Origin of the sequence: Peristeroidobacter soli (assembly GCF_004138485.1) — a bacterium.
Taxonomy (GTDB): Bacteria; Pseudomonadota; Gammaproteobacteria; order Steroidobacterales; family Steroidobacteraceae; genus Steroidobacter; species Steroidobacter soli.
The window spans coordinates 460,640-518,310 of record NZ_ML142848.1; the positions used below are offsets into that span (position 1 = coordinate 460,640).

At 62.8% G+C, this 57,671-nt stretch carries 50 protein-coding genes, 1 tRNA gene and 1 pseudogene (2 of these 52 running past the window's edge); 17 read left to right on the forward strand and 35 right to left on the reverse strand.

Translation table 11 applies throughout. From position 1 onward, the window contains the following. Positions 1 to 1,607: the 5' portion of a cellulase family glycosylhydrolase gene (locus EKO19_RS38105; protein WP_157995065.1), read on the reverse strand. Its footprint begins 268 nt before the window's first position; only the first 1,607 of its 1,875 coding nucleotides appear in the window; its start codon is at positions 1,605 to 1,607; its stop codon lies beyond the left edge, outside the window. Between the two features lie 306 nt (positions 1,608 to 1,913). Here EKO19_RS38105 and EKO19_RS01760 point away from each other — a divergent pair, with 306 nt between their 5' ends. Next, on the forward strand, positions 1,914 to 3,023 hold the full coding sequence (locus EKO19_RS01760) for a glycoside hydrolase family 43 protein (protein WP_129774689.1): 1,110 nt from the start codon (positions 1,914 to 1,916) through the stop codon (positions 3,021 to 3,023). Here the strand turns inward: EKO19_RS01760 and EKO19_RS01765 are convergent. From EKO19_RS01765 to EKO19_RS01775, 3 genes are read right to left on the reverse strand one after another with little or no spacing between them, the layout of a single operon-like run. Beyond that, positions 3,001 to 3,657 (reverse strand): cysteine hydrolase family protein, encoded by a 657-nt coding sequence (locus EKO19_RS01765; protein ID WP_217705076.1) that lies wholly within the window; start codon positions 3,655 to 3,657, stop codon positions 3,001 to 3,003. The two genes, EKO19_RS01760 and EKO19_RS01765, sit on opposite strands and share 23 nt — an antisense overlap. Before the next feature lie 4 nt (positions 3,658 to 3,661). Beyond that, positions 3,662 to 4,633, reverse strand: coding sequence for a MurR/RpiR family transcriptional regulator (locus EKO19_RS01770; RefSeq protein WP_157995066.1), 972 nt, complete (start codon positions 4,631 to 4,633; stop codon positions 3,662 to 3,664). Positions 4,634 to 4,664: 31 nt separating this feature from the next. After that, the gene (locus EKO19_RS01775) at positions 4,665 to 6,167 is read right to left on the reverse strand and encodes an amino acid permease (RefSeq protein WP_217705077.1); all 1,503 of its coding nucleotides are present in this window, start codon (positions 6,165 to 6,167) and stop codon (positions 4,665 to 4,667) included. Between the two features lie 218 nt (positions 6,168 to 6,385). Between EKO19_RS01775 and EKO19_RS01780 the strand changes: the two genes are divergently transcribed. Together EKO19_RS01780 and EKO19_RS01785 are read left to right on the forward strand one after the other, a co-directional pair. Then, positions 6,386 to 8,041: a methyl-accepting chemotaxis protein gene (locus EKO19_RS01780; RefSeq protein WP_129774692.1), complete on the forward strand. Its 1,656-nt coding sequence runs from the start codon at positions 6,386 to 6,388 to the stop codon at positions 8,039 to 8,041. Between the two features lie 105 nt (positions 8,042 to 8,146). Then, positions 8,147 to 9,187: a DUF5924 family protein gene (locus EKO19_RS01785; RefSeq protein WP_129774693.1), complete on the forward strand. Its 1,041-nt coding sequence runs from the start codon at positions 8,147 to 8,149 to the stop codon at positions 9,185 to 9,187. Positions 9,188 to 9,189: 2 nt separating this feature from the next. Here EKO19_RS01785 and EKO19_RS01790 read toward each other — a convergent pair whose 3' ends face one another. The 3 genes from EKO19_RS01790 to EKO19_RS01800 all read right to left on the reverse strand — a co-directional run bounded on the left by EKO19_RS01790 (position 9,190) and on the right by EKO19_RS01800 (position 13,465). After that, positions 9,190 to 10,644, reverse strand: a complete 1,455-nt coding sequence (locus EKO19_RS01790; protein ID WP_129774694.1) for an FG-GAP repeat protein — start codon at positions 10,642 to 10,644, stop codon at positions 9,190 to 9,192. An 84-nt stretch (positions 10,645 to 10,728) separates the two neighbouring features. Continuing rightward, positions 10,729 to 11,616, reverse strand: a complete 888-nt coding sequence (locus tag EKO19_RS01795; RefSeq protein ID WP_129774695.1) for a hypothetical protein — start codon at positions 11,614 to 11,616, stop codon at positions 10,729 to 10,731. Between the two features lie 190 nt (positions 11,617 to 11,806). Further along, on the reverse strand, positions 11,807 to 13,465 hold the full coding sequence (locus tag EKO19_RS01800; protein WP_129774696.1) for a M28 family peptidase: 1,659 nt from the start codon (positions 13,463 to 13,465) through the stop codon (positions 11,807 to 11,809). A 143-nt stretch (positions 13,466 to 13,608) separates the two neighbouring features. Between EKO19_RS01800 and EKO19_RS01805 the strand changes: the two genes are divergently transcribed. Next, complete coding sequence (locus EKO19_RS01805; RefSeq protein ID WP_129774697.1) at positions 13,609 to 15,738, forward strand: TonB-dependent siderophore receptor; 2,130 nt, start codon at positions 13,609 to 13,611, stop codon at positions 15,736 to 15,738. Between the two features lie 37 nt (positions 15,739 to 15,775). Here the strand turns inward: EKO19_RS01805 and EKO19_RS01810 are convergent, their stop codons facing one another. The 6 genes from EKO19_RS01810 to EKO19_RS01835 all read right to left on the reverse strand — a co-directional run bounded on the left by EKO19_RS01810 (position 15,776) and on the right by EKO19_RS01835 (position 22,914). Continuing rightward, positions 15,776 to 17,419 carry a methyl-accepting chemotaxis protein gene (locus EKO19_RS01810; RefSeq protein WP_129774698.1) on the reverse strand — a complete coding sequence of 548 codons (1,644 nt, stop codon included), beginning with the start codon at positions 17,417 to 17,419 and terminating at the stop codon, positions 15,776 to 15,778. A 222-nt stretch (positions 17,420 to 17,641) separates the two neighbouring features. Then, positions 17,642 to 18,628, reverse strand: a complete 987-nt coding sequence (locus EKO19_RS01815; protein WP_129774699.1) for a Csu type fimbrial protein — start codon at positions 18,626 to 18,628, stop codon at positions 17,642 to 17,644. Further along, positions 18,625 to 20,967: a fimbria/pilus outer membrane usher protein gene (locus EKO19_RS01820; RefSeq protein WP_175596925.1), complete on the reverse strand. Its 2,343-nt coding sequence runs from the start codon at positions 20,965 to 20,967 to the stop codon at positions 18,625 to 18,627. The genes EKO19_RS01815 and EKO19_RS01820 overlap by 4 nt, the downstream gene beginning before the upstream one ends. A 56-nt stretch (positions 20,968 to 21,023) precedes the next feature. Further along, positions 21,024 to 21,806 carry a fimbrial biogenesis chaperone gene (locus tag EKO19_RS01825; RefSeq protein ID WP_129774701.1) on the reverse strand — a complete coding sequence of 261 codons (783 nt, stop codon included), beginning with the start codon at positions 21,804 to 21,806 and terminating at the stop codon, positions 21,024 to 21,026. Next, entirely contained in the window at positions 21,806 to 22,363 is a 558-nt protein-coding gene (locus tag EKO19_RS01830) for a Csu type fimbrial protein (protein ID WP_129774702.1), read from the reverse strand. Before EKO19_RS01830 ends, EKO19_RS01825 begins: the two co-directional genes overlap by 1 nt. An 11-nt stretch (positions 22,364 to 22,374) precedes the next feature. Next, positions 22,375 to 22,914 (reverse strand): Csu type fimbrial protein, encoded by a 540-nt coding sequence (locus EKO19_RS01835; protein ID WP_157995067.1) that lies wholly within the window; start codon positions 22,912 to 22,914, stop codon positions 22,375 to 22,377. A 297-nt stretch (positions 22,915 to 23,211) separates the two neighbouring features. Here EKO19_RS01835 and EKO19_RS01840 point away from each other — a divergent pair, with 297 nt between their 5' ends. The 3 genes from EKO19_RS01840 (at position 23,212) to EKO19_RS01850 (ending at position 26,717) form a co-directional block, all read left to right on the forward strand. Further along, positions 23,212 to 24,273: a GGDEF domain-containing protein gene (locus tag EKO19_RS01840; protein ID WP_157995068.1), complete on the forward strand. Its 1,062-nt coding sequence runs from the start codon at positions 23,212 to 23,214 to the stop codon at positions 24,271 to 24,273. Between the two features lie 189 nt (positions 24,274 to 24,462). Continuing rightward, positions 24,463 to 26,229 carry a PAS domain-containing protein gene (locus EKO19_RS01845; protein ID WP_175596926.1) on the forward strand — a complete coding sequence of 589 codons (1,767 nt, stop codon included), beginning with the start codon at positions 24,463 to 24,465 and terminating at the stop codon, positions 26,227 to 26,229. Between the two features lie 56 nt (positions 26,230 to 26,285). Next, on the forward strand, positions 26,286 to 26,717 hold the full coding sequence (locus EKO19_RS01850; RefSeq protein ID WP_157995069.1) for a MarR family winged helix-turn-helix transcriptional regulator: 432 nt from the start codon (positions 26,286 to 26,288) through the stop codon (positions 26,715 to 26,717). A gap of 4 nt (positions 26,718 to 26,721) precedes the next feature. On the opposite strand, the gene selD is transcribed toward EKO19_RS01850, so the two are convergent. Together selD and selA are read right to left on the reverse strand one after the other, a co-directional pair. Next, positions 26,722 to 27,777 (reverse strand): selenide, water dikinase SelD, encoded by a 1,056-nt coding sequence (gene selD, locus EKO19_RS01855; RefSeq protein WP_129774707.1) that lies wholly within the window; start codon positions 27,775 to 27,777, stop codon positions 26,722 to 26,724. A 5-nt stretch (positions 27,778 to 27,782) separates the two neighbouring features. Then, positions 27,783 to 29,180: an L-seryl-tRNA(Sec) selenium transferase gene (gene selA / locus EKO19_RS01860; protein WP_129774708.1), complete on the reverse strand. Its 1,398-nt coding sequence runs from the start codon at positions 29,178 to 29,180 to the stop codon at positions 27,783 to 27,785. A 45-nt stretch (positions 29,181 to 29,225) separates the two neighbouring features. Here selA and EKO19_RS39690 point away from each other — a divergent pair. The 6 genes and pseudogenes from EKO19_RS39690 to EKO19_RS01880 form a co-directional block, all read left to right on the forward strand. Continuing rightward, positions 29,226 to 29,394 (forward strand): annotated as a pseudogene (locus EKO19_RS39690) (GTP-binding protein); the annotation flags it as partial. 38 nt (positions 29,395 to 29,432) lie between these two features. After that, the gene (locus EKO19_RS01865) at positions 29,433 to 29,684 is read left to right on the forward strand and encodes a SelB domain-containing protein (RefSeq protein ID WP_129774709.1); all 252 of its coding nucleotides are present in this window, start codon (positions 29,433 to 29,435) and stop codon (positions 29,682 to 29,684) included. A 4-nt stretch (positions 29,685 to 29,688) separates the two neighbouring features. Beyond that, a tRNA-Sec gene (locus EKO19_RS38110) sits at positions 29,689 to 29,782 on the forward strand. 27 nt (positions 29,783 to 29,809) lie between these two features. Continuing rightward, entirely contained in the window at positions 29,810 to 30,925 is a 1,116-nt protein-coding gene (locus EKO19_RS01870; protein ID WP_129774710.1) for an acyl-CoA dehydrogenase family protein, read from the forward strand. A gap of 9 nt (positions 30,926 to 30,934) precedes the next feature. Further along, positions 30,935 to 31,795: a phosphate/phosphite/phosphonate ABC transporter substrate-binding protein gene (locus EKO19_RS01875; protein ID WP_129774711.1), complete on the forward strand. Its 861-nt coding sequence runs from the start codon at positions 30,935 to 30,937 to the stop codon at positions 31,793 to 31,795. After that, positions 31,752 to 32,963 (forward strand): ferritin-like domain-containing protein, encoded by a 1,212-nt coding sequence (locus EKO19_RS01880; protein WP_129774712.1) that lies wholly within the window; start codon positions 31,752 to 31,754, stop codon positions 32,961 to 32,963. Before EKO19_RS01875 ends, EKO19_RS01880 begins: the two co-directional genes overlap by 44 nt. Here the strand turns inward: EKO19_RS01880 and EKO19_RS01885 are convergent. Continuing rightward, positions 32,956 to 34,266, reverse strand: coding sequence for an NTP/NDP exchange transporter (locus EKO19_RS01885; RefSeq protein ID WP_129774713.1), 1,311 nt, complete (start codon positions 34,264 to 34,266; stop codon positions 32,956 to 32,958). The two genes, EKO19_RS01880 and EKO19_RS01885, sit on opposite strands and share 8 nt — an antisense overlap. Before the next feature lie 188 nt (positions 34,267 to 34,454). On the opposite strand from EKO19_RS01885, the gene EKO19_RS01890 reads away from it, so the two are divergent. Next, the gene (locus tag EKO19_RS01890; RefSeq protein WP_129775954.1) at positions 34,455 to 34,880 is read left to right on the forward strand and encodes an Lrp/AsnC family transcriptional regulator; all 426 of its coding nucleotides are present in this window, start codon (positions 34,455 to 34,457) and stop codon (positions 34,878 to 34,880) included. Here the strand turns inward: EKO19_RS01890 and EKO19_RS01895 are convergent. The 18 genes from EKO19_RS01895 to EKO19_RS01970 form a co-directional block, all read right to left on the reverse strand. Beyond that, positions 34,877 to 35,944, reverse strand: coding sequence for an ornithine cyclodeaminase (locus EKO19_RS01895; RefSeq protein ID WP_129775955.1), 1,068 nt, complete (start codon positions 35,942 to 35,944; stop codon positions 34,877 to 34,879). The two genes, EKO19_RS01890 and EKO19_RS01895, sit on opposite strands and share 4 nt — an antisense overlap. Positions 35,945 to 36,040: 96 nt before the next feature. Next, entirely contained in the window at positions 36,041 to 36,406 is a 366-nt protein-coding gene (locus tag EKO19_RS01900) for a response regulator (RefSeq protein WP_129774714.1), read from the reverse strand. Between the two features lie 256 nt (positions 36,407 to 36,662). Continuing rightward, complete coding sequence (locus EKO19_RS01905; protein ID WP_157995071.1) at positions 36,663 to 38,159, reverse strand: FAD-binding oxidoreductase; 1,497 nt, start codon at positions 38,157 to 38,159, stop codon at positions 36,663 to 36,665. Between the two features lie 245 nt (positions 38,160 to 38,404). After that, positions 38,405 to 38,791: a sigma-70 family RNA polymerase sigma factor gene (locus tag EKO19_RS01910; protein WP_157995072.1), complete on the reverse strand. Its 387-nt coding sequence runs from the start codon at positions 38,789 to 38,791 to the stop codon at positions 38,405 to 38,407. Next, complete coding sequence (locus tag EKO19_RS01915) at positions 38,769 to 39,830, reverse strand: TIGR04500 family putative peptide maturation system protein (RefSeq protein ID WP_157995073.1); 1,062 nt, start codon at positions 39,828 to 39,830, stop codon at positions 38,769 to 38,771. The genes EKO19_RS01910 and EKO19_RS01915 overlap by 23 nt, the downstream gene beginning before the upstream one ends. After that, positions 39,823 to 40,830 carry an MvdC/MvdD family ATP grasp protein gene (locus EKO19_RS38115; RefSeq protein ID WP_157995074.1) on the reverse strand — a complete coding sequence of 336 codons (1,008 nt, stop codon included), beginning with the start codon at positions 40,828 to 40,830 and terminating at the stop codon, positions 39,823 to 39,825. The genes EKO19_RS01915 and EKO19_RS38115 overlap by 8 nt, the downstream gene beginning before the upstream one ends. A gap of 69 nt (positions 40,831 to 40,899) precedes the next feature. Then, a complete protein-coding gene (locus EKO19_RS38120) occupies positions 40,900 to 41,058 on the reverse strand; it encodes a hypothetical protein (RefSeq protein WP_157995075.1) in 159 nt (52 codons plus the stop codon). A gap of 86 nt (positions 41,059 to 41,144) precedes the next feature. Next, the gene (locus tag EKO19_RS01920) at positions 41,145 to 41,306 is read right to left on the reverse strand and encodes a bacteriocin (protein WP_129774717.1); all 162 of its coding nucleotides are present in this window, start codon (positions 41,304 to 41,306) and stop codon (positions 41,145 to 41,147) included. 8 nt (positions 41,307 to 41,314) lie between these two features. Beyond that, positions 41,315 to 43,486: a peptidase domain-containing ABC transporter gene (locus tag EKO19_RS01925; RefSeq protein ID WP_129774718.1), complete on the reverse strand. Its 2,172-nt coding sequence runs from the start codon at positions 43,484 to 43,486 to the stop codon at positions 41,315 to 41,317. 11 nt (positions 43,487 to 43,497) lie between these two features. Beyond that, the gene (locus tag EKO19_RS01930) at positions 43,498 to 44,775 is read right to left on the reverse strand and encodes an HlyD family secretion protein (RefSeq protein WP_129774719.1); all 1,278 of its coding nucleotides are present in this window, start codon (positions 44,773 to 44,775) and stop codon (positions 43,498 to 43,500) included. 96 nt (positions 44,776 to 44,871) lie between these two features. After that, positions 44,872 to 45,930: a class II fructose-bisphosphate aldolase gene (fba, locus tag EKO19_RS01935; RefSeq protein WP_129774720.1), complete on the reverse strand. Its 1,059-nt coding sequence runs from the start codon at positions 45,928 to 45,930 to the stop codon at positions 44,872 to 44,874. Between the two features lie 19 nt (positions 45,931 to 45,949). Further along, complete coding sequence (gene tkt / locus EKO19_RS01940; RefSeq protein ID WP_129774721.1) at positions 45,950 to 47,980, reverse strand: transketolase; 2,031 nt, start codon at positions 47,978 to 47,980, stop codon at positions 45,950 to 45,952. Further along, the gene (gene gph, locus EKO19_RS01945) at positions 47,977 to 48,690 is read right to left on the reverse strand and encodes a phosphoglycolate phosphatase (protein ID WP_129774722.1); all 714 of its coding nucleotides are present in this window, start codon (positions 48,688 to 48,690) and stop codon (positions 47,977 to 47,979) included. The genes tkt and gph overlap by 4 nt, the downstream gene beginning before the upstream one ends. A 12-nt stretch (positions 48,691 to 48,702) precedes the next feature. Beyond that, complete coding sequence (locus tag EKO19_RS01950; protein ID WP_129774723.1) at positions 48,703 to 49,626, reverse strand: phosphoribulokinase; 924 nt, start codon at positions 49,624 to 49,626, stop codon at positions 48,703 to 48,705. A gap of 9 nt (positions 49,627 to 49,635) precedes the next feature. Further along, entirely contained in the window at positions 49,636 to 50,709 is a 1,074-nt protein-coding gene (locus EKO19_RS01955) for a class 1 fructose-bisphosphatase (RefSeq protein ID WP_129774724.1), read from the reverse strand. After that, positions 50,706 to 51,629: a CbbX protein gene (gene cbbX / locus EKO19_RS01960; protein WP_129774725.1), complete on the reverse strand. Its 924-nt coding sequence runs from the start codon at positions 51,627 to 51,629 to the stop codon at positions 50,706 to 50,708. Before cbbX ends, EKO19_RS01955 begins: the two co-directional genes overlap by 4 nt. 110 nt (positions 51,630 to 51,739) lie before the next feature. After that, positions 51,740 to 52,156, reverse strand: coding sequence for a ribulose bisphosphate carboxylase small subunit (locus tag EKO19_RS01965; protein WP_129774726.1), 417 nt, complete (start codon positions 52,154 to 52,156; stop codon positions 51,740 to 51,742). Positions 52,157 to 52,176: 20 nt separating this feature from the next. Next, complete coding sequence (locus tag EKO19_RS01970) at positions 52,177 to 53,646, reverse strand: form I ribulose bisphosphate carboxylase large subunit (protein WP_175596927.1); 1,470 nt, start codon at positions 53,644 to 53,646, stop codon at positions 52,177 to 52,179. Between the two features lie 257 nt (positions 53,647 to 53,903). Here EKO19_RS01970 and EKO19_RS01975 point away from each other — a divergent pair, with 257 nt between their 5' ends. From EKO19_RS01975 to EKO19_RS01985, 3 genes are all read left to right on the forward strand, one after another. Further along, complete coding sequence (locus EKO19_RS01975; RefSeq protein ID WP_129774728.1) at positions 53,904 to 54,851, forward strand: LysR family transcriptional regulator; 948 nt, start codon at positions 53,904 to 53,906, stop codon at positions 54,849 to 54,851. Between the two features lie 67 nt (positions 54,852 to 54,918). Further along, positions 54,919 to 56,274, forward strand: coding sequence for a glycoside hydrolase family 27 protein (locus EKO19_RS01980; RefSeq protein ID WP_129774729.1), 1,356 nt, complete (start codon positions 54,919 to 54,921; stop codon positions 56,272 to 56,274). Positions 56,275 to 56,400: 126 nt separating this feature from the next. Further along, complete coding sequence (locus tag EKO19_RS01985; RefSeq protein ID WP_129774730.1) at positions 56,401 to 57,177, forward strand: DUF3750 domain-containing protein; 777 nt, start codon at positions 56,401 to 56,403, stop codon at positions 57,175 to 57,177. 1 nt (position 57,178) lies between these two features. Here EKO19_RS01985 and EKO19_RS01990 read toward each other — a convergent pair whose 3' ends face one another. Continuing rightward, positions 57,179 to 57,671: the 3' portion of an NAD(P)H-binding protein gene (locus EKO19_RS01990; RefSeq protein WP_129774731.1), read on the reverse strand. Its footprint extends 137 nt past the window's final position; only the last 493 of its 630 coding nucleotides appear in the window; its start codon lies beyond the right edge, outside the window — the gene reads right to left on this strand; the stop codon is at positions 57,179 to 57,181.

The following is a 57,671-nucleotide window of genomic DNA, read 5'->3' on the forward strand; positions in this document are numbered from 1 at the left end:
AATGTCGCGGTCACATTGCGAGCCGCGGTCATGGATAGCGTGCAGGTGCTCGTGCCCGTGCATGCCCCACTCCATCCTGCGAAAGCTGAGCCACTCGCTGCCGCGGCGGTCAGCGTTACGGAAGTGCCGCTCGCATAGTTCGCTGTACAAGTGCTGCCGCAGTTGATTCCGGAGGGCGACGCCGTCACCGTGCCGCTGCCAGTGCCGGCCTTAGTCACTGCAAGAGGAAAAGTCGTCGCAGTGCTGCTGAAGGTCGCGGTAACTGCGCGCGCTACCGTCATTGAAACAGTGCACGCACTGGTGCCTGAACATGCACCACTCCAACCTGAGAATGTGGAACCGCTCGCCGCCGTCGCGGTCAGCGTGACGGATGTACCGGTTGAATAGCTGGCACTACAAGTAGCGCCGCAGTTGATTCCCGACGGCGTCGAAGTGACCGTGCCGCTGCCCGCTCCGGCCTTCGTAACAGTAAGCGCGTAGTTCACCGGAGTACCGATGCCAGCGCCGCGTTTGACCGCGTCCAGCACGCCCTGGTCGACAACCGCTCCGCTGTTGCGATCGAAGATTGCGAAGCCGTTCGTCTGGCTCGGCTGCACCCCGTTATCCCAATAGAATGTCTTGATCCCGTTGCTGGCCGCCGCTCGATTGACGTACTCGAGATAGTACTGACGTGCGGGCAAACTGAGATTCGGACGCGTGGCCACGCCGTACTCGCCAATGATCACTGGAATGTTCTGACTGACCCACTTGGCTTTGACCTGGGCGAACAGATCGTCGTGATAGGCCTCCTGTGCCCAAGTGCACGCGCTTTGGCTCGGATACGGTGCGCCCCAATACAAACAGCTGCCGCTCTGATTCAGCGTGAAGTCATACGGATCGTAGTGATGAATCTCGACGATCAGCCGGTTGGCGGCCGTGTCGGTCGGCATCGAGAAATAATTCAGTCCGTGCCAGGCATTGGTGTTGTAGGTCTGCACGACCAGCGTGCGCGAGGCATTGTTGCCACCGGTAGCACGCACTGCATTTACAAACGTCTGGTTATAGGACTGTTGAACCGCGATGTGCTCGGCGGTCGGCGTGCCATAGTCGGCATGCACTTCATTGGTTCCAGCGAACAGCAAGCGCTCGTTGTAATCACGGAACGTGGTCGCGATCTGCGTCCAATAGGCGTTCTGTTTCTGATTGACCGCCGTCTGGTACGAGTACAGCGGATGTTCCTCGAGCCAACCGCCGTCCCAATGAATGTTCAGGATGACGACCATGCCCTGACCGTGCGCGTAGTCGACGACTTGTTTGACGCGCGCCATCCAGGTCGCATCGAGCGTCATCGTCGATTGATTCGCGTGACAATCCCAAGCAGCGGGAATGCGAATGGCGTTGAAACCCGCGGCCTTCACCGAGTTGATGAATTGCTGAGTCACGGCCGGATTGCCCCATGCAGTCTCGCCGCATTGAGCTTCGAGCGTGTTGCCCAGGTTCCAGCCGAGTTGAATCTGTGCCGCAACCTGCGTCGCCGTCGGCAAAGTCTGCGACCAGACTGTCATGGGCAGCAGCAGTAACGTCCAAAGCATGTGCCGTGGCAGCGGAGACCACTTGAATCCGTTCATGTGTCACCCCCGGATGGACCAGCGTTGCGCGCGCGGTGTTGACCCCGCTCAAGCTGCAACGACGTTGTTCGTTCCTTTCGACCGGCGCCACCGTGAACCTCATTGGCCACCGTTGTCAACAGGGTTTTCTGCGCTCCCGCGCTGTCTCCCGAGCCATTCCGCAGCCGGCGCGTGGACAGCGTCAACAAGAATTCTTGTGGCGTTCTGGCGTTAGCGGCCGCGCCCGGGACATTTCTGATACCGCTACCAGCGGCATTCAAATGGTGCTACCTTCCGGCGCCACCGATCTCAAAGTCAGGGGAACTCATGAATCGTCCGCCGTTGAACCTGCTTGCATGCGCCGTGCTCGTCGTGCTGGCCGCCTGCTCTTCCAAAGAACAGCCCGCCGCGGACCAGGCAAGCGCGGATCAGCAGACACCTGCCAAAGCAAAACGTGAGTATCTCTCGCAGCCGCTGGTCTCCGAGATCTACACCGCCGACCCGTCGGCCCACATTTGGGACGGCAAGATTTATGTTTATCCCAGTCACGACATCGACGGCACGACGCCGGAAGACGACCTCGGCGCGCACTTCGAGATGCGTGACTATCGCATCCTGAGCATGGACAAGATCGGCGGACCGGTCACACTGCATCCGGTCGCGCTCGACGTGAGTCAGGTCCCTTGGGCCGACAAGCAAATGTGGGCGCCGGACGCCGCGAAGAAGAACGACACCTATTTCCTGTATTTCCCGGCCAAGGATAGACAAGGCGCGTTTCGCATCGGTGTCGCGACCTCCAAGTCGCCGACGGGTCCGTTCGAGCCCCGCCCCGAACCGATCAAGGGCAGTTTCTCGATCGATCCGGCGGTGTTCACCGATAACGACGGTCGCACGTACATGTACTTCGGCGGCATCTGGGGCGGCCAGCTGCAGCGGAACACCACGGGCACTTACGATCCGAACGGTTCCAAGACCGATCTGCAAGCGGACGATCAGCCGGCATTGACCGCGAAGGTCGCGGCGCTCGGCGACGACATGCTGGAGTTCTCGGAAAAGCCGCGAGATGTAGTGATCCTGGACGAGAACGGCAAGCCGCTGCTCGGCGGCGACCACGACCGCCGCTTCTTCGAAGCGTCCTGGATGCACAAGTACAACGGCAAGTACTACTTCAGCTACTCGACCGGTGACACGCACTACATCGTTTATGCCATCGGCGATTCGCCGTACGGACCGTTCAAATACACCGGCCGCATTCTCGAGCCGGTGGAAGGCTGGACCACGCACCACTCCATCGTCGAGTCGGAGGGCCGCTGGTGGTTGTTCTATGCCGATTCGCAACTGTCGGGGCAGACCCGTCTGCGCAACGTGAAAGTGACCGAGCTGTTCTACAACCCGGACGGCACGATCAAGACCATCAACCCGTTCGTGAGTCCCTGAAGCGGGTCGTGTCGCTCACCCAGCCGAACGTGTGACCCTCGCTGAAAATCACGCGTAGCGTCGCTTCGTGATCCGCTGGATCATAGGCGGCGCATGCGTCCTGCAGCAGCACGCAGCAGTAACCGAGGTCGACGGCCGATCGCAATGTCGAAGCCACACAACATTGTGTGGTGACGCCTGTCAGCAGCAATGTATCGATGCCTCGCTCGCGCAGAATGTCGTCGAGCGAAGTTCGATGAAACGCGCTGAAGCCCGCCTTATCGATTACCGGCTCATCGGCGTGCGGCCGCATCTCGTCGACGATCTCGCTGCCCTGCTCGCCACGAACAAGAAATCTGCCGAGCGGCCCGGCGGCGCCAATGACGGTATCGAACTGTCGGCGATAGCGATTGAGATCCGACAGGTCCGGCGCATAGACCTCTCGCGTGTGAGCTACGAACATGTGCAGCTCACGAGCAATGTCCAACGCAACGCGAGCCGCGGCTGTTGCCGAAAGCAGTTGCTCAACGGGCGCGCCACGAGCGGCAGCCATCCCATCGAGAGATACGAAGTCCCGTTGGAAATCGATGCAGACCAGCGCGGTCGTGTCGGGACTCAACGAGATCGAGCGGCCGCGTTCACAACTCAGATTCACAATCTCAACGCCTCTTGGTGCTCGCGCCGTTCCTGGTCGTGCCGCGCTGTCCCGCCTTGCGCGACGGCTTTCCATCCTCCCCGCGCTGCCGATGCACACGGTCGAAGCCGACGAACGTCGTGCCGAATTCGGTGGCCGCATCCAGATGCTCGTACACCGAATCGCCCAACTGCTCGATCACATCTTCGAGCAGCAGGTTCAACATGCTGGTGATGGGGGCGTTGTTGTCCCAGAAGCGCCCCGAGTCGGTCCGCACTTGCAAGGCATGCGGAGTGACTTCGCTCGCCCAACGACAGTACGCGTCCGTGGCCAGCACGAGCGGCACTTTGAGACTGTTCGCCTTCTGCGCCAGTAAACGAAACCACCGCGAGTAGCGACGGCAATCGATCATCAACAGGCAGCTGCGAGAGCTCGCCTCCGTTTTCAGATCAGCGAAGGCACGACTGTCGACCGACAAGTAACGTACGCTCGGCCGTACATAGGCAAGCTGATCGGCAAACGCCATGGCCGCGCCACGCTCGGTTTGAAAGCCCGCGACGAACACCTTGTCGGCGGCGGCAATGACCTTGACCACGTCGCGCCACATCGGCGTTTCAGCGAGCGCATGCACCGACTCGACCGCTTCCAGCTCGGCACGCATGGCTCTCGCCCGCTCCAGATTTTTTGGAGCCGGTGCCGTGGCACCACGCTTGTCCCAGGGCGCGCGAGTCGCATCCGACACCTCCGAACGCATCTCTGCCCGCAACTCTCCCAGGCCCCGATAGCCCAGCGCCTTGAGCGTGCGACCGACGGTCATGGAGCTGATGCCCAATCGTTTGGCGATCGAATCGGCCGTCTCGAACGGCAACTGCTCGGGATGCGCGGCCAGATGTGCCGCGACCGCCTGTTCCGCCGTGCTCAACTCCCCCGAACGCGACTGTATGAGCGATTGATAGCGGTGCGTGTGCCGGGCTTGTGTGGAGCTGTCTTTATCCATTGCCGCTATCATGCACCTCGGCGCCGATGATTCAAGAGCGCCTCAAAGTCGAGTGCTTCAGTCCATACGCCGCATACAGTGCAGCGCCGATGAGCAGCCACAACGCGAGCCGCACCCAGGTGTCATGCGGCAAGCTCGCCATCAATGCCACACACACCAGGATGCCGGCGATGGGCACCAGCGGATAGCCGGGAACCCGGAAAGGACGCGGCAGATCGGGCCGCCGCCGACGCAGAACGATCACGCCGAGACACACGATAGCGAACGCGAGCAGTGTGCCGATCGAAATCAATTCCCCCAGCAATTGCAATGGAAATGCGCCAGCGATGAGGGCCGCGCTCACGCCAGTGACGAGCGTGCCAATGTGCGGGGTACGCCATCGTGGATGGACCGCCACGAACGCCGGCGGCAACAAACCATCGCGCGCCATGCCGTAGAAGATTCGGACCTGGCCGAGCAATGTGACCAGCAGCGCCGAAATGAGACCGACCACGACGACCGCGCCGATGAGTGGTTTCGCCCACGCAAGTGCGGGCCCCGCCGCGGCCAGTGCAACGTAGACCGGATCGGCGACGCCCAACTCGCGATAGTCCGCCAAACCCGTCACCATCAGCGAGACCAGCACGTACAGCACGGTGCAAATCACGAGCGATGCAATGAGGGCCCACGGCACGACCCGTTGCGCTTCACGCGTTTCCTGTGACATCGCCGAAACGGCATCGAAGCCGATGTAAGAATAGAAGACGATGGCCGCGCCGGTCGCCACGCCGCTGAGGCCGAACGCACCGAACTCCCCGGTGTTCGCGGGCAGGAAGGGCGTCCAATGATCGGCTTGCACGAACATCAGACCGGCGACGCCGACGATCAGGATCGCCACGACTTTCGCGACCACGATGAGATCGTTGACGCGCGCCGACAGCTGCGTGCCCGCGAGCAGCAATCCCGTGCACAACATGACGACCGCCGCCGCCGGCACATTGAACAGACCACCCGTCGCAACCAATCCTTGCGCAGTGACATCCAATGGTGCCTGCGTCAGTGCCGCCGGCAGCACCAATCCAAAGTCCGCCGCCAGCGACGTCGCGTATCCCGCCCAGCCGATCGCGATCAACGAGCTCGCAAATAAATACTCGAGCACCAGACACCAGCCGATGGTCCAGGCGACCGCCTCCCCCAACGTCGCATAGGCGTAGGTGTAGGCACTGCCGGCAACGGGCACCATCGACGCGAACTCCGCGTAACACAGTCCCGCCAATGCGCACGCAATGCTCGCGAGCACGAATGAGAGCACGACCGCCGGCCCCGCATGCTCGGCGGCGACCGTGCCCGTCAGCACGAAAATGCCGGCGCCGATGGTGCTGCCAACGCCGAAGCAAGTCAGGCTGAAGAAACTCAAGGTCCGCGGCAAGGCCGACGACGCCGGCGCCTGCGCGACCAGCGACTCGATCGACTTGCGTTCGAACAACCGCGACAGGCCAGCCACTAGCGCAGCCCCGCCAGCAACCAGCAGCTCGATCGCATCGTCATGGGTCACTCCCCGGCGTCATGTGTCTTTGTTATATAACTAACAAATCTTGTTTTCGTTGTCTAACCCACATAGCCTACGGGATAGGGGAATGACATGGGCTAATTCGGCCGAAAGACCCGCGGCGCAGCTCAGGCATGTCCTGAAAAGACCCCGCGCCCGCTCAGGTCCGGGCGGCCCGGGCCGAAATAACCCAGCAATCATTGGCAGCTGAAGAAGCCACAACCATGAGAACGCTCGGGCCCCTCAAGGATGCGGAATATGTGCTCCCCGATGGCGAAGTCATCATCACGCACACCGATCCTTCCAGTCGCATCACCTACGCCAACACGGCCTTCCTGACCAGCAGCGGGTACACGCTCGAAGAGTGCCTCGGTCAGCCTCAGAACATCGTTCGTCATCCCGATATGCCCAAAGAGGCGTTCGCCGATCTGTGGCGGACCATTCGCGCAGGCAAATCGTGGACCGGTCTGGTGAAGAATCGCCGCAAGAACGGCGGCTTCTACTGGGTGCGCGCCAACGTCACGCCGATGGTCGATTCACAGCGCGGCGAAATCGTTGGTTACATGTCGGTTCGGGTCAAACCGACGCTCGCCGAGATTCAACAAGCCGAGCAGGTTTATGCCGCGATCCGCGGCGGTCGCGCCGGCAGCCTGTGCATTCGCGAAGGCCGTGTATTCGACGCTTCCTGGTTGGGCGGCCTGAAGCGCGCATTGAATCCTTCGCTGCGCATCGGCACCTGGGCGGTCATCGGCTTTCTGAGCGCACTGCTGCTCGCGATGGGTGCCATCAGTGCAGCCACCGTCGGAGCCGGCTGGATGACCTATCTCAGTTTCCTTGGCGCCGCCATCGCGCTCGCCAACATGTTTTATATCCAATCGAACGTCGTTCGGCCGCTCATCCGGCTGCAGCGTGCGACTTTCGATCTGCTCAGCGGCGACACTCGCACGCGCATTCCGACCGCCGGCGTATCGTGCATCGTCTCCGTCGCGGGAACGCTCGAGCAAGTGCGAGTGAAACTGGACGGCGTGCTGAAAGACAACATGGCCGCCGCCTCACGCGTGCAATCCGGCGTGGTGCAGGTCGTGGACTCCAACGCCGACCTTTCCAATCGCACCGGAGAGCATGCCGCCAGCCTCCAGGAGACCGCAGCATCGCTGGAAGAACTGACCGCAACTGTCACGCGCAATCGCGACAACGCGCATGAAGCGGTGTCGCTGGCAACGAAGTCGTTCGACGTGACGACGCGCGGCCGCGACGTGGTGGGCCAGCTGTTCTCGACGATGAGCGAGATCTCGGGCTCCTCGACACGGATCGGCGAGATCGTCGGCATCATCGACGGCATCGCGTTCCAGACCAACCTGCTCGCGCTCAACGCCGCTGTCGAAGCGGCACGCGCTGGCGATCAAGGCCGCGGCTTCGCGGTCGTCGCTCAGGAAGTACGCAGCCTCGCGCAGCGCTCGGCCGCGGCGGCCAAGGAAGTGAAGACTCTGATCCAGGCGTCCGAGCAGACCGTCACTCGCGGCTCCGAGCTGGCCAGCCAGGCCGAGCGGGCCATGACGCAGGTCGTGGACTCGGTTCAACAGGTCACCGGCGTCATCCAGGAAATCGAGGCCGCGACCCGCGAGCAGGCCGAAGGCATCGATCAGATCAACAAGGCCGTCACTCAGATGGACAACATCACCCAGCAGGATGCGCACATGGCCCAGCAGCTCAGCGAAACCGCCCGGTCGCTGCAGGATGAGTCGACGCAAATGCTGGCCGCGATCTCCGCCTTCTCGATGCAGCAGGAGCAGGGCGGCGCATCCGCTGCCACTCGACGAACGCCGGCCCACCGACCGACTCACGCCGTCGAACGGATTCAGACTCGACGCGTGGCGTAAGCGAGACTTCAGCGCCGCCGCCCTTCCCCGGGCGCGGCGCATTCGCTATCGTGACGCGACCTTCCTCACTTCAATGTCGCTCACCGGCGACCGACGCTGCTCACGATGGAGATACCGACGCCGGCTGCCGAGCCTCAGGCCGACGAAGTCGAGCCCGCGGGAAAACTGACTCGCATCGCGCGCTTCCTCGAGCGCGTTCCCTGGCTCATTCCGACCATCAGCTTCATCACGGGCGTCATCGGCTTCGTGATGGTCAAACGCGGCGCGGACCTCGCGCGCGTCATCGCCATTGCCGCGTTGGCAGGTTGGGTGTGGCTGCTCATCGAACCCCTCGTCCGTCGCTTCCTGGAGCAGCGCCGCTCGGGCATCGGCAAGTTTGTATCGAACTTCCTGACACAGTCGTTGCAACAGGAAGTGCTGTTCTTCTCCCTGCCGTTTCTGTTCGGCGCGTTACAGCGCGATGTCGGTCAGATCATCTTCATCGCCATCGCTGCCGCGGCTGCCCTGCTCACCGCACTGGATCCCCTCTACGAACGCTGGATCGCAGCTCGCGCGGCGACGAGGCTGCTGTTTCACGCCTATTGCAGCTTGATTGTCGCAGTCGTTGTCGTGCCGATGGTCGTGCATCTGTCGCTGGAGCAGGCGCTGCCACTGGCTCTCGGCGCTGTCGTCGTGTGGCTGCTGCTCACGGCACCGATGTCGCTGCGGTCCTTGCGATCGACCCGTCACAAGCTGATCTGGGTCACCTGTTCCATGCTCGCACCGCTGCTGGTGTGGGTATTGCGCGCCCACGTTCCACCGGCGGGACTGGCAGTGACACAAGCTGTCATCACGCAGTCCATCGTCGATCGAACCCCCGGCCCCGCCGTGCGCTCACTGACGAGCGCCGAACTGAGCGCCGGCGTCGTCGCCTTCGCCGCGATCCGTGCGCCGAGCGGCGTCGCTCAATCCATCATCTTCGAATGGCGCCACGCCGGCGAAGTCGAACGCATCACCGCCGAAATCCACGGCGGCAACGACAGCGGCTGGCGCACCTACTCGCGCAAGTCACTCTTCCCTGCCAATGCGCTCGGCCGCTGGACCGTCGACGTGAGAACGCCGCAAGGTCAGCTGCTCAAGCGCATGCAATTCACAGTGCAGGACTGACGCTATCGCGCCGGTTTCCGCTGGTAGTTGAGCACCGCGCCCCACGTCGTCGTCTCGGTGGCGTACGTGCGTGCGCCGAGCGAGAAATATCGACCGCTCCATGACAACGCGAGTGAATTCGCGAATCCCGTGGACACAGGAACGGTGGCCGGCGATTCGAACACCGCGGTCTGCCGCCACTTGTTCTGCGTCTGATCGAACGCAACGACATACGGAATGCCATAAGCACCGTCGTCCTGGTCCGCGAATGCGACCAGCGATTTGCCGTGTGCGCTCAACGTCACCCGCGTGCCAAACGAGCGACGCTCCGGCAGGTTCGGTCTGAGCACTGTGCGCGTCGGCAGCCATTGGTGGGCTGGCCGTCGATACATCCGGATCACCCCTGTCGAGCCATCCGAGGCGGCGGCGAATGGCGAGCCGATCGCCAGCGCGCGACCGTCCGCGCTCAAATCGAAACCCTCGGTCTGTCCTTCGGGCTCGTAGGCGGTGCCGCCGAAATGCGGTTCGCTGGCCGAACCCTCGAGCTCGGCGGCGAGATTCCAGCTGCCATCGTCATGTTTGTGAAACAGGTAGACGGTGTTGGCCCGATTCGGCCAACCGCCGAGGTCGAAATCTTCGGTATCGGGATTCTGCTCGGCCGCGAGCACGCCCAGTGCGCGGCCATCTTCGCTCAGACGCAGCCCCCAACCGAACCAATCGTTGCTCTGTGGCGCCGGAGCAGTCAAAGCTTCCTGCTCGCTCCAGGCACCCGCCTGTTTCGCGAACACATACACCGCACCGGCATCAGACTGAGTGACGCCGTCCGAATCGATCGATTCATACGGCGCACCGACGGCGACTACATCGCCCGCCGCGCTGATCTCGACGGTGCGTCCAAACGACGCCGAGTCCTGCGGACGGCTGGCTCGCAGCATCGTCTCTTCCGTCCACACACCGTGGCGACGCTTATAAACAAACGCCGAACCCGGCCCGGCGTCCTGGCTCGGTGCGTCGTAGCCTTCGTACTGCGCACCCACCACGAGCACGTTGCCGGCCATGCTGAGCGCCACATCCGAGCCGAAGAAATCGTAGCCTCGAGCCGTCGGCGGCTCGAGTTTGGTTTCCAATTTCCAGCCATCGCGCGCGCGTCGATACACGTAGACCGCGCCCGACCCGTACCAGGGCCACTCGCTGCCACCGTAGTACCAAACGTCGGAAACTGCGAGGGTGCTACCGTCGCCGCTCAACGCAACTTGAATGCCGTATTGCTGATTCTTCGACTGATTGGTCGGCTCGTGATACTCGTAGTCGGAAGTCAGGAGCTTCGCGGTCCGGTTCCACGGTTGCTGACGCGACGCGTTATCGACTTTGTTCGCCGCCGGCACCGGTCGACTGAGGGGCCCTGCGGACGCGGCCCCCGTGACCATTGCCAACGCAACGCTAGCCGCCAGGAAAACCCCTGAAATTCTCGTGCGCACGCCCCCTCCCCATGATCGACACTGTGGTGGGCGATGCGCCCCCTTTGCAATGTTTGACCATGGTGGAGGGTTCCTTTGCCGACGCTAGCGATCGGTCAAGCGCTGAAACGACACCGCCGGCACATTCGGATTCTTGTATTGCGCCGATGTTTGATCGGACACGTGCGTGACCCCCGGCACTTTCGCCCAAGCCTGCGCTTCCGATCTGCTGTTCGCGATCACCAGCACGCGTCGATGGCCGAGATTGCCGAAAGGCTTCTTCACGTAGTTCACATGCCACGGCGACAGCGGCTTCGGATGCTCGATCACGACCCCATCGAGATAGCGCTCGGCCGAGGTGAAGTTCATCGTGCCCGCTTCCCAGACATTGTTCGAGACGATGATGAAGTCCGGATTGATGGCGCGACGCTTCGCGTCCAGACGCCGCACCAGATCCAGGTTGCCGTTGGCGAACGCGTTCTTTTCCGACTGCGGCCAGGAGTTCCACTCGGCGAGGCTGGACCACGGCCGGACACCCACTGCATCCAGGAACACGCCATCGACCTTCTTCTCCCGCATCAAGCGCTCGACGTAGCTCACCACCCAATCGGACCAGTCCGAACCGGCGCGAATATCCGTCATGCGTGTGTTCGGCCACGGGCTGCGCTGGCCGTACGTCGGGTGCGGCCACAGCGGCACCTGGCCAATGTCGTTCATGTAGTACTGGGTGTCGAGCGCACACACGTAATGATCCGGGCGAGCAACCGGATTGACGTAGGCGAGCACTTCGGCGCCCTTCTGGCGAGCTTCCTGAAACGCGGGGTCGTTGCGATTGCAGCGTCCGGCGATGAGCATCGCGGTGGGTTTACCGTACAGCGGTACATTGGTGACGGTCTTGAAAGCGATTCCGAGCGGGTTGGCAGCGTCGGCGTTGCCCGCGACAAAAGCGAGCGACAGCGAGACCGCTGCAGCGAATGCATGCGTCCGTAACATGGGTCGAGTCCCCTAGGCAGATTGTTTGTAGAAACCGCTGAGCCCGGACTACGCAAACTCTTTCTGGGAATTGGCGCGTGCCCGGTGATTCATTGGGCGTGCGCGGGGAACTTATTCGCGCGCGCCAGCGTTATGCAAACTGTCGCCGCGGTTCTACGCTGAATTTTTTCTACGAATAAATTTCAAACATTCAGCGCTGCGACTCCGAACGTTCCCGAATCGCGTGAAATTCAGAGTCCGAGCGCCATTGCGGCCAGCGTCGTGAGTTGGCGAGATCGCCTGCGATGGTGTGAAACAATTCGACATCCTGAGCAGCGCCGCGCAAATCCCAGCTCGCCTCCCAGGTATCGCAAGTCTGGTGATAGCAGCGCATGTAGTCGGTCAGCCACTTTTCGCCGGCCGCTCGACCGCCCTCGCGCAGATCTGGCGCACCACTGAGCGCCATCAACAACAGCACTGGCACGCCTTGTCTTGCCAGCGAGAAATGATCGGCGCGATAAAACAAGCCGCGCTCCGGCAGCGTCTCCGGCGTGATGGTTCTATCCTGTTTCGCGGCCGCTCGCGCGAGGTCGTCTTCGAGTTCGCTCTGCCCCGCGCCCACCAGCAACACGTCGCGCGACAGCCCCGCGGTCTGCAGGACATCGAGCGTCAGATTCGCCACAGTCTTCGGCAACGGATACACCGGATTCGACGCGTAGGCCTGCGATCCGATGAGACCGCGCTCCTCGGCCGTCCAAGCCGCGAACACCATCGTGCGCTTCGGGCGAGACTCAGTCTTGAAGAGGCGAGCCAACTCCATCACGCCGGCAGTACCGAGCGCGTCGTCGTTCGCACCCGGCCGAACCTTTCGTCCTTGCGCATCCGGCGCGCCGAGGCCGTACGCATCCCAATGCGCCGACATCATCACGACCTCGTCGGGATGTTCACTACCCGTGATCTTCGCCAGTACGTTGTGGCTGATGCTCTTGGTGGTCGCCACCGGCACGTCCGCAGTGAACGTCGCGCCCTTCAATTCCACGGGTTTGAAATCCGCGCTGCGTGCTTTCCGGCGCAACTCGCTCAGATCCAGGCCGGCGCTACGAAACAACTCTGTCGCCGCTTCGCCTTCCAGCCATCCCTGCAATTTCACGGTCGGCGGCGCCTTCGAAGCATCCGGATACACCAGCGCATAGTTCTCGCCGCCCGGCGCGGTGACTGTCGACCAGCCGTAGCCGGCGCCGTCGGTGTCGTGAACGATGAGCGCCGCGACTGCGCCCCGCCTCGCCGCTTCTTCGTACTTGTAGGACCAGCGACCGTAGTAGGTCATACGACGCGAGCCGAACTTTCCAGCGACGGTCTCGCCCGGCTGCGCGGAGAAGTCCGGATCGTTGACCAGACACACCAGGACCTTGCCGCGCAGATCGACGCCTTTGAAGTCGTCCCATCGACGCTCCGGCGCGGTCACGCCGTAGCCCACGAACACCATTGGCGCGCCTTCGATCGTCAGCTTCTGTGAATCCCGGACGGTGCTGAAATAGATGTTCTTGGCCTGGGTCAGGGGCTGCGCCTTGCCGTCGATGGTCACCTGCAAAGTCCGCGGCGTTTCGATCTGAGTTCGCAGCAGCGGCACTTCCTGCGTCCAGGAGCCCTTGGCGCCGCCTGGCTCCAGGCCGTAACTACGAAATGCCTCGACCAGATAATTGACCGTTTTGGTCTCGCCCGCCGTCCCCGGCGCGCGTCCCTCGAACTCATCCGAAGCGAGCACGCGAACCACATCCGACATGCGTTTTGCATCGACGGCTTCGGCGGAGACGGCGCTGAACGGAACGCAGCCGATCAGCACCGCGAAGCCAGCAAGATGGGTCTTCATAATTTGCATGTCAGTCGAGAATCGCAATCATTGCGCCGCTGCCCAAGTTATCACACAGGGCATGCCGCCAGCTCCTGCGACCCGCTTCGGGTTCGCATATCGCCAGCCCGTCGCTGCACGATCAATCAACAAGAGCTGGCCTCATGAATAAATTTCGCTCCGCCGTCCCGGCATGTACGTTTGCGCTCGCCGCCCTGCCCTTCGTCGCGATGTCTCAGGAAGCGTCGAAGGAACAGACCCTGTCCACGATCAAGGTGCAGGCAGCAGAAGCCACCGATGCATCGACTGAAGGCACGGGTTACGCCGCGCCCGCCACCACGCTGGGCAAGGACACGCGGCCGCTGCGAGAGCTGCCTCACTCGGTGACCATCATCACGCGCGAGCAACTCACCGATCAGAACCTCACCACGGTCGAGTCGGCGCTGAAGAACGTCACCGGCGTCACCATCCAACGCTACGACGCCACGGGCACCTATACGCAGTTCATGGCGCGTGGCTATGCCGCCGACACCTATCAGCTCGACGGTCTGACGGTGCAGACCGATACCAACGGCATCTACTTCGATCTCGCGGCTTACGATCGTGTCGAAGTACAACGTGGCGCCGCCGGCCTGTTCAGTGGCGCGGGTGAACCGGGTGTCACGGTAAACATGGCCCGCAAACGCGCCTGGTCGGACTTCCGACTCGATGGCGGACTGACCGTCGGCTCCTGGAACGAGCGTCGTCTCGATCTGGATCTCAACGCCCCACTGAACGACGACGGCTCGGTGCGAGGCCGCGTCGTCGGCGTGGTGCAGAACTTCGACACCTTCATGGACGGCATCGACGACAACAAGAAACGTCTGATCTACGGCACGCTGGAAACCGATCTCGGCGAGCAGACCACGCTGTCGCTGGGAGTGACCTGGCAAAACGTCGACACCGTGTTGTCGCGCGGCCTGCCGACCTTCGCGAACGCTCAACTCATCGATATGCCGCGTTCGACCATGCCGGTGATGGATTGGAACTATCAGGAGCTGGATTCGAAGAGCGCCTTCGTCGAGCTGGAACATCGAGGTGATGACGACGCGCTGTTCAAAGTGGCCCTGCGCCACCTGCAGCGTAAGAACGAGGCCGCGTATCTGGATCCGTCCATTCCCACCGCCGACGGCACGATGAACGCGCTGTCCGTGTCGGCGTTCGAACGCGACGACGCCGACAGCAGCTTCGACGTTTACTACAGCAAGCCGCTGACCTGGGGCGGCCAAACCCACAACCTGCTCATCGGCGCCGACTATCGTCGTTCGAAGAACGAGACCGACTACGCCCCGTACAGCGGGCTCATCAACGGCTCGATCAATTTGTTCGACGTCGATCATCGCGCCATCCCGAAACCGGACTTCGACTTGAGCGTGAACGTCACGGATACCGAGGTCACGTCCTACGGCACGTATGCCCAGCTGCGCTACAAAGTTGCCTCGGCCTGGACGCTGATCGGTGGCGGTCGTTTGAGCTGGTGGGAATCCGAGACCGTGACCAACGCCGTGCCGAGCGGCTTCGACGCGGACGCGGAATTCACGCCATATGTCGCCGCCATCGTCGATGTCACGCCGTCCATCGCCCTGTACACGAGCTACAACGAGATCTTCAAACCCCAGAATGCCCGCACGGTTTCTGGAGAGCAGATCGAGCCGCGCACCGGCCGCCAGGTGGAGCTGGGCTTGAAGGGTGAAGCCATCGAAGGTCAGTTGCTGTACACGGCCGCGATCTATCGACTCATCGATGAGAACCGCGCCATCGCCGATCCCGCGAACCTCACTTTCTCCATCCCGTCCGGTAAAGCCCGCGCGCAAGGCTTCGAGGTCGACACTCGCGGCGAGATCACTCCGCAATGGTCAGTCAGCGCCGGCTACGCGTACACCGAAACAAAATATCTGCGCAGCACTCCAGCCCAGCAAGGTCAGCCGATCAGCTCCTTCACGCCGAAGCACAGCGGCAATCTGTGGGTTCATCACGCACTGAGTGAAAGCATCGTGCGCGGCGTGGAGATCGGCTTTGGGTTGAGATCGGTCAGCGACTTCTATAACGGCACCGGTGCCCAGCTAATCCGGGGACCGGGTTACACCGTGTTCCAGCTCGGCGCCAGCTACGACATCACGCCGAAGTATCGACTGTCCTTCAACGTGGACAATCTGTTCGACAAGAGCTACTGGGAAAAAGTCAGCGGGCCCACTCGACAGAACTTCTTCGGTGAGCCGCGCCGCATCTCGGTATCGCTGCGAGGATCGCTGTAACGGTCAGCGCGCTGCCCGCCGTGCCGCTCGACGCAACTCAAGCGGCGCGCCGGTTCCCGCTACGAAACGCCACAACCGACCGGCCGCCGGACGATCCGAGCGACTTCGAGGCCGCATCAACCCCTCGCTGCAGAGTGAATGCGGAGATGGCGCCCATCATGATCCGCGACTGTTGCTGCAACTCCTCGGCAGTCTCGGCCAGTTCCTGGATCATCTGCGCGTCGCGTTGAGTCACTTCGTCCATTTGGCGAACCGCGGCGTTGATTTGCTCGATGCCGGCCGACTGCTGCTGGCCGGCACTGTCGATCTCCTCGATCACCTCCGCCACCTGTCGAACCGCGGCGACGACCTGCCGCATTGCTTCGTCCGCCTGCCCCGCCAATTCACCGCCGTGTTCGACCGTCAAGCTCGCGGCGCCGATCAACTCGCGAATCTCCTTCGCCGATGCCGCCGAGCGTTGCGCGAGATTGCGCACTTCCTGCGCCACGACCGCGAATCCTCGTCCCTGCTCGCCGGCCCGAGCGGCCTCCACCGCTGCATTCAGCGCCAGCAGATTGGTTTGAAATGCGATGCCGTCGATGATGCCCACGATCTCACCGATCCGCTGCGATGAGCGCGCGATAGCGCTCATCGTTTCATGCATCTGCGTCACGACCTCCCGGCCGCGCCCGGTTTTGATCGAACATTCCTGCGCGAGCTGTGCCGCCTGCTGCGTGCTCGCAGCGTTGCGAGCCACCGTCGCGGAGAGTTGTTCGAGCGAGGCCGCCGTTTCTTCCAGGCTCGCCGCGTTCTCCGTAGCGCGCTCGGAAATCTCGTCGATGGAGTCGCTGACCGTACCGACTCCGCCGCTGAGCCCGGTCGCGGCGGTCAGGTTGTCCTTGAGCACGCCGTCGAGCTTCACTCTCAATTGTTCGAATGCCAGCGCGACCCGCGCGATGCAGATCGGTCCGAGTTCTTCGATACGGCTGCGGGTATCTCCCGCAACGAGCCGGAAAGCGGTGGCTTGCAATGCCAGCAGCGCTCCGACCACGCTGACCTGCGTATAGATGAGCGCGCCCACGGCGATCAGCGTGCCGAGCACGCTCGCCAACGCGGCGACGCCCCAACCTTCCATCGCCACGCTGCGTAAGCCGACAAAGCCTTGCAGGAGAATGAGTGCCCCCATGACCACCCAGGCGCTGGCCCGAAGCGATGGACTCAGCATGCGTTGGAATGCGCCCTGCAACGACGCATCCACCACGCGACCTTCCCGGATCCGCAGGCTGCGGGCCGAGCCGGAGCGAAACTTTGCATAGATCCGTTCCGCCGCGGCTATCTCATCGCGTGTCGGTTTCACGCGTACCGACATATAACCGATGGTCCTTCCCTCCTGCATCATGGGCGTGACGTTGGCGCGCACCCAGTAGAAACCGCCATCCTTGCGTCGGTTCTTCACGATGCCGGTCCAGCTCCTGCCGGCCCGGATGGTGCGCCACAGATCGGCGAATGCTTCGCGCGGCATGTCCGGATGCCGGACGATATTCTGAGGCTGCCCCATGCACTCCTCCAGCGTGTACTGGCTGCTGGTCAGGAACGCGGGGTTGGCGTAAGTGATACGACTGTCCGGATCGGTGTGCGTAATGATCACCTCATCCTCGGGCAGGACGTATTCCGTCGGCGTCGCATTGTGGTTCGAATACATGTGATGTTCCTCTTCACCGGAGCGCAGCGGTGTCAATCCGATGCGTGCTGAGGAAATTTTCGTCCTCCGGCAGCGACGATTGAGCAACGCGGCCAGGCATCGTCTGCAATTGCGACCAGTAACGCAGATTCCGGGGCGGCGCGGCGGCGGGTTCGCAAAGTTGATTGAGCATTACAACCAGTTGTGGCCGGCGACGCCGGCTGCCGAAGCGCGCCGTGACGCCTAGAATGCAACGTCGATGATGAGCACGTCCTGATAAGTACCGGCCGGCGGCGTCGGCTGATCCGGATAGATGCGAGCTTCGTAGGTGAACGACTCGGGCACGTTGCCCAGCGCGGGTACGGCTTGCAGCGCCCGATGCGAGAGCGCATCCCAGGGCTGGCCGCCTGGGCGGAACACATCATATTCCAGCCGGTTTGTGCCCGAGCCCATGCGCCTGCGGCCGCCGCTGAAATAGTTGCCGTTGCTCAACCCCACGCTGTAGGTCGTGCCCTTGGTGCACCTCACGCGTAATGCGCCGCTCACCGGCGCAAAACTATCCGCGAACGGCGCGCCGCCAAAATCGATGTCATCGGCGTCGAATCGGCAATCGCGAGTCACATTCAATGTGACTGTCACCTGGACGGCCTCGCCCGCGCCAGGCAGCGACGACTGCGTCAACGTGCATAGTCCCAGCAGGCAGCTTTGCGTGATGCCGGCGCTGCGCGTCCAACCGCCAATGCAGATGCCGACGGCGCTGATGTTCGTGCACACAGCGTAGTGCCAGCGCAAGGTGATCGTTCCGGTGTAAGTGCCGCTTGCGACGTTGCCGGCCGCGCCCAGATTGAGGAAGAGTTGCACCTCGCCGCTGGAGCCCCCCAGGCTCAGCAGGCTCGCGCCGGCGAGATTGCCCGAGGTCGAGCCGGCGGTGAGCGGCACACCGGCAGGCACTGTAGTTACATCGAAAGGAATGCTGTCGCCGCTGACCGCGTTCACCAGGCCCGCGCTCTTGCTATCCACCGAGATGAATATGTATTGACTGGACAGCAACCCGAGAATGCCGCTGCACGTCAGACCGCTGTTGCCGGAGCCGGCGCCGGTCACCGCGGTGGTCGCGTCAAACGAGCTTTTGCTGCCGAGATCGATCGAGGCCGTGCTCGTGGTCGAACAGGCGGAGACATCCAACGGGATGACGATCCAGGCCAGCAGCAAGAGGCACAACCGGCTCATGGCGCGTTCTCGCACGTCAGCGGACCCAGTTGCGTGAGCGCGGTCGCGGGCTGTGACAAAACCGCCTCGACGCGACAGCTGCTGCCATCGGGCCGCTGACCGTGGATTTCGAGTTGCGGCGGCAGGTCTTCGAAATAAACCAGCCCGTCGTAGCCCACGGTCCCCGCCTGACCGGAATGGTTCTCCAGCACCTGGCTGCCCACCGGCAGCACGCGGCCATCGCGGTCCACCAGTTTGATGAGTGCAGCGGTCACGCGTCGCACGTCGAAGCTCAATAACGCACCGCTGTTCCGTTTCACCGCGAGGCGCCGCTCCGTGTCGGCGACCGAGATCTCGGGCGGCAGGTCGATGGGATCGATGCTGAATTTCGCGGCGTAATGCGAGGTGACCCACGGAACGAGCAGCCGGCCGCGCTCGTTGGTGTAGCCGACCAACTGGTTCTCGTAGCGAACCGGCACGCCGGCGATCCCGTCCGTGGACACGACGACGAAGGCATCGCTGACCTGCCGGGCAGCGAACATTTCATTCCCCATCGCCAGCAGCGACCCTCGCAGGTCGGCCCAGCGAGCCTGTCGCCCCTCATAGGTGGCCATGCCAGTCTCGGCACGAGCGTAGCGACCGCTCCACGCCACGCTGGCATCGGTGAACGAATCGTCGGCCGTGCCGCTCGCATGCCCGAGATTCCAGCCGATACCGCCCTGGGACGGCACGCCGCGGGAGTACTGGATGTATTCGTTCGAAGCCGAATCCTGCTGCGTGCCGATCGAGAGATTGCCGCCCCGGCCGAACGAAGCGAGCAGTTGCGCCGTGAATGTCCCTTCACCCAGTCGCAGATCGCGGCTGGCGCCAATCCTCAGACTGAGCGCCCCGGGCAAGGACCTCACATAAGAAACATTCAACAGCCGCAGCGCCGAGCCGCCCGCCGGCTGCACCCGAATGTGACTGAGTGCCACGCTGCCGATGCGAGCCAGCGACCAGCCGGCCGTCAGGATGTCGCTGCTACTGGCGCCGGACCAGGCGGCGCCGGCATCGGCGTTCGCGAGCGTGTAGAAATCCGCCGAGCTGCGCGTGCCCTGGTAGCCGACATTGAAACCGCGATTCGCGTACCGATAGCCGAAAGAATATTGCCAGCCCTGAGTGCCGTAGTTGGCGCTGCGGCTCAACGAACCGTTCAACACGCCGAGCGTGCCCGCGGTCGCCACGGCGCCCAGCCCCAGCAAGCCGAAGTTACCCACCGCCGTGGTCGCAATCTCGGCCTGGCTTTCGAGCGTGACGGCGTCGGTCAGGCCATAGCGCAACGATCCGGCGCCGGCGAAGCGTCCATAGGAAAAGTTCTCGAAGCCGTAATCACGCCGCATCGCCCCGAGACTCAGCGAGTAGTCGGACAGCCCCCGCCGCAACAACTCGCTGCTCGCGTAGAACGGCAGCGTGGTCGTGACCTGTCTGCCGAGGATGTCCGTGGTAACCAGCGTCGCCTCGCCCGCTCCAGTGACCAGCGGCATGCTCGATATCGTGTAAGGACCCGGGCGCAAGTTTTCCGAGCGCGCCCGCTGGCCGTTGATGAACAGATCGAGCGTGGATGGAATCGCGGCCTGGCCGGAGAACTGCGGCAGCGGATAAGTGATCAAGTCGGGCCGCAGCCGGAAGTCACGCGACAGCTTGACGCCCGCGATGCGCGCCGGCGCACTCCAGGTCTGCGCCGAGGTGATGAGATCGCCCACCGTCCAACTCTGCAGTTGCTGCTCGTTCGAATTGGACCAGGCCGTGTCGAACCGGACATAGCCGCGCTGACCAGCGCCGACTTGCGGCCACTCCCCCGCGGCGTCCGAATAGCGATGCAAGCCAGTGTTCTTGACCACTCCGTAACCACCGAACAACCGCTGCTCCGACCAGAGCGACGCGGACATCGGCTGATCTTCGCCATCGACGACGTGCATGCCGTAGTTCAGTGCGAATCCGGCGCTGCTGCTTGCCGCTGGCGTGCCGCGCGACGTCTCATCCAGATGTTGTACGGCGAGCCACTCCGGCGGCACGGTGAGTTCCAGCAGCAGAGCGTTGGCGTCGTAACGGTGCCGGATGCCGGGTGCCCAGTCGAGCGACAACCACTGCTCGGTCTCGCCACCGAGCCTGGAAACATTCACGCCGGCGGCACGCAAGTCGCCGATGCGCACCCGCAGGTCCGCACCGGCCTGCTGTACCGGAACGACGCTCCCCGCCGCAACGCCGTTGATCCGCAAATCTAGATACAAAGTCGTTGGGATGGCCGAGGCCGCGTCGCCGGAAATGGGCAGCGGCGGCGGCAACGCCGCGTCGCCGAGTGCGGCCTGGCATAGAAGCAACCAGCTTCCGCAACTCCATCGAGAGGCCCACGCCCGGCAACCGCGACAGCGCATGGTCACTCACCGGGCAACGTCACCGGCGGTGCATTTGTTTCCAGCTGCGCCTGCAGTTGCCGGCCGGACGGCACTCCTGCCGGCAACGGCCAGCGCATCGTTCGTCCCGGCAGCACGTAGCCGAGCAACCCGGTCGCGACATCGATGGACCCGTCGTCGGCAGCGAGTGCCATGCGCGCCGCATTGACGAACCGCACCTGGCTCAGCCGTGCATGGCCCGAACCGGAATTGCGAACCTGCATGTACCTCGTGCCGCCGTCTTCGACCAGCCGCCAGCTCAGCGCAGGCTGCGCGCGGGTAGCGCTCGGGCGCCCCCCTGCCTGCTTGCGCCACAGCCCTTCTCCGTAAGCGAACAAGGGCAGCGAGTAGCGCATCTGCAATCTCAAGCCGGAGCCGCCGGCCGGCTGCGCCGTCGGAATCTCATCGACCAGGATGCGAAACGCGCGTTCCTCGGCAGCGACCAGCGGCGCGGTCAATGTGAGCCGCACCAGTTGTTTCTTGCCGGGAGCGATGGTGGTGAAGGGCGGCGTGCCGACGATCAGGTTCTGCGCGGTGTAGTCGTCCTGGAAGTTCTGCTGATCCCAGGCGAGCACGCGGATCTGCAAGGTAACGGGCGTGCTGCCGACATTCTCCAGCCACAGCGCGCCGGCCCTGCGTCCGGCTTCGATGGTCGGATCGAGCGGCCAGATGAGCAACGTCGTACTGGCGAACGCAGCGGCCGGGGACATCGCCAGTGCCAGAACGACGGCAACCGCCCGGAGCATTTGTCGAAGTGTCGCGCGCATCACCAACTCACCGTCACTTGCACGCTGTCCTGGTAACTGCCCGGCCAATATGCGCCGGGCGCCGGCGGCACTCGCCCGAATACAGGCAGGTCTAGCACGGCCAACGCGCCGGTTGCCGAGATCGCCACGGCTCGCGGCGTGCTGCCGACGAAGGGCTCCAGTCCCGTGCTGTCGGCATACAGGTCGTATGGAACATAGTGCGCGCCACTGGATAACCGTCGCTGATTGCCGGCGGCATGCAGGCCCACGTCAATGACGACGCTGGCGGAGGTGACCCCCACACACTGCAATTGCAGCGTCCCCATCGAGAGCTGCGATTGCGCGGTCAACGGCCGCTGGAACAAGGACGGCTGAGTCGAAAAATCCAGCGTGCCGAAGTCGACACCGCTCGCCTGCGATTGCCCGGCGACACGGCAGCCGCTTTCCAAGCGCGCCGATACTTGCAGCACGCCCGTGGTGGGCGCGGTCTGCGCCGTCACGACGCTTGGCCCGATGAGTGCGCAGCCAAGCATCGCCATCGCACTCGCCTGCAACAGATTGCCAACTTCCCGGCGCATCGCTCTCAACCTCAGAAAGTCAGGGTGATGCTCACCAGGTCGCTGTAATTGCCGGCGGCCAGACCCGCCTGCGGAGCGACCACTCCATGAACAGGCAGATCGAAAGTGCCGCCGGCGCCCGGCACCGTAGCGGATAGATTCAGCGCGCCGCCGCCAACGCTGTATTCGACGCCGCCTCCATTGGGCTGCGTGAACAGACGGTACTGCACGAAGTTGCCGCCCGCGGCCATGCGACGGACACCTCCGGATGCATTCTGGCCACTGCCGACGAGAATATTCAGCGCAGCGCCTGCCGAGCATTCCAGCTGCACGGTGCTGCCGCTGATCATGGCCTGCGCGTGGAGGTTCTCCGTAAAAATAGTGGGCGCGGCGCCGAAATCCATCGTGCCGAAGTCCACCGCCGAGAGCGGGTCGGTCGAACCGGAAACGATGCAGCCATTCTCCAGCTGCAGCTGCACGCCCATGCTGCCCGAGACACTGGCCTGTGCGGCCGAACCTGCGATCAGCGCGACCGCGGCCCCCATACCCAACCATCGATTGCAATGTTTCATGCCGGCCTCTCCGTTGTTGACTACGTTCCCGGTAACTCGCGGCCGATTCGCCCGCCGCTTGAGATTGAAGGCAGACGCCAGGCCGAATCCGTGACTCATTCTTCGGTGCGGCCCCGGGCGGCAGCCTCGTGTCCCGGTCGATGGTTGGTATTTCCAGCAAGATGTGCGGCGCACACTGCACGGCGCGCCGTGGGTTGTGACGTCATCAGCAGGATAGCCGGGAAGGTCCGTGGCAATGTCAACCGTATCGGCGCAACCCGCGCCGTTGCTTACATCGATATATGGGCTGGACGTGAGATGTGGAAGGCGAGAAGACTCAAGGTCATACAATACTACGGACTGTTGTCACTGCTGGGACTGATGTTTCTAGTGCAGCTATGGGCGCTGGCAGTGGTTCTGCTGGATGAGACAATTCATAGTCAGCATGTAGCCATCATGATCGCGGACGTGCTGGTCATGCTCATCGGTGCTGCCCTGACTTCGGCGGTGTGGCATGCACGGCCACGGATTGCACGCCGACCTCCGGCGGATCGGCCGGTCCGCCCTGCCGCCGCGAACGTCAGATCGCCCGCGAAGCAGCCCGGCTCCGTTCCGCTACGCAAACAACCGTTACCTGTCAGGCCCGCCGCCGCGCCAGCGAAGCCCGTGCCTGACGCGCAATCGCACGGCGACTCGAACAACGTGACAGCGATGCTTCACCAGTTGGCGCACAAGGCACAGCACGACAGCTTGACGGGCTTGCCGAATCGTTCGCTGGCGCTGGATCGCTTGCAACAATTGATCACGCGCGCCGAACGTCATCAATACTCGCTGGCCGTGATGTTCATCGACCTCAATGGCTTCAAACCGCTGAACGATACCTACGGCCACGACTTCGGCGACAAGGTGCTGCGCAAGACTGCTGAGCGGCTGAAGCGCTCGATACGCGGACTGGACACAGTGGCGCGCCTCGGCGGCGACGAATTCCTGATCATCATGGATCAGGTCGATGAGCACAAAGCGCTGGAGGCGGCGCAGACCTTGTCGACCATCGTGGGTCAACCCGTGGCCGCGAAGCGGGGACCGGTGTGCGTCGGCATGAGCACGGGCATCGCCATCTACCCGAAACACGGCACGGCCGCCCGCCCACTGCTGCGAGCGGCGGACTCGGCGATGTATCAATCGAAACGCCAGGGCGGACATCCGGTGCTCGCCGCCGCGCTCGCGGAACCCGCTTGCCCGATGTCGCGCACGGGAAGATTCAACGACACGACCAGCATCAATCCGAAACTACTCGATACCTGGGACGGCACTCTGCGCGGCTTGCGCGCTCTGTCGGAAACTCCCGCAACGACACGGCCGAAGCGGACCGGCGAATAGAAAATCCATGGTAGGTACATTCGACGATATCTCTGAGCGGGGGGCGCGTCGATGATCGCTGTCGGAAAAATTCCTATATCTACCGGGCGAGATGCACTGACTAGCGTGTTAGCGGATGACTCCTTCGTGCAGCATTTGGCCTTGCAGTATGCAGAGCCTGTCGCTGTCACCAGCCTTGCCGGCTCCCTCATGTTCATCAATCCCGCCTTCGCCGCGTTGTGCGATGAGCCTGCGGACGCACCTTTGGTCGGTACCAACGTGGTCACAGCCAGTGGCAGACGAATCGAATCGTCGCTATTGGACGCAGCACTGAAGTCCGACGTCCACCAACAGATCCACTGGCCCTCCGCGCGTCGAACATCGCGAGACTTCGTCTGCACGGTTCGCTGTGTCCGCGAAGACGACGTTCCGTTGTGCCTCGTAGTGACATTGCACGACATCGACGCTCTGGTAGCCGACCGCAGCCGCGAGCGGGTCGATCTCGACAGCCTGTGCGAGGCGAGCGGGCTCATCGCCGCGTGCTCATGGCAACTGCGCCTGGATGAACCGTCGGCGAAGATCTGTTGGTCGCCGCAGGCCGGAGCGGTACTCGGCATCGGCACGGCGTCGCCACCGACAGACCTTGCCGCGTTTCTGCGCTTGATTCCGCCCGAAGACCGCGTCCATGTAAATCATGCGATCGCCGGCGCTATCGAGCAGTCCGGCGGCTACGAGGTGCAATACCGCCTGCGCTCGATGGACGGCTCGTTACATACGATGATCGGTTTGGGCAAAGTGGTCGAGGCGGCGGACGGCTCGCGGCGTCTCATCGCGCTGGAGCTCGACACAGCCCGCAGTAACATCGCCGGCGGCGGCAGCGTTTTTCAGGAGCGTCTGTTGTCGGCTGTGCTCGCCGGCACCGACCAGCCGATCTGTGTGCTCGATCGCCAGCTGCGCTATAGCCATTTCAATGCCGCCTATGCCGCACTCATCTCGGCCACGCAAGGCATCGCGGTGACCAACGGCATGCCCTCGCTCGACTCGATCCAGGACGTGGCGCGTCGCCGCCGGCTCGGCGCGACCTTGAGCCGCACGCTGAAGGGCGAGCGGCTGATCGAAACCATGGAGTTCGAATATCCCGAATCGCACGCGCGCCAATGGATCGATTTCTCCTTCAGTCCGCTGCTGAGCGCCGATGGCCGCGTCGACGGGATCGTCGCCTGCGGCCAGGATGTGTCGGCCGCCAGGAACGCGGAACGCCGCCGGCGCCGCTTCAACGAAGAGTTGCAGCGACAGGTGAAATTGCAGACGGAGAAGCTCGACAACGCGGCGTGGGGATTGAACGCGGTGCTCGCCCCGGCGGTCGACGCATTCGACACGCCACTGCAACGGCTGGGAACCGCGATCGAGATCCTGCAACAGCCGATGAACGAAATCGTTTCGCGGCCCGCCGAACCGGTTCTGCGCGACGCCGCGCGGGCCACGGACGAGATCGCGGATCTGGTCCGCGGACTGTCGGACCTGCCACTGGTCGCGACTTGTGAATTGAAAATGGAGCAGATCGACATGAACCGACTGTTTCAGGAGTGCCTGCAAGCGGAGCTCGAGCGGACCGCCGGCCGGCAGGTCGAGCTCGATATCGCAGCGTTGCCGCCGCTGCGCACCGATCGGAAGCTGATACAACTGGTCGTGCGCCATCTCCTCGGCGCTGTCATCAAGGCGACGCCGGCTCGCGTCGGCGTGCTCGCCGCGGCTACAGGAGACGAACTGGTGTGGACGATTACCAACGGCACCGGTTTCACGCAGCCGCCGGCCCGATCTTCCGAGGATGGGCTGGAAACCTTTGGAGAAAATCCGGCTGACAGGCTGTCGCTCGCGATCGTCCGCGGCGCCGTGCGCTGTCTCGGTGGCCGGGTGTGGGCCGAGGGCGACGCCGATCGCAGCGTTGCACTCCACTTCGTCATCGCCGGGGAGTAGCGATCATGGATGCGTCCGGCACAATGTCTGCCGACTTGTCATCGGATTGCGAGAGGTTGGCCGCCGACGCCCTGGATACCGACATTCTCGGCACCAGTCTCGACTTCGCCATGCATGGTGCGATGGCCGTACTGCGTCGTGACCTGCTGGCGCAGCTCGGTGCGGTACGACCGGTGGTCTTCAACCTGCTGGCGCTGGTCGGCGCCAATCCCGGCATCTTGCAGACACAACTGGCCGACGCACTGCTGCTCGATCGCGGCTCGGCGGCGAGCCTGGTCAAGAAGCTGCAGCAGTGGCGATGGGTGGAGCACCGGGTGCGCGAAGCCGATCGGCGCTGCAAAGGACTGTATCTGTCCGTGACCGGCGCACGCACGCTGCGACACCTGAAAAGTCAGTTCCAGAAACATACAGCGCGTTTCCATTCGCGGTTCACTCCGGACGAACACCGGCAGTTGCTGGAATTCCTTCAGCGGATCGCGCGGCAATGAACGACTAACCGACGGTCAGCGTCGGCCGGGCACGGTCCGCCGCGACCGAGCCGATCTTCGCTGCGTGCTCGAAACCATGGCGTCGAAACACGTCGAGCACTTCTTCCACAGCGGCAGGCAGGCACGCCACCAGCAGTCCGCCGCTGGTTTGCGGATCGCTGAGCAACGCTTGGTCTTCAGCTGCAAATGTCGGGGGAAGCGCAACTTCGGCGCCATAGCCCGACCAGTTGCGGCCAGACGCGCCCGTGACAAAACCTTGCGTCGCCAGCGCACGCACGCCCTTGAGCAAAGGCACCGCCGACCACTCAATCTGTACGTCGCACCGCGCGCCTCGTGCCAACTCCAGCGTATGACCGGCGAGGCCAAACCCCGTTACGTCAGTCAGTGCATGCACGCCCGCGAGCGCCGCGAGATCCGGGCCCGGCGTATTCAGCTTGGTCGTGGTTGCCATCATTTGCTCATATCCCGCCGCATCCAGCGCTCCCTTCTTGAGCGCAGCCGACAACACACCGACACCGAGCGGCTTGCCGAGCACCAGCACATCGCCGGGCCGAGCATCGGCGTTTCGTTTGATGCGATCGGGGTGCGCGATTCCCAGCGCCACCAATCCGTAGATGGGCTCGACAGAATCGATGCTATGCCCGCCGGCAATCGGAATGCCGGCGTCCCGGCACACCGACGCACCGCCCTCGAGAATTCGCCCGATCGTGGCTGGCGACAGCACATTGATCGGCATGCCTACGATGGCCAGCGCCAGAATGGGCCGCCCGCCCATCGCATAAACGTCGCTGATCGCATTGGTCGCGGCGATCCGGCCGAAGTCGTGCGGATCGTCGACGATGGGCATGAAGAAATCGGTCGTCGCGATCAGCGCCTGCTGGTCGTTGAGTCGATAGACGGCGGCATCGTCGGAGGTTTCCATGCCGACCATCAGCTCCGGCGGAATCGGCAGCGCCGACGTGCCTTTGAGAATCTGCGACAACAGTCCCGGTGCGATCTTGCAGCCACAGCCGCCACCGTGAGACAAAGAACTGAGGCGGGGTTCAGCGGATTGATTCATGAGGATCACTTCGCGGCAAGCCGATCGAGTTGTGCGAGGAAGCCCGGCTCGTCTTCCAGACAGCGCAGATCGAGCACCAGCGCGTCATCTGCGATTCGTCCGATGACCGGCGTCGGCAACTTGCGTAACGCGGCAGCCAGACGCCGCAATGCCGAACCGGCTTTGGCGCTGGTGGGACGACATGTCAGCGCCATGCTCGGAATGATTTCGACGGGCAATGAACCGCTGCCCACCTGGCTCGCAACCGGCGCCACAGTCACTTGCCATTGATCTCCGAGTGCGGCGGCAAGATGTGGCAACAGTCGATTCGCAAGCGCTTCGATGTCGGTGACCGGACGCGTCAACAAGCGCAGCGTTGGCAGCTCCTTAGCCAACAGATCAGGCGTGCGATACGCAAGCAAGGTTCCTTCGAGCGCGGCCAGGACCGGCTTCGACACACGCAGCGCACGCTTCAATGGATGACGTTTGATCTTGTCGATCAACGCCTTCTTACCCACGATCAGCCCCGCCTGCGGCCCACCGAGCAGTTTGTCGCCACTGAATGTCACAACGTCGGCGCCACTGGCGATCGTCTCACGCACCACAGGCTCCTTCGGCAGACCGTACGCAGCCAGGTCGATCAGACTGCCGGCACCGAGATCCATGATGAAGGGCAACTGGTGCTCGTGCGCGATGCGCGCGACCTCGGGCTCCGCAACATCGGCAACAAATCCACTGATCTTGTAGTTGCTCGTGTGGACTTTCATGAGTGCCGCCGTTTTCGGACCGATGGCCTTCTGGTAATCGGCGGCGTGCGTTCGATTGGTCGTGCCGACCTCGATCAGTCGAGTATTGGCACTGCGCATGACATCGGGAATCCGGAACGCCCCTCCGATCTCGACCAACTCGCCACGAGACAGGATGACCTCGCGCTTCTGCGCCAGTGTCGCGAGCACGAGCAACACCGCCGCCGCATTGTTGTTCACGACCGTCGCCGCTTCGGCCCCGGTCAACTCGATGAGAATATCCTCGACCAGGTTGTCACGTTCGCCGCGACCGCCGCTGTCGAGATCGAACTCCAGATTGCAGGCTTCACGCATGGCCATGGAAGCATGCTCGATGGCTCGCGACGACAGCTGCGTGCGACCCAGGTTCGTGTGAAGCACGGTGCCGGTCAGGTTGAACACGCGGCGCAATCGCGGCGTGGCGCGCACCATCAACCGATCCTCGACTCGTCGCGATAACTCCTTGTCACTTGGCGACAGATATTCCGACTCGTGCATACGTGCGCGATAATCGTCGAGCACCGCTCGGATCGCATCGACCACCGCGCCGCGACCGTAGATTTCGCACAGGGGAGCTACGGTGTCGAAACGCACGACGCGATCGACAGAGGGGAAAGGACTGGTCGGCTGACTGGCCATGGATCGGGGTCCGCGTTGCCCTGGTCCCTATCATATCGAGACCGCATGCTCGTAGCGACCGCAGGTCACATCGATCACGGCAAAAACTTCGCTGATCCGCGCGCTCACCGGCGTTGAGACGGATCGGCTGCCGGAAGAGCGCGCACGGGGCATTTCCATCGACCTGGGCTTTGCCTACTGGCGGCCCGACGACGCTCCGATCACCGGCGTCGTGGCAGCGGCGATGTCTGGCGCATCGACGACGAGCGTTTCATGTTGCGCGATCAGGTCGCCGCGCTGGCTGAACGCGCCGCTGCGCTGGCCCGGGACGTGGGGGGCAAGGGCTTCACCGCTGCCCAATATCGGGATGCAATCGGCATCGGCCGCAATCAAGTGATCCGCATTCTCGAATTCTTCGACAGCATCGGCGTCATGCGTCGTGACGGTGACCGCCGCAAAGTGCGGCCCGATTATTTTCTGGTGGTCGGCCAACTGGACAATGCAGCCCACCCAAATGCACCATAGCCGCGGAAGAGAAACATCCCCGGCGGGGTGCCCGGACTTCAAACTCGGAGGAAGGTGCCATGCATCTTCGGCAGGTTCGACTCCTGCCTCTTCCGCCACGTCTTCTCGCCCCTAGGGACGTACTCATGCATCGCCTCGCCCGTCTCGATGAAATTATCGACTCGACTCTCGCGCCGCTCGCTCAGCGCACCGACGAGGAAGGCCGTTTCCCCCGCGAAGTAATTCATGCACTCGGTGAAGCCGGGCTGCTCGGCCTCACCTTGCCGACGCGTGTACGCGGCATGGGCCTGGGGCTGCGCGAAGCCACTGAAGTTGTGTCGCGCATCGCGCAAACCTGCCCTTCCACCGCCATGGTGGTATGCATGCATTATTGCGCCACCGCCGTAGTGAATCAGTTCGGTACCGACGAACTGCGGGAAGCCATTGCATTGGGCAGACATCTGTCGACGCTCGCGTTCTCCGAAGCTGAGTCGCGCAGCCACTTCTGGGCACCGGTGAGCACGGCGCGGGCTGAAGGCAACGATGTGGTACTGGATGCGCGCAAGAGCTGGGTCACCTCGGCATTCGAAGCCGACAGCTATGTCTGGTCGAGCAAACCGTTGGCGGCCGAAGGCGCGAGCACGCTCTGGTTGGTCGATGCGAAGCTGTCTGGTTTGAGTCAGCCTGGCGCATTTGACGGTCTCGGCCTGCGCGGCAACGCGTCCACGCCGATTGCTGCTCGAGGCGTGCGCATTCGGACAATCGATCGACTGGGCGACGACGGCAAAGGCTTCGACATCATGATGGGCGTCGTGCTGCCGTGGTTTTCAACACTGAGTGCCGCGTGCTCCGTCGGCTTGATGGAGGGCGCGCTCACTCGAGCCATCGCTCACGTCGCCGGGACCAAACATCAGCATATCGGTACCTCGCTGGCCGATTTGCCGACCATTCGTGCTTACCTCGCACGCGCCCGCATTCGCACTGATTCCGTCAACGCGTTACTCAGCGATACCGTCGCCGCGATTACCGACAATCGCAGCGATACCATACTTCGCGTTCTGGAAGTCAAAGCGGCCGCTGGCGAAGCCGCACTCGAAGTTACGGACACGGCAATGCGCGTCTGCGGTGGCGCCGCGTTTCGTGGCGAGGCCGGCATCGAACGATTGTTCCGTGACGCCCGCGCTGCAAGCGTGATGGCTCCGACGTCCGACGTGCTCTACGATTTCATCGGCAAAGCGATCACCGGCCTGCCGCTGTTCTGAGGCTCAGCTATGAATCAACCCGATCTCATCATGGGCGCGGTGGCGTACGCCCCCAAAGTCGTCACCATCTGGGAAGGCTTCAAGACCTGGTTCCAGAAACGCGGCTTGCAGTTCGATTATGTGTTGTATTCGAACTATGAAGCGCAGGTCGAAGCGCAGTTCAATGGCTCGATTCATCTGGCCTGGAACTCACCGCTTGCGTGGGTACGTGCGGATCGTATCGCCCGCAGTCTCGGACAGTCCGTGCAAGCAGTGGCGATGCGCGATACCGACCGCGACCTTCGCTCAGTGATCGTCACGAGAGCCGACAGTCCCGTGCAGAGCATCGCCGACCTGCAGGACCGGACGCTCGGTGTCGGCGCGATCGATTCGCCGCAAGCCACGTTGATTCCTTTACATCACTTGCGCTCGGCCGAGGTCGTCGATGGTCGCGATTTCCAAGTCCGTCGTTTCGACGCGCTGGGCGGCAAGCACGGCGACCACATCGGCGGCGAACGCGACGCCGCCCTCGCATTGTTGCGAGGTGAGATCGACGCGGCCTGCATGATCGACGGCAACCTCCTCGCCTTCGGGCTCGACGGCACCCTGCCCGCCGGCAGCACGCGCGTGATCTCACAGACCAGGCCTTACGATCATTGCAACTTCACCACCAGCCCCGACGCCCCGGCCTACGCGATCTCACAGTTCGTCGATCTGCTGCTGTCGATGCGTTGGGACGATCCAAAGGTGCGCCCGCTGCTCGAACTGGAAGGTTTGAAACAATGGCTGCCGGGACGAACCAGCGGCTACGCCGCGCTCGAGCGCGCAGTCGACGAAGACAACTTCTATGGACCCGACGGCAGCATCCGCAACGCCGAGTATCGATACTGAAGCGCTCGGCCTGGACGAAGGCGCCCTGCTCCTCGTCCGCCGCGCTTTGGCGCAAGTGCCGGTTGGTGGCAATCTGCTCGCTCGCGGTCGCGCGCCGAATTGGGAATTGCATCTGACCGCGTGGTGTCGTCAGCAAGGCCATGCGATCCAGACATCGGCGCTATCCGATGGAGTTTGTGAGGCGATCGTCACACGCGGCCCGTGGGCGGAAGGCCGCTGGCGCGACGCGCTGACTGCAGGTCAGAGCCAATTGCCCGCGCCATCGGCCAAGCCCGAGTGGGGGCTGGCGGCACGCGGCGCCACGGTTGAAGCCGGCAGTCCGGCATTCAACTTCACCCTGAGCAATCGCGACGAACTGTGGGCCACGACGGCCGATGAGATCTACGCCCAAGGCGTCGCGGCTCAATGGGATCCGCAAACCGCCATCGATTGGGATACGCCGTTCGAAATCGATCCCGAGATCGAAGCCGCCGTCGTTCAAGTCATGACATTCCTGGTCGAGAACGAGAATGCGGCGCTCATCGTGCCTGCGCGGCATCTCGGTCAGCTCCATCCGCACTATCGCGAAGTACAGCAGGTGCTCGCGCTCCAATGTGCCGACGAAGCACGACACGTTGAAGTCTTCACGCGCCGTCTCGGCATGCGCGGACGGCAGCCGATGCTGTCGACAGCCGGCGGTCAGGCCTCACTGCGCACGTTGTTACAGGCGCCCGACTTTTCCTCCGCGACCTTTCTGCTGTCGGTGCTCGGCGAAGGCACGTTCGTGAACCTGCTCAGCTTCCTCCATGAGTACGGGCCCGACCCAGTGACGCGTCAGATCTGCCGGCTCGCCGCGCGCGACGAAGCGCGTCACGTCGCCTTCGGCATGGCGCATTTGAAGTATCGACTCTCGGTCGAACCCGACTATCTGGCCCGGCTGCAGAACGCCATCGAACAGCGCCACGAAGCGCTGGCGCCTACGTCGGGCTTGAATGAAGAAGTCTTCGACGCCTTGATTCTGATCGCCGCCGGCTCCCTCACGCCAGCCGCAATCGCACGCGGATACGCAGCCGTTCAACGACTCAAACTCGACATGGCCGCGGGCCGCAAATCCCGGTTGTTACATCTGGGATTTCCGGCCGATCAGGCCCAACGCCTCGCGGACCTGCACACCCGCAATTTCATGTGAGCGTCGAGCCGCTGACGCTCTCGTAGCGCTTGCCCAAGGTGTACGCGATCGGGAACCAGATCAGACACACCACGGCACCGAAGATCGCCAGCCCCGTCACGCCGAACGGCAGGATGAACGAGCTGACCCACGCCGAGCTCACGTCGCCGAAGCGGTACACCACCGTGTCGATGACGTTCTTCGCTTTGTATTTGCTTTCCTGATCGACGACCGTGAACAGCATTTCACGCGTGGGCTTGGCTACGGCGTATTCGGCGACGCGCCGGGTGATCTGAATGCTGGCCAGCACGAGCAGCACCGGCGACAGAATCGCCGCGAAGAACGCGATCACCATGATGATCGGATTGACCAGCAGCCCCGTCGTCACGCCGAAGCGCGAAATGATACGCCCGGTGCCGAACAGCTGAATGAAGACGGCGGTGCTGTTCACGATCAGATCGATGGTCGCATACGCCTGGGTGCGCGCCTCGCGGCTTTCGAACGATTTGGTGATCAGGTCGCCGAGCTGGATATAGACGACCGTGGAAATCCAGGTCATCAGCAACAGGAACGCGGCGAGCAGCAACAGGTAACGCGATTTCATCAACAGCTTGAAGCCGTCCAGCGGATTGCCGGCGAGCTTGTGATCGAGCGTGGTCCGCTGCGCCTCGACCCCGGCGGCGATCATGCGACTCTTCTCCACCGAGAGCATGTGCACCAGCATCGCGGTCAGGGCGAAACCCGCGGCCGAGATCAACATTAAATTCTCGTTACCTAGCGACTTCACCAGCAAAGTCGCGGTCGCCGGCCCGACGATGCCGCCGATGGTGCCGCCGGCGGCGACGAAACCGAACAGCCGTTTCGCCTGGGTGCGCGAGAACAGATCGGCCATGAACGTCCAGAATACGGAAATGATGAGCATGTTGAAGGTGCTCACCCAGATGTAGAACGCGGCCGCCACCCAGCGGTCTTCTTCAGCGCCAAATTCGAAGGCGGCATAGAAGCCGACGATCGATAGCGCGACCACGCCGTAGATCCAGGGCAGGAACGTCGACAGCTTCACGCGCGACGCCATCCACGAGTACAGCGGCGCGACCAGGAAGCTCACGATGAACGTGCCGGTGAACAGCTGCTGGATGTTGTCCATGCCGTACACCGTGCCCATGGCGTCGCGCACCGGCTTGATGACGGAATAGCTGCCGAACAACAGAAAGAAAAACGTCATGCTGAGCACGACGGCCCGCATCTCATACGCTTCGATGACCGAGGCCGATTTGAAGAACCGGGCCACTCCGGAGGTCGGGCTGTCGTTTACTACTTGCATTGTCACTCGCAGTTACGCGCTTTACGCGGACGGGCAACCAAGTAAGACCCCACGAATCCACCGGGAGCCCCCATGTGGCGCGCCTGGGGGGCCACCCCCTAAGGTCCTGCCGGGATTGACTGTAATCGGCTAATCTATGCCGCGTCATGCAGAGCGACCCCAAGCCGACCAACGATAAGAATGCAGCGCTGGATGCGCTCGACCAGCAACTGCTGGGGCTGTTGCGTGTGAATGCCCGTACCCCGACTGCGACGCTGGCGAGAAAGCTGGGCGTTTCCCGGGGCACCATCTCGAACCGGCTGGCCCGGCTGGAAGCCAATGGTGTGATCGCCGGCTATTCGGTGCAGGTCCGTGCCCACTCGCAGCCGACGGGCATCAGGGCCTGGATCAGTATCGCAGTGGACGGAGACAAGACCCGCGACGTGGTGCAACGTCTATTGGGCGAGCCCTCGGTGAGCTCGCTTCACGATACCAACGGTCGATGGGATCTGCTGGCCGAGGTGCACGCCGCTTCGATCGCCGAGCTGTCCGAGGTGCTGGAGCGCATCCGGAAGATCAAAGGCGTCGGTAACACCGAGACCAGCATCCACCTGCAAACATTCAGGCTGACTTAGGCCGCCCGTCGCATCCGGCCGCGCTTGCCGGCGCCGAGCGTGCCGCCGAACAGATCTTTCGGATCGTCCAGATCCGGCACCAGATCGATCTGACGACAGAACTCCGGACGCTCGCGGGTCAGCTCGTTGAGGAACTTCAGTGCCGAGTAGTCCTCGAGCGCGAAGCCCACCGAATCGAACACCGTGATTTCACCGTCGGCGCCGCGCCCCGGCCGTACGCCATTGACGACATCGGCAAACTCGGTGACGGAGAATTCCGCCGGCATCTGTTGAATCTCGCCTTCGATGCGCGACTGAGGTTCGTACTCCACGATGACGCGAGCATCGGGCCGCCGCAGAATGTCCGCGTGCAGCTCGGTCTTGCCGGGGCAGTCGCCGCCGACGGCGTTCAAATGCATTCCAGGGGCGACCATGGACGGCGTCACGATCACAGCGTTGCGCTTGTCGGCGGTGACGGTCGTGATGATGTCGGCGCCCAACGCCGCTTCCGCGCTGGAAGTCGCATGAACCAACGAAACGCCTCGGAACTCCGGCATGCCACGCAGATTTTGCGCGAGCTTCGCGGTCGCTTGCGGATCGACGTCGTACATGCGCAGTTCGGTGATACCCAGCATGCGCTGGAACGCGATGGCCTGAAACTCGCTCTGAGCGCCGTTGCCGATCAACGCCATCTTCCTGCTGTTGGGCCGTGCCATCCACTTCGCCGCCAGCGCCGACATGGCGGCGGTGCGAAGCGCGGTGGTTATCGTGAGCTCGGACAGCAACACCGGATAGCCCGTGGAAACTTCCGCCAGCACGCCGAACGCGGTGACGGTCAGCAGGCCGAGGCTGGTGTTCTTGGGATGACCGTTCACATATTTGAATGAGTACAGATCGCCGTCGCTGATCGGCATCAACTCGATGACGCCGACATCCGAATGACTGGCGAGCCGCGCCGACTTCTCGAACTGACCCCAGCGCCGATAGTCCGACTCGATCTGAGCGGCCAGCCGCTCCATGAATTCACCCGGTCCGATCTGGTTCACCAGGTGCTGAATGTCCGCGATGCCGACGTAGTCGACCATGCTGCTGCCCTCGCCCAAATGCTTGTTATGCAAGTGGTTATGGTAGGAAGGCCGCGCGTCATCCAGAAGCAGGCAGGCTGCCCGGTCGGGCCGGGTTTATTGACGAAACGACAGCACTTTTTGACGTTCCGGCAGCGGCGGGTAGCGATGCCACAGATCGTTCACCGCCGCCGCGACCCGGGTCTCCAATGCCTCGCTGACACAGATCGTGGTCATCGCCGAGCGGATTTCGCCATCCCAATACGGATCCAGCGACTCTTGCTCCGGATCCTGACGGAGCACGATCACGGGCGTGAAACGGGTGCGTGGATCGATGCGCATTCGGGCGATGACGCCGGCGGCAGGAATCAGTGGCAGCTCTTCCGCCAGCAACACCAGATCCGGCACGGGCGGATCGACGGTCAACAAGCCGCGATGAAACAGGAAGCGCACCGCTTGCTCGCCATCTTTTACACGGAGCACCGACGCCTCTGGGAGATGTCGTCTGATGCCCTTCGCGATCACGGCCCAGTCAGCGCCGCAGGGTTCCGCTACGAGTACATTGATATTCATAATCGCTCATCGGTGTCCCACTCATTCATGAACACGAATTGGCGATGCCACTGGTTGCACCCGAGGCACTCCGTACCCTGCGTCGGTATTTGCGGGATGCAACCAACCCTCGACGCCAACTCGTCGCGATAAAACTCCGGTGCGCCGTGGTTGTTCCGTATCCGCCTCACGCATGGGCCGGCAGCACATTGGCGTTCAGGCGGAACAGATTCGTCGGATCGTATTTGGTCTTCAACGCCACCAGCTTCTTGTAGTTGCCGCGATAGTTGGCGTTGATGTCGCTCGCGGTCGCCTCTCGTGGCATGTCATTGATGTAGAACCCGCGAGTGAACTTCTCGAGCGTCGACCAATACTGTTTGGTCGCGGCGATGTGATCGGTTGGATCGTCGCCATGACGCCAACCGCTCATGGTCATCATGTTGGCAATCGCATACCGGTTTGCGAAGGCCGTTGCGTCCTCGGGCACGCGACCGCAGGCGCCGCCGCAATGCTGGAAGAACACCGCCGTCGTCCGGCGCGGGTCGCCTTTGAGTCCATCGACCAATGCCGAGATCAATTCTCCCGGCACCGTCGAGATGAATCCGCCTTTGATGTAGGTGCCCAGCATGCGCGCATCGGCCCAATCGCCGGATCGTTGCAGTTCGACGTAGTCCATCGACTTGAGCGTGTCGCTGGTCGGTGTACCGATCTTTCGCAGCGGCGCCAGCGCACGGTCCGCGTCCTTCGCCGGGCCGCTGTAGCAAACATCCAATTGCGCCGCGCCCGGCCCGCCACCCGGCGGCAGCACGATGACGGGATCGAAGTACAAATCGTCCGGGGCCTTCGGCGCGTAGTCCGCGTACATCGTGAGCAGATCGCGTGCCTTTTCAATCGGAAACGACAGCCGCCCTCCGACGACCTGCCGCTGCATCGGATGCAAATTGAATTCGAAGTTGGTGACGACGCCGAAGTTGCCGCTGCCACCGCGCAGCCCCCAGAACAGATCCGGGTTCTCTTGCAAACTCGCGTGGCGCAACTTCCCATCCGCCGTCACCACGTCCAACGAGCTCAGATTGTCGATGGCCATGCCATAGCGGCGCGCGATCCGTCCGAAACCACCGCCGAGCGTCAACCCGCCCACGCCGGTGTGAGACACGGTGCCCAGTGGCGTAACCAATCCCTGCGCCATCGACTCACGATCGACCAATCCGAGCAGGCTTCCTCCCTTCACCGACACTCGGCGCCCGGCTGCATCCACCGTCGCGCCGCGAAAGTCCTTGAGATCGATCTGCATTCCGCGCTCGCAACTCGACTGTCCCGAATGACTGTGACCGCCGCATTTCACCGCCAGCAACAGGGTGCGTTCGCGTGCGAAGCTCACCGCTTTCTGGATATCGGCAACGTCGGTCGGCTGTACGACGAGTGCGGGATGTTTGTCGAAGGAAGGATTCAACAACAGACGCGCCTCGTCGTAACCTGCGTCGCCCCGCAGGAGCAACTGGCCTTGCAGCGCTTCGGCGAGCTCACGAACCTCGGCACTGCGCAGCGTGATGGCGCTGCCATCGACAGTGACTGCGGGAATATCGGGAGTCGGTCCGGAGCGGGCCAGCGCCGGCACGAACCTCAAGGTCGGCAGCACGGCGGCAGCCAATAGCGTTGATCTCACGAACTCGCGGCGTTGCATAGAAGCCCCCAGCGTTGGTGCGCGGCACATTTGTTCTTATGGTCTTGGCCCCGAGTAGATGCGCCTGCGCTCGCGAATGCAACCCGCGCTGTTACTACTGTCTTTCGTCAGGGTGGGCGCCGATGACGATGAGCTTGTCGTCGGCCTGGATGCGCAGATCGCTTTCCCAGAAACTGTGGCTTTTCCGGTCACGTACAACGCGCAGAATCAGTGCCCGACTCTCGAATGGACGACTGGCAAGAGAGTCAGGAAGACCGCTGCGACATCTCGAGTCGCAGCCACGCACGAGCGTGCGTCCACTCGCGTTCCACTGTTTCATCGGAAATGCCCAGTACCTGCGCGGTCTGCTCGACGGTGAGGCCGTCGAAGCAACGCATGGCTACGATTCGCGCCTGGCGAGGATCCAACGATTCGAGGCGGGATAGCAGCTCGTCGAGCGCGTCCATGGTATCCGCGTCGTCACGCCGGTAGGCCCGCCTTTCCCTGGCGCGCGCCGCGCGAAAGCGACGCATGGCGGTCGCCGCGAGCGAAAAGAACTGCGCTCGCTCCTGCCAGTCGACACCGGCAGACTTTACCGGTTCGTCGGGCGGTTGCGAGTCGCGCTCGCGCCTATCTCGCAGCCTGCGTCGCATGGTTCGGCCCCCAGAACCACTCGATGCGAGCTTTCCGTCGCTGCTCCCGCAACCATGCATCGAACAGATGCGTCACGACGGCGCTTCGCAATTGAGGATTGCGGTCCGCCGGCTCGACGGAAACGATATTGATCACCAGGCGCGCATCGCCCACCTCGATCGGGCCGAGCAAGTCCCCGACGCGCAGTGACGTGGAATCATCGTTGATTCGAGCTGCCAGACGATGACGCACTTCTTTACGATAGAAAAATTGAGTGCGACCGCTGCCGTCCGCGAACACCGCGTCTTCCGCCGCATGCAGGAACGACTGCGAGCCATTGCGCACAACATCCGCAACCTGCCGGGCGACTCGTGGATCTGATGTCTGCAACACGCGGGTGTTGATTGCATCGAACGTATTCCGATGCAACTCGAGATGACGTTCGACGTCCTCGCCGACGATCAGCTCCCGCAGCTTGGCGGCCCGCGCCAGTCGCCCGGCCAGATCCGTCAGGCCTTGCATGCTCATCCCACTTTCCACAAGCCAGGCATGCGTATCAGCGGCGGTCAGCAGCCCACGACGCCGGCGAATATCGTTCACCGACGCTTGCACCTCGGCCTGGCCGACTTCGATCTGGCGACGCTCCAGCTCGGCCTCGATCAAACAACTGTCGATCAACCGCTGCATCAGCGGCTTGCGCTGCCAGAGCAAATCGAGATGCCGGATCGCGTTTTCCACGGGCATCACGGTGCCGTTCACACGTAGCAGTTCGGAGTCGCGCCACGGCTGCAAACCACGCAGCGCCCAAGGCAACGCGTCGTCGTGACAGACGCTAAGCGAGACGGTGCCTTCGAACCCTGGCGGCCGGATCAACGCGTCGTAGTGACGCGAGCCGTCGAATGGCTGCTCGTCCCAGATCAGCTCGATGGATGCAGTGGGATGACGCGAGCGCAAGGCGTCCACGCGACCGTGAGCATGCGACGGCGCGATGCCTTCCCTGGAAATCCCTTCGAGGCACGACAGAACATCCGTCACTACCGAGTGATGAGTCTCAAGCATGAGCAAGCTCCGCGACGGGCAACTGATGCGCGCGCATGGGGGACATGAGAAGGTCGGCGATGGCGTCGCTGATCGGCAGTCCCGCGATCTGTTCGATCCAGGCGTACTCGCCGGCTGAATTGAGCTCGAGGAATACATAGCGATCGTCCGGTGTCAGGATCAAATCGATCGTGCCGTAGGTGAGACCGAACTGAGCGACCAGCTGCACGCAGCGGTCCGCGACGTCGCGCGGTAACTGGTGCGGGTGATGCGGCGTGGAGCCGAGATCGTAACGTCGCCAGTCGAAGTGGGTACGATTCGTCTTCTGCGAATGAATCTCCGCGGCGAATACGCGATCGCCGACGACGGTCACGCGCAGCTCGAGACGTTTTGGCACGTACGCCTGAAAGACGATGGGCGACAGGCTCACCGATTCGGCATGCATGACGTCACGACGCGTGACGCCGCAGGTCAGCCGCGAAAACTGGGTACCCCTGCGCTCTCTAAGAGACAGATTCGCGGTGATCTTATGAATCAGACGCCCCTCCTGTTCCCGATACAGATCGAGGAACTCGCGGGGGTCGTTGGTGAATATGGTGGGTGCGATGTCGAAGCCCAATGCTTTGGCACGCGCCATGTGGGTCGGCTTGCGTTGCGCGGTCCGCATGACTGTCGGGCTGCCGGGCAGCATCAGACAGTCCATGCTCTCCCATAGCGCGCTCAAAAACTCACCGCAATCCCGCTCGACGACCGCTCGCACTTCCTCATCCGTGATCGACGGATGCGCGACCGAAAGACTGGGCCGCCGGAACCAGATGGAGGTGAGCTCTTCGAAACGCACCACCTGACCGTCGACTCGCAGCGCATAACGCGGCATACCGTCCCGATACGACACAGTGATGCGCGCTTCCGAAGGAAAGCGGCCCGAATCGAATATCAGAACATTGACGCCGCGGCTGCGCAGGCGTCTTTCGACAGCCTGAGCGGTCGGATCGTCGGCAGTGGATACGATGAGAATCATGGGTTACTCGTCAGCGCTCGGAAAAGCGCGCTCCGCTGCAACGACGGAGCGCGCCCGATCATCTATCGATCAGGGGTAAGCCCACTCGTCGGGCTTGGCGTTCGGGCCGGAAACCCAGGTGGGGATCATGCGCTGACCGCCAGTCACGGCCTGCAGCTCCTCGCTGCTCAGGTCCGTGCCCACGGGCTGCTCCAGATCCTCGATCTCGATACGCACTTGGTTATTCATCGTCTTGCTTCCCTGAATGACTCGTCAGTGGTCCAAGAGCGCGCGCCGCCGTCGCAGCGGTGGCGCGCGCCCCGATCATCGATCGATCAGTTCTTGATGTCCCACTCGTCGGCCTTGCCCTGCGAGCCGCAGGTCCAGGTCACTTCCATGCGCACGCCGCCGGTCACGGCCTGCAGCTCTTCGCTGCTCAGCTCGGTGCCCACGGCCTGGTCCAGATCCTTGATCTCGATACGAACTTCGTTATTCATAGTCCTGATTACCTGATTGAGTGAATTGAATTGCAACGGGCCTGCTGCGCGAGGCCCTCCCCCTCGGAAGGGAGGCGTGTCCGGACGCGCGGCAGGGCCCTTGCGCGCGAGTCCGGGACATTCGGTAGTGCGATGATCCGGCCCGCCATGGCGATGGTTTCCGGACGATGCGCAATGATGATTCGGGTCAGTGCCAGCGACTGCACGGCTTCGTTCACGCCGCGCTCGCAGTCGACGTCGAGATGGCTGGTGGCCTCATCGAGCGCCAGGATTTTCGGTTGTTTGTACAGCGCACGAGCCAGCAGCACCCGCTGCTTCTGGCCGCCGGAGAGCGCGTCGCCCATGTCGCCGATGAGCGTGTTGTAGCCCATGGGCATCGACAGGATATCGTCGTGAATCACGGCGAGCCGCGCGCAGTCCTCGATGCGGGCCTGATCGGAATTGGCGTCGAAGAAACAAATATTGTCGGCGATGGAACCCGCGAACAGCTTGTCCTCCTGCATCACCGCACCGATCAGATCGAGATGCGCCGGCGCCAGCTGCGCGATGTTCACCCCGCCGATCAGAATTTCACCTTCGCTCGGAGCGACCAGACCGAGGATCAACTTCAGCAGCGTCGACTTGCCGCAGCCCGACGGACCGACGATGGCAACCGATTCGCCAGCGGCAATCCTGAAACTCAGGTTGTGGAGCACCGGCGGAGTGAAGCTCGAGTAGCGGAACGTGACATTACGGAACTCGATATCCGCGGGCAGCGTCGACGCGATCTCAGTGGCGGCAACCGGCTCCGGCTCCGCGAGGGCGATGTCGGCCACGCGCTCGGCGTGTAGTCCCAACATCCGCAGCTCGACGAACTTGTCGGTGAATGCACCGATGCGGGTCACGAACGTGGTCTTGAACGAGACGAACGCGAACAGCATGCCGACGGTGAACTGAGCATCGAGCACCAGCAGCGCGGCAATCCAGATCACCGCGATGTTCTCGACGCCGAACAGTGCGCCGTTCAACGCCCGATACAGAATATCCAGCCGCTCGGTGCGGATTTCGGCATTGAAGTTACGAACCAGCAGATTCTCGTGAATGGTGCGCCGGTGCGCCTGGCGATTGAACAGCTTCACGCTCTGGATGCCGCGAATGGTCTCCAGGAAGCTGCTCTGCTGATTGGCGGCGTGGGTGATCTGCTCCTGCTGAGCATGGAACAGCGGGCGATACAGCGCCGCGCGCAACAGGGCGTAAAGCACAGCGGCAACGCACACGATGGCGGTGAGCGTGCCGCTGTAGGCAAACATCACGATGAGCGTGATGATCGCCATCAAGCCGTCGACCAGCGCCTCGACGAAGCTCGAGGTGAGCGTGCGCTGAATGGCATTGAGGGACTCGAAGCGGGACGACAGATCGCCGAGGTGACGCTTCTCGAAGAACGACATCGGCAGCCGCAACAGATGCGCGAACAGGTTCGTGATCATCTGCGCGCTCAGGCGCATTTCCAGCACCGTCAGCACCCAGGAGCGCGCGGCTGTAACGCCGACATGCACCAGCGCAACCATCAGAAAGCCGATGCCGAGCACGGCGATGAGATTGCGGTCGGCCGACACCACGGCGTTATCCACCACCAGCTGCGTGAAGAACGGCGCCAGGATGGTGAGCACTTCGAGCGCCAGCGCCATGCTGAAGATCTGACCGAGCGTGCCCTTCATGCCGCGCAAACGACCGAGCAGTTGAAGCACCGAAACCTTCTGACGATCCTGTTGCGGCTGGAACTCTTCGAGCCGCGACAGCTCCAGACAGACACCCGTGTAGTGTGGCGACATCTCAGCGAGCGTCAGCAGTCTTTCGCCGCTCGCCGGATCGTGGATGATCGCGCGGCTGCCCCGCATGCCCGCGAGCACGACGAAATGATTCAGGTTCCAATGCAGGATCGCCGGCGCGGTCACTCGCGGTAACGCTTCCAGCTCCACCTTCAGTGGCCGCGAGCCGAGTTGCAGCTGAGTCGCCACCTGCATGATGTGAGCGAGAGTCGCGCCCTGCATGGAGAGTGCGTGGCGACGACGCAGCGACGCCAGATCGATATCGTGACCGTGATACGCGGCCACCATCGCCAGACACGCCAGCCCGCATTCGGCGGCTTCTGTCTGCAGCACGACCGGCGTGCGTCGTTTTCCGGAGAAGTTGAGTTGCATGGCTGGGCGACTCACATCCGCTTGGTCACGGATTGCAGCGGCTCGATCGCCCACTCGATGAGGCGGCGGCGCTCCAGCGAGAGGTCGGCATCGAGCTGCATGCCGGCCTGCAGCGGGAAGTTCATCGCGCCGGTCTCGACCTGTTGCGAGGTCAGGCGCACCGTCACCCGATAGAACGGCTGATTCGTGTTCACCGGCACGTCCAGGTCCTCGGGCGACATCAAGGTGCGCGCAATTTCCACGACTCGACCATCGAAGCTGCCGAAACGCTGGTACGGGAACGCCTGGTAGCGCATCCACACCTGGTCGCCGATGTCGATGAAGCCGATGGAACTGCTCGGCACCAGCAACTTCGCCTGCAACTCCGCATCCTTCGGCAGGATGGCGAGCAGCGAGGCGCGATCAGTGACGGTCTGGCCGATCTCGCCCGAGATCGCGGTGACGGTGCCATCCGCCGGCGCGGTGATCACGATCGATCGGCGCGATTGATATTCGGCGCGCTCCTGAGCCAGCGCCAGGGTTTCACGCTCGATCTCCGACAGGCGCTGACGTGCACTGATCTCGGTGGTCGCGAGCTCCTGGCGATGTTGTTTGATCTCGCGCTCGAGCTGAGTGCGGGCACGGCGCAGTTCCACCAGCCGGGACTGCTGTTCGAGCATGTCGGCGTTCTTCTGGTCCGCGTCGATCTGCGATACGAAGCGCTGGTCCAGCAACTCGGCGTGACGACGCGCGATCCGCTCGGCGCTGGCGGCGCGCTGTCTCTGGAGCGCAAGCGAATCGTCCAGTTCCTGCAACTCGCGTTCCTGGCTCGCCACCGATTCGCGCAGCGAATTGGCCTGCACCGTCGCGAGCTTCTGCTGATCGGCACGCTCCGCTTCGAGATTCTTCAAGCGCTGCTCGAGCTGCGCGATGGCGGTCGCCTGGGTTGCGGCAATCTGCGTCGATGCCCCTTCGGGGGAGACCACGAACAGCTCATCGCCCCGATGAACTTTCTGACCCTCGGCAACACGCCGCTCCATGAGCGTGCCCGCTTGCGGCGCATACACTTTGATGAGGCCGGCGCTCGGCGCGAGATAACCCGGCACCTGTGCCTTGCGGGCCAGCTCGCCGAAGCAGGCAAACATCAGCAGCGCGAGGACGATACCGACGCAGACCGCGGTCAGACGCGGATACGAAACCGGGTGCGCCTCCAGCGACTCGCCGACCAGGGACAGCCGGCGCGCATCGATCGCTTCCTGACGGAACAACGCCGGGCGGGGACGGCTTGGCGATGTGTTGACGGCTTGCATACCGGGTTGAAGCGGAATGCGCCGTCGGACTGGCTCAGGTTATTGATTGTCCTTAAGGATGAGACGTCGGTCACGGCCATTGGACGTGAGTCGCCGTCACGCGATCTTCCGCACCGGCTGGCGATAGCGCTGCGCCATCTTCTCCATCGAGATTGGCTCGATCTTGCCGGCCTGACCCGCCGAGCCAAACGCTTCGAAGCGCGCCCGGCAGATTTCTCGCGCTGCCGCCGTGGCCTGACTCAGGAACTTGCGAGGATCGAACTCACCCCGATCCTGGTTCATCAGGCGACGCATCGCGCCGGTCATCGCAATTCGAATGTCGGTGTCGATGTTCACCTTGCGCACCCCATTGCGGATGCCTTCCTGGATCTGCTCGACCGGCACCCCATACGTTTCCTTGAACTCGCCACCATGCTCACGAATGATGGCCAGCCACTCCTGAGGCACCGACGATGAGCCATGCATCACCAGGTGCGTGTTCGGAATGCGTTCGTGAATCTCCCGGATGCGCGAGATCGCTAGAATGTCGCCGGTCGGCCTGCGCGAGAACTTGTACGCGCCATGCGACGTGCCAATCGCGATGGCCAATGCGTCGACGCCGGTCTGCTCGACGAAGTCCGCGCACTGCGCCGGATCGGTGAGCAACTGATCGCGACTCAAAACACCCTCCGCGCCAACGCCATCCTCCTCACCCGCCATGCCGGACTCGAGCGAGCCCAGGCAACCGAGCTCGCCCTCCACCGACACACCGACGGCATGCGACATCTCGACGACCTTGGCCGTGACCCGTACGTTGTACTCGTACGGTGCAGGGGTCTTCATGTCCTCTCGCAGCGAGCCATCCATCATCACGCTGGTGAACCCCGAGCGGATGGATCCGATACACACGGCGGGACTGGCGCCGTGATCCTGATGCAGAACGATGGGAATGTGCGGCCACGTCTCCACGGCGGCGAGCACCACATGACGCAGGAACGCCTCACCCGCGTACTTGCGCGCCCCGGCGGAGACTTGCAGGATCGCAGGACTATCGGTCTCGTCCGCGGCCTGCATGATCGCCTGCACCTGTTCCATGTTATTGACGTTGAACGCCGGCATGCCGTAACCGTGCTCGGCGGCGTGATCGAGCAGTTGTCGCAATGACACGAGGCTCATGACAATCCCCCGCTGGATATCAAATCACCGATTTGACGGCGTCGACGACTCGTTCGGGCACGAACTCGAAATACTTCATCAGATCGGACGCCGGCGCCGATTCGCCGAAGCGATCGAGGCCGATCACCCCGCCGCGGCGTCCAACGTACTTGCGCCAGATATCCGTCACGCCCGCTTCGACAGCGACGGCGGGCAACTCCATCGGCAGTACCAGAGCGCGATAGTCGGCGTCCTGACGATCGAACACTGTGGTCGAAGGCATCGAGACGACGCGAACCGGAATTCCTTCGTCCGCCAGCCGCTTCCGTGCCTCGACGGCCAGCCCGACCTCGGAACCCGTCGCGATGATCACCGCGCGCGGCTCAACATCCGGTTCAACGAGCACATAGCCGCCCCGACGAATGTTCCCAATCGCAGCCGGGTCGCGATTCTGGAAAGACACGTTCTGCCGACTGAGCACCAGACTCGTCGGACCCTCCTCGCGCTCGATCGCCGCGGTCCACGCGACCACGGTCTCCAAAGTGTCGCAAGGCCGCCAGACCTCCATGTTCGGAATCAACCGCAACGTCGCGACGTGCTCGACCGGTTGATGGGTCGGGCCATCCTCACCCAGACCAATCGAGTCGTGCGTGAAGACAAAGATCGAACGGATCCGCATCAACGCCGCCATGCGCAGAGCGTTGCGACAGTAATCCGAGAACGTCAGGAACGTTCCGCCGTAGGGAATGAATCCGCCGTGCAACGCCAGGCCGTTCATGATCGCGGCCATGCCGAACTCACGCACACCGTAGTAGAGATAGTTGCCGCCGCTTTTGCTGGTAATTGCGCGCGACCCCGACCACAACGTCAGATTCGATCCGGCAAGATCGGCCGAGCCGCCGATCAACTCCGGCAACGACGGCGCCATGCCTTCGATGGCTTCCTGCGACGCCTTGCGTGTCGCCACGGTCGCGGCCTTCGCATGCGTTCGCGCCATCAACCGACGAGCGTTCTCCGCAAAGTCGTCCGGAAGCTCACCTCGCATGCGACGCTCGAGCTCACGACTCGATTGCGTGTGTGTGGCTGCGTACGCCGCCAGCTTCTCGCGCCAGGCGCTCTCGTAAATCGCCCCTGCCTGCCGGGCATCCCACAACTCATATATATGGGCCGGGATCTCAAAAGGACCGTATTGCCAGCCCAACGCCTCACGGGTGGCGGCAATCTCCTGATCCCCCAGCGGCGAGCCATGCGCATCGTGCGTGCCGGCCTTGTTCGGCGAGCCCTTGGCGATGACGGTCTTGCAACAGAGCAGCGACGGCTTGTCTGTCACCGACTTCGCGGCGCGAATCGCGTTGTCGATGGCGTCGCTGTCGTGACCCTCCACGTTCGGCACGACATGCCAGCCGTAACTTGCAAAGCGCCGGGGCGTGTCGTCGGTGAACCAACCCGCAACATGGCCATCGATGGAGATGCCATTGTCGTCATAGAACACGATGAGCTTGCCGAGCCCCAGCGTGCCCGCGAGCGAACAAGCCTCGTGCGAGATGCCTTCCATCAAGCAGCCGTCGCCGAGGAACACATAGGTGTGATGATCGATGATCTCGCAGCCCGGCCGATTGAACTGCGCGGCGAGCACCTTCTCCGCGATTGCCATGCCCACGCCATTCGCGATGCCCTGCCCCAACGGCCCGGTCGTCGTCTCCACACCGGGCGTGATGCCGTACTCGGGATGTCCCGGCGTTCTCGAATGCAGCTGACGGAATCGCTGCAGCTGTTGCAGCGGCAGGTCGTAACCCGTCAGATGCAGCAGCGAGTACAACAGCATGGAGCCGTGCCCATTCGACAGCACGAAGCGGTCGCGATTGAACCACTCCGGATTCGCGGGGTTGTGACGCAGATGACGTTGCCACAACACTTCGGCGATCTCGGCCATGCCCATCGGCATGCCGGGGTGACCGGAGTTTGCTTTCTGCACGGCATCCATCGCCAGCGCACGAAGCACGTTGATTCCTTCGTGACGCGGCCCTAGTGGGCGCGGCCTCGATCTCTGTGGGTCGACTTCGGCGCTCATGGTATGGCCCTCAGTGCACGAGTTCCGCTGCGGGGACGCACGCTCAGCTCCATGATCTCGCTCACGTCGCTGACGATGGCATCCGGCCGCAGCTCCTCCAGCGGCTGATCGCGGTGATAACCATAGTCCACCGCAACGACGCGACATCCCGCCGCATGCGCCGCTTGAATATCGGCGCGCGAATCGCCGACCAACAACATGTCGATGGGCTCGATTTCAGCCTGCGAACAGGCCGAATACAGCAGCGACGGGCTCGGCTTTCGATCCTCCGGACGATCGGGACAGAGCAAGGCGGTGAAGAAGCCGCTCAGTCCCGCCAGCTCCAGCAACGGCTGCGCGAACTTGCGTTCCTTGTTGGTCACACAGCACAGCGTGAGACCGGCCGCGCGCAGCGTGTGCAATGTCATCACCACGTTGGGATAGATACGGCTGCGCTGAAACACCCGTTGCCCGTACAGATTCCGGAACAACGTCGAGGCCATCTCCAGTATCGGCGCATCCGGCGTCACACCGGCCTGCGTCAGTACCTTTTTGACGAACTCATCGATCCCCGCGCCGATCAAGCCAGGAATGCGCTCGTCCGGCAGTGGCCGGCCACCCAGCATGACCAGCATCATGTTGGCCGCCGCGCCCAGATCCGGCGCGGTGTCGATGATCGTGCCGTCGAGATCGAACGACACGGCGGCGACGCAATCGATGAGCTTCGGCATGGGGACCTCGAGTCAGAGAGTGGGCTCCAGCAGTGCGTGCTTGGTCCGTTGCGACCGGCGTGCCAGCGACTCCTTGCGACGCTCGATCAGCCGCAGAATCATCGGCGTGAAAATCAACTGCAGCGCCAGGTCCATCTTGCCGCCGGGACAGACGATGGTGTTCGAGCGGGACATGAACGAGTCGTGCAGCATCGCCAGCAGGTACGGAAAGTCGATGCCCTGCGGGTTCGCGAATCGAATCACCAGCATCGATTCTTCCGGTGTCGGAATGAACCGCGCGATGAACGGATCGGACGTGTCGACGACCGGCACGCGCTGAAAGTTGATGTGTGTGCGGGAGAACTGCGGGCAGATGTAATGAACGTAATCATGCATTCGTCGCAGAATCGTGTCGGCCACCGCCTCCGTGGAATAGCCGCGTGTGGATCGGTCGCGGTGTAACTTCTGAATCCATTCGAGATTGATGACCGGCACGACCCCGATCAGCAGATCGACATGCTTCCAGATCTGAATGCCTTCATGAGCTGCCGCGCCGTGCAAGCCCTCGTAGAACAGCAGGTCGGTCGTATCGGGCAACTCCTCCCATGCAGTGAATGTGCCCGGCTTCTGTCCGTACGGCGCAGCCTCCTGATCGTCGTGCAGATACCTGCGCCGCTGTCCTCGACCGTTTTCGCCGTAGCTTCTGAACAGTCCGTCCAGCTCGGCGAACAAGTTCGCATCCGGCCCGAAATGACTGAAGTACTGATCGCCGCGAGTGAGCGCATCCGCCATCTGCTGCTTCATGCCCGCGCGGTCATAGCGATGAAAGCTGTCGCCTTCCACGAACGCGGCCGTGATCGATTCGCGCCGGAAGATCTGCTCGAAGGTCCGCATGACCGACGTCGTGCCGGCGCCAGAGGAACCCGTACATGCGATGATGGGATGGGTGGCTGACATGACCGTGACCTATGCTGGAGTTCTGAGCACGCTGCGGGTACCGAACAACGGCGCCTTGAATTCAAAGTCGTTGCACTCGGCGTGATAGCGCTCGATGCGCTCCACTTCCGCGCGTGCTCCGAAGATGAAGCCGATGCGCTGATGCAGGCTGTCGGGTTTGACGGTCAGCACCGGTTCGCGGCCCGTGCTGGCGCGCCCGCCCGCCTGTTCGATCAGAAAGCCGAGCGGGTTGGCTTCGTACAGCAGTCGCAGACGGCCAGGCTTGGTCAGATCCCGCCGATCGCGGGGATACATATAGACGCCGCCACGCATGAGAATGCGATGAGCTTCAGCCACCACGGCGGCGACCCAGCGCATGTTGAAATCGCGACCGCGGGGGCCCGCCGCCCCTTCCTGACATTCGCGCACATAGCGCGTGATCGGCGACTCCCAGTAACGTGAATTGGATGCATTGATCGCAAACTCCGAGGTGGTTTCCGGAATGCGCAGATCCGGATGGGTCAACATGAACTCGCCGATCTCACGATCCAGCGTGAACCCGTGCACGCCGCGTCCCGTGCTCAGCACGAGCATGGTGGACGGCCCATAGATCGCGTATCCCGCGCACACCTGCTCGGTGCCCGGCTGTAAAAAATGCTCCTCGGACGGGTCCGTGACACCGTCAGGACAGCGCAGCACAGAAAAAATACTGCCGACGGCGACATTCACATCCACGTTCGAGGAGCCATCGAGTGGGTCGAACAGCAACAAATATTGGCCAGTGGGATACTCCGCGGGAATCGAATAAGGCTTCTCCATCTCTTCGGACACCATGCCGGCCAGTTGACCGCCCCACTCATTGGTACGAATGAAGATGTCGTTGGTCAGCACATCCAGCTTTTTTTGAACCTCGCCCTGGACGTTGACGACGCCGGCATCGCCATAGGCGCCCGACAGCGCGCCCTTGCCGATGAGCGTCGCGATCCGCTTGCACGCCAGGCGCACGTCATTTACCAGCGCGGTGAAGTTGCCGGTCGCATTCGCGTGACGGCGTTGTTCCTCGATCAGGAATCGGGTCAGCGTTCTGGGCGCGGGCGTCGTCATGGTTGCAATTCTCCCTGTCGTCCTGGGGGTGGGGTCTCGGCGAACACGCGGCTGGCTCGTATGTCCGCCGCTTCGATCGTCATGAGATCGTTCCTCGCGAGCGACGCGTCACGCCTGTTGAACAAGCGGCTGGCTTGTCGCAACCGTGCGCGGTCCAGCGCATTGCGAATGGATCGGGCATTCGCGAAATGCGGCATCGTCTGTCGGCGCTCGATGTATTCCTCCAGCGCGGTCCGGGCCTCGGCGCTGAGCGAGTACTGCATCTGATCGAGCATCAGGTCGGCGATGGCGAGCAGCTCCGCCGCCGTGTAGTCCGGGAATGCGATGTGATGCGCGATGCGCGACGACATCCCGGGGTTGCTACGGAAGAAGCGATCCATGCGGTCTTCGTAGCCGGCCAGAATCACGACCAGATCGTCGCGATGGTTTTCCATTTCCTGTAACAGGATTTCGATGGCTTCCTGGCCGTAGTCGCGCTCGTTCTCCGGCCGATATAAATAGTAAGCCTCGTCGATGAACAGCACGCCGCCCATGGCGCGCTTCAGCACTTCGCGAGTCTTGGGCGCGGTGTGGCCGATGTATTGTCCGACCAGGTCGTCGCGAGTCACGGCGACCATGTGACCTTTGCGCACGTAGCCGAGTCGATGCAGGATCTCGGCCATGCGCAGGGCGACGGTGGTCTTGCCGGTGCCGGGGTTGCCGGTGAAGCTCATGTGAAGCGAGAGTGCTTCAGTACTCAGGCCGGCTTGTTTGCGCAGGGTGTCGACCAGCAAGAGTGCGCAGATGTCCCGAATGCGGGTCTTCACGGGAGCGAGCCCGACCAGCTCGCTCTCCAGCTGCTCGAGCACGTCGGCGACGTGCGAGTCGCGGAAGGCGGCTTCGAGATTGAAGGCGTCTGTGTGTTTGAGCACAGAATTCATTAGGAAGGACCCTCACCCCAACCCCTCTCCCTGAAGGCAGAGGGGCTATAAAAAATGAGATCGTGTCGGCCTCGAACCGGCGGAGCCGTTCGTCCAAACCCGCGGCTACGTCAGTACCGATGCCCTTCCGGCCGCCTTGTCGCGTACGACCGCATCGAATACCTCACCTCACGACCCGGCCCTTCTTCACGTAACAACTCGAAGCCAGGTTCTTCCTGTGGCCGCGCGACGATGAACGAGAGTCGCAGCGACTCGATGCCGCGCGTCGAGTCGAACGCATTCACCTTGATGTATCGGTTCGGAAACGTGCGGCGGCACTCATCCACTTCCCGCATGATTCCAGCCGCGTCCTTCAGATCGAACATCGGATTGCCGTACATCTCCCAGTACGTGTTACGAGGGTGCGGATCCTCGGTGTGCTCGACCGACACGGCCCAGCCACGTTGCAGGCAGTACTCGATCTGCGAGCTGATCTGCGCGTCCGTGAGATCGGGAAGAAAGGAGAAGGTGCCTTGAGTAAGTCGCATGGCTGTGGCCTCGAATAAGATCAAGCGGCCGCGGTCGGCGTCGGGACAAAATCTGGTGTATCGGTGCTCGCATAGTCGAACGTGACCTCGCCCCAGGTATCGAGCGCCGCTCGCAGCGGTGTGCAGTGCCTGGCGGCTTCGGAAAGAATCGCTGGCCCTTCGCGCCAGATGTCCCGCCCTTCGTTCCGGGCCAGCACCATCGCTTCGAGCGCTACTCGATTCGCCGTGGCACCAGCCGAGATGCCCATCGGATGACCGATGGTTCCGCCACCGAACTGCAGCACGGTGTCGTCACCGAGATAGGTCAGCAGCTGATGCATCTGCCCCGCGTGAATGCCGCCGGACGCGACTGGCATGATGCCGCCCAGCCCCGCCCAGTCCTGCTCGAAGAAGATGCCGCGCTGTAGATCCACCGGGTTGTGCGGCTCTCGCAGCACGTTGTAGAAGCCCTGCACCGTATTTGGATCGCCTTCGAGCTTGCCGACGATGGTGCCGGCGTGCAGATGATCGACACCCGCGAGCCGCATCCACTTGGCGATAACGCGGAAAGAAACGCCGTGATTCTTCTGCCGCGTGTACGTGCCGTGACCCGCGCGATGCAGATGCAGGATCATGTCGTTCTTGCGAGCCCATCGCGCCATGGATTGAATGGCGGTGTAACCAATGACCAGATCGATCATCACGATCACCGATCCCAAATCTCTGGCGAACGCGGCGCGCTCGTACATGTCCTCCATGGTCGCGGCAGTGACGTTGAGATAATGACCCTTCACTTCTCCGCTCACGGCCTGAGCGCGATTCACCGCTTCCATGCAATTCAGAAAACGATCGCGCCAGTGCATGAACGGCTGCGAGTTGATGTTTTCATCGTCCTTGGTGAAATCGAGCCCGCCCTGCAGCGCCTCGTACACCACGCGCCCATAGTTCTTGCCGGACAGGCCGAGCTTGGGCTTCACTGTCGCGCCGAGCAGCGGCCGACCGAACTTATCGAGACGCTCGCGCTCGACGATGATGCCGGTGGCCGGCCCGGCGAACGTCTTCACGTACGCGACCGGAAAACGCATGTCCTCCAGCCGCAGTGCCTTGAGCGGCTTGAAGCCGAACACGTTGCCGATGATGGACGCGGTCAGATTCGCGACCGAGCCGGGCTCGAATAAGTCCAGATCGTAAGCGATATAAGCGAAGTACTGCCCCGGCGCACCGGGCACCGGCTCGACCTTGTAGGCCTTGGCGCGATAACGATCGCAAGCAGTCAATCGATCGGTCCACACCACGGTCCACGTTGCTGTTGACGACTCACCGGCAACGGCCGCCGCCGCTTCGTTCGCATCCACCCCCTCCTGCGGTGTGATACGAAACATCGCCAGCACATCGGTGTCCTTGGGCCGATAGCCACTGTCCCAATAACCCATTTGCGCGTATTTCAACACTCCTGCCCGGTAGCGCTCGGCCGCCGGATCCGACGCAGTGCGATTACCGATTCGTTTCATGGCCATCGTGCCTCGTTAGTGCCGCCAGACGTGTGGGGCACAATGTGGCGGCCCAGGCTCATTAGGTCCAATTGGAAATAGTTGACCTCTGGATAAGATTCTCTTATCAAGAGCGACTCGGGCATCCTGCCACTCGCGCTTTGGCGCAAAGGGGAAAAGGCGCGACTTTTCCCCCTGCGCTCGCCGCCTGCGGCAGCGGGCACATCCCTGTGCCTGGGGTGGCACGGGCCACGTTTCATGCATCGTATGGAGTCGCCATGCGGAACATCACCTTGAGACAGATGCGGGTGTTTGCGGCCGTAGCGCGTTACCGCTCCTTCACCAAAGCGGCGCGCGAGCTGCACCTCACGCAGCCGGCGATTTCTCAGCAGATCAAACTGCTCGAGATCGAGGTCGGATTGCCCTTGCTCGAGCACGTTGGCCGCCAGATTCATCTCACCGCGGCCGGCGATGAGCTATTGCGTTATGCCTCGCAAGTCACCGAGCTGTTGCGTGAAGCGGGTGAATCGCTCTCGGCGATGCGCGGTTTGAAACGCGGCGTGTTGAAGCTGGGCGCGGTGAGCACGGCAAAATATTTCGCGCCGTCGCTGCTCTCGGCATTCGCGCCCGCCTATCCGGAAGTCACCATTCGTTTCTCGGTGGGCAATCGGGAGGAAATCATCCAGCAGCTCGCCGCCAATGAGACCGACCTGGTGATCATGGGACGACCGCCCCGTGAGCTCATCACCATCGCCGAGCCGTTCGCGAAACATCCGCTGGTCGTCATCGCCTCGCCCACCCATCCGCTCGCCGGCAAACGTCGCGTTCCCCTGGAGCGGTTGGGCAGTGAGAACTTCATCATCCGCGAGGAAGGCTCCGGAACCCGAGCCTCGATGGAACATGTTTTCAACAAACGCGGCGTGCCGATCCGCGCGCTGATGGAAGTCAGCAGCAACGAAACCATCAAGCAAGCCGTCATGGCCGGCATGGGCATCGGCTTCATCTCCATCCATACCGTGGGCCTGGAGCTGGCGGCCGGCAAGCTGGTGATGTTGAACGTGACCGGTCTGCCGCTGATTCGCGACTGGTTCGTGATTCATATGCGGGACAAGCGCCTGTCGCCGATCGCGGTGGCGTTCCGCAGCTTTTTGCTCGAAAAAGGCGCGGCGATCATTCACAAGACGGCCGAGGAGAGTCGTTCCATTCTGCGTGCTGCCGGCGGCTGAGACCGGGTTTGCAGCTTCGATAATTACTCGTACAATTATCTCGGACAGCACGGGGGGACGCACGACAGTGTCGATACCTATCAATCGCCGCGAATTGCTCGCGGCCGCGGGCGCGCTTGGCCTGCTTTCTCAGAGCACCACTTCTAACGCAGCGCCGAACGCCACGCCGCTGCTCGCCCCCACGCCCCCGATGGGCTGGAACAGCTGGAATTCCTTCGCGACGACCATCACCGAGGACCAGGCAATCGCGAACGCTGAGATCATGGCGCGCGAGTTGAAGTCGTTCGGCTACGATATTTTCACCATCGACATCCAATGGTATGAAGGCGCGGCCACGGGCTACGACTACAACACTAGGCCCATCCCGACGATGGATGAGCATGGCCGACTGCTGCCGGCACCGAATCGTTTTCCATCCAGTGTGAAAGGCGCGGGATTCAAACCCATCGCCGACAAAGTTCACGCGCTCGGATTGAAGTTTGGCGTGCATCTCATGCGCGGCATTCCTCGGCTCGCAGTGGAACGCAACCTGCCGATCCTCGGCGGCAAATGGAAGGCCCGCGACATCGCCAACACCGACAGCATTTGCCCATGGAACCCCGATATGTACGGCGTCGACATGAGCAAGCCCGGCGCGCAGGAGTACTACAACAGCGTGTTCGCATTGCTCGCGTCCTGGGACATCGACTTCGTAAAGATGGACGACATGAGTCGTCCGTACGATGCGAATGCACCTGAGATCGAAGCCGCGCAGCGGGCCATTCGGGCCAGCCGCCGTCCGATGATTCTGAGTCTGTCGCCCGGCGAGACGCCGTTGGCAAGCGGCGGGCACGTACGCCGTTACGCGCAGATGTGGCGCATCAGCGACGACTTCTGGGACGAATGGCCACAACTGAAAGCGCAGTTCACGCGACTGGAGAACTGGTCGATGTTCCGTCAGCCCGGTCGCTGGCCCGACGCGGACATGCTGCCGCTCGGCCGCTTGCAGATGGGCAAGCGTGACTGTCACTTCACGCCGGACGAGCAACGCACGCTGATGACGCTATGGTCCATCGCTCGTTCACCTCTGATCATGGGCGGCGACTTGCGGCATCTCGATCCGGCAACGCTCGCCCTGCTGACCAACCGTGAAGTGCTCGCAGTCAATCAGGCGAGCCGCGACAACCAACCATCCGCACTGATCGAAGAAGTTCGCACGTGGACCGCGCGTGCCGAAAATGGCGAGACCCGCTATCTCGCGATGTTCAACATCAGCGACAAGGCCGAGAGCAAACAGGTCCACTTCGATCTCTCGCGCCTCGGCTTGAAATCCGCGAGGGTTCGGGACCTTTGGGCCAAGCGTGACATCGGCACTGTTCGCGATCGCGTGTCCGCCACGCTCGCCCCTCACGCGTCGCTGCTCTACGGCCTCACGCCGGTGTAGCTCGAGCTGGCGTCCGCGCCGAATTCTGACGTCGCTGTAAGCTGAGTCCGAAGCGCCGGTCGCAGCCCCCGTTGTTTGCAATGTCGTTCGATTTCCTGGACGCTATGTTCAGCGGGAGCTCGAACGATGAACACCAAACGCCGGCGCATCGGCTGGCTGATCTTACTCGTGCCGTTATATGCGGCTTGCTCGGCCACCTATCTCGGCCAATCCGGGCGCTTGAGCAACAACGATTGGCGCACGGCCAGCCGCGAACCTGTCGGCCTCGCCCCCGATCCCGCCACGACGCCGGAAGCCGTCGTGCAAGTGTATGCGGCGCGCACCATCAACTGGAAAGGTTACTTCGGCGTGCACACCTGGATCGCCGTGAAGCGCAGCGGCGCACCCGAATTCACAGTTCACGAAGTCATCGGCTATCGATTGCGACGAGACGGCGCAACCGTCGTCTCACGCGTGCGCCCACCGGACAGCCGCTGGTTCGGCGCCGAGCCCGACCTGCTCAAAGACGTTCGCGGGCCCGGCGTCGACGCATTGATCGATCGCATCGAAGTGGCGGTCCAGAACTATCCATACAACGGCACCTATCGCATCTGGCCCGGCCCCAACTCGAACACCTTCACCGCCTTCGTGCTGCGCGACGTTCCGGAACTGCGCGTCGACCTGCCGCCTACCGCCATCGGCAAGGATTATCTCGGCATCGTCCCGGTCGCACTCACGCCGAGCGGCACCGGCGGGCAAGTCAATCTGTTGGGCATCGCCGGCATCGCCGCCGGTTGGGAAGAAGGTGTCGAACTGAATCTGCTGGGCCTGACGTTCGGCGTCGATCCCGCCAGCCTGTCGATCAAGCTACCGCTGCTCGGCCGGATCGGTCCGGATGATCACGAGCCGGTGATCATTCAATAGCTCACAGCAGCTGATCGGATCCGATCACATGCAGGCCCGGCTCGGCGCGAACCGCGGCGTCGAGCATGGCGCGGGCGATCCTCGTAGCCGGGTTCATGCGCCAACGCTTCGGCACCAGCGAGCCAAGCGCTCCCAACACGGCCAACGTCACCCGCTCGCCGGTACGAATCTCATCGCGATTGCCGCCGATGAAGCCGGGCCGGGCCAGGGTCAGCGAAGGAAAATTCAAGCGAGTCAGCTCGCGCTCGACCTCGCCTTTGACCCGGGTATAGAAGATGCGCGATCCAGGATCGGCGCCGAGCGCCGAGTTCAGCACATACACCGGCGTGCCGTGCTGACGAGCCAGCCGCGCGACCGCGAGCGGATATTCGTAATCGACCCGTTTGAATGCTTCCTGCGAACCCGCGATCCGCATCGTGGTGCCGAGCGCGCAGATGACGGCGTCCACCTGCCACCAGGGCGCGTCGGCAGGCAGATTGTCGAAATCCACCTGC

Coding starts and splice junctions, on each gene's coding strand:
- EKO19_RS01930 (WP_129774719.1), bottom strand. CDS start 44,775: ATGCAAGCCGTCAACACATCGCCAAGCCGTCCCCGCCCGGCGTTGTTC.
- EKO19_RS01760 (WP_129774689.1), top strand. CDS start 1,914: ATGAATCGTCCGCCGTTGAACCTGCTTGCATGCGCCGTGCTCGTCGTG.
- selA (WP_129774708.1), bottom strand. CDS start 29,180: ATGGCCAGTCAGCCGACCAGTCCTTTCCCCTCTGTCGATCGCGTCGTG.
- EKO19_RS01810 (WP_129774698.1), bottom strand. CDS start 17,419: ATGTATTCGAACCACAATGCGACGCCGACGGAATACGTCCTGCCCGAG.
- EKO19_RS01910 (WP_157995072.1), bottom strand. CDS start 38,791: ATGCGACGCAGGCTGCGAGATAGGCGCGAGCGCGACTCGCAACCGCCC.
- EKO19_RS01845 (WP_175596926.1), top strand. CDS start 24,463: ATGTTCATCAATCCCGCCTTCGCCGCGTTGTGCGATGAGCCTGCGGAC.
- EKO19_RS01870 (WP_129774710.1), top strand. CDS start 29,810: ATGCATCGCCTCGCCCGTCTCGATGAAATTATCGACTCGACTCTCGCG.
- EKO19_RS01815 (WP_129774699.1), bottom strand. CDS start 18,628: ATGAGCCGGTTGTGCCTCTTGCTGCTGGCCTGGATCGTCATCCCGTTG.
- EKO19_RS01965 (WP_129774726.1), bottom strand. CDS start 52,156: ATGCGACTTACTCAAGGCACCTTCTCCTTTCTTCCCGATCTCACGGAC.
- EKO19_RS38120 (WP_157995075.1), bottom strand. CDS start 41,058: ATGAATAACCAAGTGCGTATCGAGATCGAGGATCTGGAGCAGCCCGTG.
- EKO19_RS01950 (WP_129774723.1), bottom strand. CDS start 49,626: ATGTCAGCCACCCATCCCATCATCGCATGTACGGGTTCCTCTGGCGCC.
- fba (WP_129774720.1), bottom strand. CDS start 45,930: ATGAGCCTCGTGTCATTGCGACAACTGCTCGATCACGCCGCCGAGCAC.
- EKO19_RS01885 (WP_129774713.1), bottom strand. CDS start 34,266: ATGCAAGTAGTAAACGACAGCCCGACCTCCGGAGTGGCCCGGTTCTTC.
- EKO19_RS38115 (WP_157995074.1), bottom strand. CDS start 40,830: ATGATTCTCATCGTATCCACTGCCGACGATCCGACCGCTCAGGCTGTC.
- EKO19_RS01985 (WP_129774730.1), top strand. CDS start 56,401: ATGAACACCAAACGCCGGCGCATCGGCTGGCTGATCTTACTCGTGCCG.
- tkt (WP_129774721.1), bottom strand. CDS start 47,980: ATGAGCGCCGAAGTCGACCCACAGAGATCGAGGCCGCGCCCACTAGGG.
- EKO19_RS01955 (WP_129774724.1), bottom strand. CDS start 50,709: ATGACGACGCCCGCGCCCAGAACGCTGACCCGATTCCTGATCGAGGAA.
- EKO19_RS01830 (WP_129774702.1), bottom strand. CDS start 22,363: ATGCGCCGGGAAGTTGGCAATCTGTTGCAGGCGAGTGCGATGGCGATG.
- gph (WP_129774722.1), bottom strand. CDS start 48,690: ATGCCGAAGCTCATCGATTGCGTCGCCGCCGTGTCGTTCGATCTCGAC.
- EKO19_RS01805 (WP_129774697.1), top strand. CDS start 13,609: ATGAATAAATTTCGCTCCGCCGTCCCGGCATGTACGTTTGCGCTCGCC.
- EKO19_RS01970 (WP_175596927.1), bottom strand. CDS start 53,646: ATGAAACGAATCGGTAATCGCACTGCGTCGGATCCGGCGGCCGAGCGC.
- EKO19_RS01975 (WP_129774728.1), top strand. CDS start 53,904: ATGCGGAACATCACCTTGAGACAGATGCGGGTGTTTGCGGCCGTAGCG.
- EKO19_RS01915 (WP_157995073.1), bottom strand. CDS start 39,830: ATGCTTGAGACTCATCACTCGGTAGTGACGGATGTTCTGTCGTGCCTC.
- EKO19_RS01785 (WP_129774693.1), top strand. CDS start 8,147: ATGGAGATACCGACGCCGGCTGCCGAGCCTCAGGCCGACGAAGTCGAG.
- EKO19_RS01865 (WP_129774709.1), top strand. CDS start 29,433: ATGTTGCGCGATCAGGTCGCCGCGCTGGCTGAACGCGCCGCTGCGCTG.
- EKO19_RS01780 (WP_129774692.1), top strand. CDS start 6,386: ATGAGAACGCTCGGGCCCCTCAAGGATGCGGAATATGTGCTCCCCGAT.
- EKO19_RS01825 (WP_129774701.1), bottom strand. CDS start 21,806: ATGCGCGCGACACTTCGACAAATGCTCCGGGCGGTTGCCGTCGTTCTG.
- cbbX (WP_129774725.1), bottom strand. CDS start 51,629: ATGAATTCTGTGCTCAAACACACAGACGCCTTCAATCTCGAAGCCGCC.
- EKO19_RS01795 (WP_129774695.1), bottom strand. CDS start 11,616: ATGTTACGGACGCATGCATTCGCTGCAGCGGTCTCGCTGTCGCTCGCT.
- EKO19_RS01905 (WP_157995071.1), bottom strand. CDS start 38,159: ATGCAACGCCGCGAGTTCGTGAGATCAACGCTATTGGCTGCCGCCGTG.
- EKO19_RS01875 (WP_129774711.1), top strand. CDS start 30,935: ATGAATCAACCCGATCTCATCATGGGCGCGGTGGCGTACGCCCCCAAA.
- EKO19_RS01920 (WP_129774717.1), bottom strand. CDS start 41,306: ATGAATAACGAAGTTCGTATCGAGATCAAGGATCTGGACCAGGCCGTG.
- EKO19_RS01770 (WP_157995066.1), bottom strand. CDS start 4,633: ATGGATAAAGACAGCTCCACACAAGCCCGGCACACGCACCGCTATCAA.
- EKO19_RS01880 (WP_129774712.1), top strand. CDS start 31,752: ATGGACCCGACGGCAGCATCCGCAACGCCGAGTATCGATACTGAAGCG.
- selD (WP_129774707.1), bottom strand. CDS start 27,777: ATGAATCAATCCGCTGAACCCCGCCTCAGTTCTTTGTCTCACGGTGGC.
- EKO19_RS01800 (WP_129774696.1), bottom strand. CDS start 13,465: ATGAAGACCCATCTTGCTGGCTTCGCGGTGCTGATCGGCTGCGTTCCG.
- EKO19_RS01925 (WP_129774718.1), bottom strand. CDS start 43,486: ATGCAACTCAACTTCTCCGGAAAACGACGCACGCCGGTCGTGCTGCAG.
- EKO19_RS01840 (WP_157995068.1), top strand. CDS start 23,212: ATGTGGAAGGCGAGAAGACTCAAGGTCATACAATACTACGGACTGTTG.
- EKO19_RS01835 (WP_157995067.1), bottom strand. CDS start 22,914: ATGAAACATTGCAATCGATGGTTGGGTATGGGGGCCGCGGTCGCGCTG.
- EKO19_RS01895 (WP_129775955.1), bottom strand. CDS start 35,944: ATGGTCGACTACGTCGGCATCGCGGACATTCAGCACCTGGTGAACCAG.